General features: G+C 64.3%; 49 protein-coding genes and 1 pseudogene. 33 read left to right on the forward strand and 17 right to left on the reverse strand.

Going from position 1 to position 52,127, the window contains the following annotated elements; all coding sequences use genetic code 11:
• Positions 1-169: 169 nt before the first annotated feature.
• Positions 170-1,486 (reverse strand): M16 family metallopeptidase, encoded by a 1,317-nt coding sequence (locus ACCD07_RS26655; protein ID WP_413449089.1) that lies wholly within the window; start codon positions 1,484-1,486, stop codon positions 170-172.
• A 133-nt stretch (positions 1,487-1,619) separates the two neighbouring features.
• Between ACCD07_RS26655 and ACCD07_RS26660 the strand changes: the two genes are divergently transcribed.
• From ACCD07_RS26660 to ACCD07_RS26670, 3 genes are read left to right on the forward strand one after another with little or no spacing between them, the layout of a single operon-like run.
• The gene (locus ACCD07_RS26660) at positions 1,620-2,087 is read left to right on the forward strand and encodes an acyl-CoA thioesterase (RefSeq protein ID WP_176654072.1); all 468 of its coding nucleotides are present in this window, start codon (positions 1,620-1,622) and stop codon (positions 2,085-2,087) included.
• 19 nt (positions 2,088-2,106) lie between these two features.
• On the forward strand, positions 2,107-2,391 hold the full coding sequence (locus ACCD07_RS26665; protein ID WP_176653766.1) for a KTSC domain-containing protein: 285 nt from the start codon (positions 2,107-2,109) through the stop codon (positions 2,389-2,391).
• Positions 2,392-2,428: 37 nt separating this feature from the next.
• Positions 2,429-2,905, forward strand: a complete 477-nt coding sequence (locus tag ACCD07_RS26670) for a hypothetical protein (protein WP_176653767.1) — start codon at positions 2,429-2,431, stop codon at positions 2,903-2,905.
• Here the strand turns inward: ACCD07_RS26670 and ACCD07_RS26675 are convergent.
• Entirely contained in the window at positions 2,902-3,147 is a 246-nt protein-coding gene (locus ACCD07_RS26675) for a hypothetical protein (RefSeq protein WP_176653768.1), read from the reverse strand. The two genes, ACCD07_RS26670 and ACCD07_RS26675, sit on opposite strands and share 4 nt — an antisense overlap.
• 63 nt (positions 3,148-3,210) lie before the next feature.
• On the opposite strand from ACCD07_RS26675, the pseudogene ACCD07_RS26680 reads away from it, so the two are divergent.
• A pseudogene (locus tag ACCD07_RS26680) lies at positions 3,211-3,966 on the forward strand (hypothetical protein).
• Positions 3,967-4,042: 76 nt separating this feature from the next.
• Here ACCD07_RS26680 and ACCD07_RS26685 read toward each other — a convergent pair.
• Positions 4,043-7,603, reverse strand: a complete 3,561-nt coding sequence (locus ACCD07_RS26685; protein ID WP_413449090.1) for a CARDB domain-containing protein — start codon at positions 7,601-7,603, stop codon at positions 4,043-4,045.
• A gap of 357 nt (positions 7,604-7,960) precedes the next feature.
• Between ACCD07_RS26685 and ACCD07_RS26690 the strand changes: the two genes are divergently transcribed.
• The gene (locus ACCD07_RS26690; RefSeq protein WP_413449116.1) at positions 7,961-8,611 is read left to right on the forward strand and encodes a LysE family translocator; all 651 of its coding nucleotides are present in this window, start codon (positions 7,961-7,963) and stop codon (positions 8,609-8,611) included.
• Positions 8,608-9,147, forward strand: a complete 540-nt coding sequence (locus ACCD07_RS26695; protein ID WP_413449091.1) for a GNAT family N-acetyltransferase — start codon at positions 8,608-8,610, stop codon at positions 9,145-9,147. The genes ACCD07_RS26690 and ACCD07_RS26695 overlap by 4 nt, the downstream gene beginning before the upstream one ends.
• A gap of 10 nt (positions 9,148-9,157) precedes the next feature.
• Here ACCD07_RS26695 and ACCD07_RS26700 read toward each other — a convergent pair whose 3' ends face one another.
• Together ACCD07_RS26700 and ACCD07_RS26705 are read right to left on the reverse strand one after the other, a co-directional pair.
• Entirely contained in the window at positions 9,158-9,676 is a 519-nt protein-coding gene (locus tag ACCD07_RS26700; RefSeq protein WP_176653771.1) for a DUF1003 domain-containing protein, read from the reverse strand.
• Positions 9,677-9,714: 38 nt separating this feature from the next.
• A complete protein-coding gene (locus ACCD07_RS26705) occupies positions 9,715-12,561 on the reverse strand; it encodes an EAL domain-containing protein (RefSeq protein WP_413449092.1) in 2,847 nt (948 codons plus the stop codon).
• A 157-nt stretch (positions 12,562-12,718) separates the two neighbouring features.
• Here ACCD07_RS26705 and ACCD07_RS26710 point away from each other — a divergent pair, with 157 nt between their 5' ends.
• Entirely contained in the window at positions 12,719-14,308 is a 1,590-nt protein-coding gene (locus tag ACCD07_RS26710) for a flavin monoamine oxidase family protein (RefSeq protein ID WP_413449093.1), read from the forward strand.
• Between the two features lie 24 nt (positions 14,309-14,332).
• A complete protein-coding gene (locus ACCD07_RS26715) occupies positions 14,333-14,773 on the forward strand; it encodes a Rid family hydrolase (protein ID WP_353402212.1) in 441 nt (146 codons plus the stop codon).
• A 15-nt stretch (positions 14,774-14,788) separates the two neighbouring features.
• On the opposite strand, the gene ACCD07_RS26720 is transcribed toward ACCD07_RS26715, so the two are convergent.
• Entirely contained in the window at positions 14,789-15,460 is a 672-nt protein-coding gene (locus ACCD07_RS26720) for a transferase spermidine synthase (RefSeq protein WP_413449117.1), read from the reverse strand.
• A gap of 218 nt (positions 15,461-15,678) precedes the next feature.
• Here ACCD07_RS26720 and ACCD07_RS26725 point away from each other — a divergent pair, with 218 nt between their 5' ends.
• The 12 genes from ACCD07_RS26725 (at position 15,679) to ACCD07_RS26780 (ending at position 28,523) form a co-directional block, all read left to right on the forward strand.
• On the forward strand, positions 15,679-15,954 hold the full coding sequence (locus ACCD07_RS26725) for a hypothetical protein (RefSeq protein ID WP_176653776.1): 276 nt from the start codon (positions 15,679-15,681) through the stop codon (positions 15,952-15,954).
• Positions 15,955-15,967: 13 nt separating this feature from the next.
• On the forward strand, positions 15,968-17,149 hold the full coding sequence (locus ACCD07_RS26730; RefSeq protein WP_413449094.1) for a diguanylate cyclase: 1,182 nt from the start codon (positions 15,968-15,970) through the stop codon (positions 17,147-17,149).
• 127 nt (positions 17,150-17,276) lie between these two features.
• On the forward strand, positions 17,277-18,731 hold the full coding sequence (locus ACCD07_RS26735) for a Ppx/GppA phosphatase family protein (protein WP_176653778.1): 1,455 nt from the start codon (positions 17,277-17,279) through the stop codon (positions 18,729-18,731).
• Between the two features lie 17 nt (positions 18,732-18,748).
• Entirely contained in the window at positions 18,749-19,531 is a 783-nt protein-coding gene (locus ACCD07_RS26740) for a substrate-binding periplasmic protein (RefSeq protein WP_413449095.1), read from the forward strand.
• Positions 19,512-22,181, forward strand: coding sequence for an ATP-binding protein (locus tag ACCD07_RS26745; protein ID WP_413449096.1), 2,670 nt, complete (start codon positions 19,512-19,514; stop codon positions 22,179-22,181). Before ACCD07_RS26740 ends, ACCD07_RS26745 begins: the two co-directional genes overlap by 20 nt.
• The gene (locus ACCD07_RS26750) at positions 22,178-22,558 is read left to right on the forward strand and encodes a response regulator (protein ID WP_176653780.1); all 381 of its coding nucleotides are present in this window, start codon (positions 22,178-22,180) and stop codon (positions 22,556-22,558) included. The genes ACCD07_RS26745 and ACCD07_RS26750 overlap by 4 nt, the downstream gene beginning before the upstream one ends.
• A gap of 64 nt (positions 22,559-22,622) precedes the next feature.
• Positions 22,623-23,180 (forward strand): hypothetical protein, encoded by a 558-nt coding sequence (locus ACCD07_RS26755; RefSeq protein ID WP_413449097.1) that lies wholly within the window; start codon positions 22,623-22,625, stop codon positions 23,178-23,180.
• Positions 23,181-23,277: 97 nt separating this feature from the next.
• Positions 23,278-24,051, forward strand: a complete 774-nt coding sequence (locus ACCD07_RS26760) for a GNAT family N-acetyltransferase (RefSeq protein WP_176653782.1) — start codon at positions 23,278-23,280, stop codon at positions 24,049-24,051.
• A 56-nt stretch (positions 24,052-24,107) separates the two neighbouring features.
• Positions 24,108-24,926 carry a formate dehydrogenase accessory sulfurtransferase FdhD gene (gene fdhD, locus ACCD07_RS26765; protein WP_413449098.1) on the forward strand — a complete coding sequence of 273 codons (819 nt, stop codon included), beginning with the start codon at positions 24,108-24,110 and terminating at the stop codon, positions 24,924-24,926.
• Between the two features lie 122 nt (positions 24,927-25,048).
• On the forward strand, positions 25,049-27,391 hold the full coding sequence (locus ACCD07_RS26770; protein ID WP_413449099.1) for a glycoside hydrolase family 31 protein: 2,343 nt from the start codon (positions 25,049-25,051) through the stop codon (positions 27,389-27,391).
• A gap of 96 nt (positions 27,392-27,487) precedes the next feature.
• A complete protein-coding gene (locus ACCD07_RS26775) occupies positions 27,488-27,955 on the forward strand; it encodes a DUF1348 family protein (protein ID WP_176653784.1) in 468 nt (155 codons plus the stop codon).
• A gap of 10 nt (positions 27,956-27,965) precedes the next feature.
• Positions 27,966-28,523 carry a TetR/AcrR family transcriptional regulator gene (locus ACCD07_RS26780; protein WP_176653785.1) on the forward strand — a complete coding sequence of 186 codons (558 nt, stop codon included), beginning with the start codon at positions 27,966-27,968 and terminating at the stop codon, positions 28,521-28,523.
• A 6-nt stretch (positions 28,524-28,529) separates the two neighbouring features.
• On the opposite strand, the gene ACCD07_RS26785 is transcribed toward ACCD07_RS26780, so the two are convergent.
• Together ACCD07_RS26785 and ACCD07_RS26790 are read right to left on the reverse strand one after the other, a co-directional pair.
• Entirely contained in the window at positions 28,530-29,717 is a 1,188-nt protein-coding gene (locus ACCD07_RS26785; RefSeq protein ID WP_353402229.1) for a DUF1501 domain-containing protein, read from the reverse strand.
• Positions 29,718-29,728: 11 nt separating this feature from the next.
• A complete protein-coding gene (locus ACCD07_RS26790; protein ID WP_176653787.1) occupies positions 29,729-31,273 on the reverse strand; it encodes a DUF1800 domain-containing protein in 1,545 nt (514 codons plus the stop codon).
• Positions 31,274-31,426: 153 nt separating this feature from the next.
• Between ACCD07_RS26790 and ACCD07_RS26795 the strand changes: the two genes are divergently transcribed.
• A complete protein-coding gene (locus ACCD07_RS26795) occupies positions 31,427-32,719 on the forward strand; it encodes a hypothetical protein (RefSeq protein ID WP_413449100.1) in 1,293 nt (430 codons plus the stop codon).
• Positions 32,720-32,781: 62 nt separating this feature from the next.
• Positions 32,782-33,381 (forward strand): YdeI/OmpD-associated family protein, encoded by a 600-nt coding sequence (locus ACCD07_RS26800; RefSeq protein ID WP_176653789.1) that lies wholly within the window; start codon positions 32,782-32,784, stop codon positions 33,379-33,381.
• Positions 33,382-33,488: 107 nt separating this feature from the next.
• On the opposite strand, the gene ACCD07_RS26805 is transcribed toward ACCD07_RS26800, so the two are convergent.
• From ACCD07_RS26805 to ACCD07_RS26830, 6 genes are all read right to left on the reverse strand, one after another.
• Positions 33,489-33,776, reverse strand: a complete 288-nt coding sequence (locus ACCD07_RS26805) for a hypothetical protein (protein ID WP_008447145.1) — start codon at positions 33,774-33,776, stop codon at positions 33,489-33,491.
• A gap of 177 nt (positions 33,777-33,953) precedes the next feature.
• Positions 33,954-34,649 (reverse strand): ABC transporter ATP-binding protein, encoded by a 696-nt coding sequence (locus tag ACCD07_RS26810; protein WP_413449101.1) that lies wholly within the window; start codon positions 34,647-34,649, stop codon positions 33,954-33,956.
• Positions 34,650-34,678: 29 nt separating this feature from the next.
• On the reverse strand, positions 34,679-35,458 hold the full coding sequence (phnE, locus tag ACCD07_RS26815; RefSeq protein WP_413449102.1) for a phosphonate ABC transporter, permease protein PhnE: 780 nt from the start codon (positions 35,456-35,458) through the stop codon (positions 34,679-34,681).
• A gap of 8 nt (positions 35,459-35,466) precedes the next feature.
• Complete coding sequence (locus ACCD07_RS26820; RefSeq protein ID WP_413449103.1) at positions 35,467-36,306, reverse strand: PhnE/PtxC family ABC transporter permease; 840 nt, start codon at positions 36,304-36,306, stop codon at positions 35,467-35,469.
• Entirely contained in the window at positions 36,306-37,127 is an 822-nt protein-coding gene (locus tag ACCD07_RS26825) for a phosphonate ABC transporter ATP-binding protein (RefSeq protein ID WP_413449104.1), read from the reverse strand. The genes ACCD07_RS26820 and ACCD07_RS26825 overlap by 1 nt, the downstream gene beginning before the upstream one ends.
• 7 nt (positions 37,128-37,134) lie before the next feature.
• Positions 37,135-38,010: a putative selenate ABC transporter substrate-binding protein gene (locus ACCD07_RS26830; protein ID WP_176653794.1), complete on the reverse strand. Its 876-nt coding sequence runs from the start codon at positions 38,008-38,010 to the stop codon at positions 37,135-37,137.
• Positions 38,011-38,181: 171 nt separating this feature from the next.
• Between ACCD07_RS26830 and egtD the strand changes: the two genes are divergently transcribed.
• Entirely contained in the window at positions 38,182-39,189 is a 1,008-nt protein-coding gene (gene egtD, locus ACCD07_RS26835; protein ID WP_413449105.1) for an L-histidine N(alpha)-methyltransferase, read from the forward strand.
• Positions 39,190-39,198: 9 nt separating this feature from the next.
• Entirely contained in the window at positions 39,199-40,461 is a 1,263-nt protein-coding gene (gene egtB / locus ACCD07_RS26840; RefSeq protein ID WP_413449106.1) for an ergothioneine biosynthesis protein EgtB, read from the forward strand.
• Here the strand turns inward: egtB and ACCD07_RS26845 are convergent.
• On the reverse strand, positions 40,448-42,016 hold the full coding sequence (locus ACCD07_RS26845) for a cytochrome C (protein ID WP_413449107.1): 1,569 nt from the start codon (positions 42,014-42,016) through the stop codon (positions 40,448-40,450). The genes egtB and ACCD07_RS26845 overlap by 14 nt on opposite strands.
• A 154-nt stretch (positions 42,017-42,170) precedes the next feature.
• Between ACCD07_RS26845 and ACCD07_RS26850 the strand changes: the two genes are divergently transcribed.
• From ACCD07_RS26850 to ACCD07_RS26875, 6 genes are all read left to right on the forward strand, one after another.
• A complete protein-coding gene (locus tag ACCD07_RS26850; protein WP_413449108.1) occupies positions 42,171-43,739 on the forward strand; it encodes an ATP-binding protein in 1,569 nt (522 codons plus the stop codon).
• An 8-nt stretch (positions 43,740-43,747) separates the two neighbouring features.
• Positions 43,748-44,416 carry a response regulator gene (locus ACCD07_RS26855; RefSeq protein WP_413449109.1) on the forward strand — a complete coding sequence of 223 codons (669 nt, stop codon included), beginning with the start codon at positions 43,748-43,750 and terminating at the stop codon, positions 44,414-44,416.
• 76 nt (positions 44,417-44,492) lie between these two features.
• Positions 44,493-45,113, forward strand: a complete 621-nt coding sequence (locus ACCD07_RS26860) for a MotA/TolQ/ExbB proton channel family protein (RefSeq protein ID WP_353402258.1) — start codon at positions 44,493-44,495, stop codon at positions 45,111-45,113.
• Between the two features lies 1 nt (position 45,114).
• Positions 45,115-45,537, forward strand: a complete 423-nt coding sequence (locus ACCD07_RS26865; protein WP_353402260.1) for an ExbD/TolR family protein — start codon at positions 45,115-45,117, stop codon at positions 45,535-45,537.
• A gap of 5 nt (positions 45,538-45,542) precedes the next feature.
• Positions 45,543-46,829: a hypothetical protein gene (locus tag ACCD07_RS26870; protein WP_413449110.1), complete on the forward strand. Its 1,287-nt coding sequence runs from the start codon at positions 45,543-45,545 to the stop codon at positions 46,827-46,829.
• Positions 46,830-46,837: 8 nt separating this feature from the next.
• Positions 46,838-47,356, forward strand: a complete 519-nt coding sequence (locus tag ACCD07_RS26875; protein WP_413449111.1) for an N-acetyltransferase family protein — start codon at positions 46,838-46,840, stop codon at positions 47,354-47,356.
• 1 nt (position 47,357) lies between these two features.
• On the opposite strand, the gene leuA is transcribed toward ACCD07_RS26875, so the two are convergent.
• Both leuA and ACCD07_RS26885 read right to left on the reverse strand, forming a co-directional pair.
• Entirely contained in the window at positions 47,358-49,064 is a 1,707-nt protein-coding gene (gene leuA, locus ACCD07_RS26880) for a 2-isopropylmalate synthase (RefSeq protein WP_413449112.1), read from the reverse strand.
• A 419-nt stretch (positions 49,065-49,483) separates the two neighbouring features.
• Entirely contained in the window at positions 49,484-50,257 is a 774-nt protein-coding gene (locus tag ACCD07_RS26885; protein ID WP_353402271.1) for a flagellar brake protein, read from the reverse strand.
• A gap of 475 nt (positions 50,258-50,732) precedes the next feature.
• On the opposite strand from ACCD07_RS26885, the gene ACCD07_RS26890 reads away from it, so the two are divergent.
• The 3 genes from ACCD07_RS26890 to ACCD07_RS26900 all read left to right on the forward strand — a co-directional run bounded on the left by ACCD07_RS26890 (position 50,733) and on the right by ACCD07_RS26900 (position 52,030).
• The gene (locus ACCD07_RS26890; protein WP_413449113.1) at positions 50,733-51,050 is read left to right on the forward strand and encodes a hypothetical protein; all 318 of its coding nucleotides are present in this window, start codon (positions 50,733-50,735) and stop codon (positions 51,048-51,050) included.
• Positions 51,051-51,098: 48 nt separating this feature from the next.
• The gene (locus ACCD07_RS26895) at positions 51,099-51,605 is read left to right on the forward strand and encodes a hypothetical protein (RefSeq protein WP_413449114.1); all 507 of its coding nucleotides are present in this window, start codon (positions 51,099-51,101) and stop codon (positions 51,603-51,605) included.
• A 146-nt stretch (positions 51,606-51,751) separates the two neighbouring features.
• A complete protein-coding gene (locus ACCD07_RS26900) occupies positions 51,752-52,030 on the forward strand; it encodes a hypothetical protein (protein WP_413449115.1) in 279 nt (92 codons plus the stop codon).
• Positions 52,031-52,127 lie beyond the last annotated feature (97 nt).

Below are 52,127 nucleotides of genomic sequence, written 5' to 3' on the forward strand. Positions count from 1 at the left end.
GCCGCAGGTGCACCTGGGCATGACGCCGGTGGCCGGCGAGATCGCCCGCGCCGCGGGGGGGGGGGGGGGGGGGGGCCCCCCGCCGCGGGGGGGGGTGGGGCGGGGCCCCCCCCGGGCCGCCAGCGCGGCGGCGAGGGCGGTCTTGGCGATAATGTGTTTGCTCATGTGATCAATCCTCCTTCGCGGCCAGCACGCCGACGGTGCGCTGCGATTTTTTCAGGTATTTGACGGCCACGGCCTGGATGTCGGCCGGCGTCAGCTTTTCGTAGGCGGCGGGGGCGTCGAACATCTTCTTGTAGTCGCCGAAGAAGACTTCGTAGTTGCCCAGCTGCTGGGCCTTGCCGTTGATGGTTTCCTGTTCGCGGTACAGGTTCAGCAGCTTCTGGTTCTTGACCTTTTGCAGCTCCTCGGCCGTCACGCCGTTCTTGACCACGTTGTCGACCTCGGCCAGCAGCGCTTTTTCCAGCGCGGCCGGTGCGGTCTTGGCGGTGGCCACGGCCGACAGGTACAGCAGGCCGGGATCGAAGCCGTCCATGCTGCTCGCGCCGACCTGCGTGGCCAGCTGCTGCTCGACCAGCGCCTTGTACAGGCGCGAGGTCTTGCCGTCCGCCAGCAGGCTTTGCAGCACTTCCAGCGCGTAGTAATCGGGGCTGTTGGCCTGCGGGATCTTGTAGGCGATGGCCAGGTTGGCCGACGTGGCCGATTCCTTGGCCACGAACACGCGGCGTTCGCCTTTCTGCTCAGGCTCCACCGTGCGCACGGCCGGCGGCAGCGCGCGCTTCGGTATGCCGCCGAAATACCTGGTGGCCAGCTTCTTCACGTCGTCGGTCTTGACGTCGCCGACGATCACCGACACCGCGTTGTTCGGCGCGTAGTAGGTGGTGAAGTAGCGCTGCAGGTCTTCCTGCGTCCACGCCTTGATGTCGGACTCATGGCCGATCACCGGCCACGAATACGGGTGCGCCTGGAAGGCCACGCCGTTGATTTCCTCGCGCAGCGCGCGCATGTTGGAGTTCTCCAGCCCGGTGCTGCGCTCGGACAGCACCACGCCGCGCTCGCTGGCGACCATTTTCGGGTCGATGGAGAGGTGGGCGATGCGGTCGCTCTCGAGGTTGAAGATGGTTTCCAGCGACGACGCCGGGAACCAGTCCTGGTACACGGTCAGGTCGTTGCTGGTGTAGGCGTTGTTGGAGCCGCCCTTGGCTTCCATCGTGCGGTCGAACATCTTCGGGCCGAAGTTCTTCGAGCCGTTGAACATCATGTGCTCGAAGAAGTGCGACAGTCCGGTGATGCCGGGCGCCTCGTTGCGCGAGCCGACCTTCCAGAACGTGTACATATTGGCGTTGGGGATGGTGCTCGATTCCAGCACGATGAACTTCATGCCGTTGGCCAGCGTGAAGGTGTGGACCTGATCGGCCGTCAGGGCGGCCTGTGCGGTGGCGGCCATGCCCAGCATCATGCCGGCGGCCAGGACTTTCCATTTCATGAGCGCTGCTCCTTTATGCGTGAAGCGCAAAGCATACGATATCCGTAGATGTTTTTGATAACTATTTGCGGATGACAAGTTTAGCGGATAGCATGGAACAAACTACACTAGGGAGCAAGCAATGGAAAAACCAATGAACTGGGTGGCCCACGAACTGAGCATGACCGTGCTGATGACGCCGGACATGGCCAATTTCTCCGGCAACGTGCACGGCGGCACCATCCTCAAATACCTCGACAGCGTGGCCTACGCCTGCGCCAGCCGCTATTCCGGCAGCTATGTGGTGACCTTGTCGGTGGATCAGGTGATGTTCCTGCAGCCGATACACGTGGGCGAACTGGTGACGTTCCTGGCGTCGATCAACTACACTGGACGCACGTCGATGGAGGTGGGCATCCGCGTGGTGACCGAGAATATCCAGCAGCGCCTGGTGCGTCACGCCAACAGCTGCTATTTCACGATGGTGGCGGTGGATGCGGACCGCAAGCCGGTCGAGGTGCCGGTGCTGGTGCCGGAAAACGACGAACAGCGGCAGCGCTGGGACCAGGCGCTGCTGCGCAAGCAGGCGCGCCAGATGGTGCACGGCGCGCGCAAGGCCTGAACCGATAGGGGGAGTCATCATGGAAATGAAGCGCATCAACGCCGGCAAGCTGCGCGCCATCGGATACGATGCGCGCGAGCGCCAGTTGCGGGTCGAGTTCGACGACGGCACGGCGATCGACTATTCGGGCGTGGGCACCGAGGTGTGGCGCAAGCTGTCGACCTCGGGCGCGGCGTGGAGCTATTACCGCGACAACATCGAAGAGGAATTCAGCGGCCGCAAGGGCGTGGCGCGCAAGCCGACCAGCCGCGCCGAGCTGGAGGACCTGTTCAAGGCGCCGGGCAGCGATGACAAGCAGGAGTGATGTCGAGTGAAGCGCGCGCTGTTGTCTATGGAGCCGCGTGGAAGTCTTCATTGCAGATAGGATAATTTCGCTCTATCATCACCTGCACCATCCGCACACAGGAGCCATCCAGATGACCACGTTGCAAAATCGATCAATACCTGAAGAGATCAAGGCCGCTCTCGACCAATGGGACCGGATGGCAGCAAGACTCATGCGGCTGTATGCAATGCTGGGGGCGCTAAGTGTGGTTTGCTCCCTTTTTGTTGCAACCTTTACGGGGTCAGAAACGGTTCCGGCGGGATCTATCAGAGTCGTTGCATTTATCGGAGCCGCCTCGCTAGCCTGGATTGGCACCTTTAACATGGGAGCAAAGGCAAATGCGGCGCGCGGTGCCTGGCGCCTGTTGAATGCCGCTTGCATTCGCTACAAGTACGAAGAGTCCTATACGTTCGAAGAACTTCGGGCGCAATATGTCGTTGGCGAGTCCTTGCTGGGCGCGGTCACAATCTCCGAGCCTTCCCCCAAGCACTAAGGTATCGGCAAGGTCAAGTCCATACCGAGCATCCTGATAAGGCCGAAGGTGACGAGCCCCAGGCCCAGGAGCGATAGCAAGAAGAGAGCGGCAACCTTGCCGCTCGCCCGCAGCACCGCGCGCCGCTCCTCCGTTTTCCCCTTCTTCCCTTGATCGTAATGCCACTTGATGGCGTAGTACATGCCCGTGGCGAGCACGAGAAACTTGAACGTAACGAAGACTACAGGTATCCATTCCATCATTTTGAACATTCCAGGTTATTACCGGCATACTACTTGAAAGCAATATCCATACATTGAGACAAAATGTCCCAGTTGAAAGCCATACAAGACAAAGAGGCGCCAATCTGGCTGCCGCAATTGGCCTCCAATGGCGGTCCGCGTTTTCTGCAGATTGCGGATGCGTTGCAGGCGGCGGTGGCAGCTGCGGCGCTCGAGGCACTTATGTCGCGGCACCGAAAGTCGAACTGACCGCCATCCTCGACCTGAGCATGAATACCCCGCCACCGCCGGATGGCGTGGACTTCGACGACATGTTGAAGCAGGGTTTGTCTCAAGTACTGATGAGGGCAGATAATGAATTGCTGATGACTTACCATCGCCTTCGTGTTGATACGCGATCCGCACGAACGCGAACGTTTCCTGGTCGCGCCAAGATCGTTTGCGCTGATGGTCGCTCCCCTGACGGCCGCGCTGGCCACTCAGTGGATCCTCGACGGTTCGGCTGGCGGATTGATGGAAGGCGTGCGCAACGAGGCGCGTCTGCGCCACCGGATGGCTCGGGATATTCTGGCGGGGCGGTACAGCGGCTCCGGAGACGGCCTGCATGTATGGCTCGAGTTGCCGGGGCATTGGAACTCATCACAGCTTGCGCATGCAGCCGGCAGCGAGGGCATCGCAGTCACGCCGGCGGAGGCATTCGCAACCGGCGGCGGATCCGCGAATGCAATTCGGATCTCTTTGGGTAGCATCAAGGACCGTGGACGTTTACAGGCGGCTCTTCAACGGCTGTCTCATCTGCTTGCCCGGCGGCCCGAGTCGTTCAGCGCCGCTGTGGTTTAACTCCGCCGAGATACAAAAACTCCGGCGCCAGGCCGGAGTTTTCTCACTTCCACTCAATCATTGCCGCAACGGTGCATCAGGGAATAACGCCATTCACCGTGAAGCTGCTGGAGTTGTTTTTCAAATGCGCCTGCGGCACGCCGCTCACCGTGGTGGTGTTGAAGGTTGCCGCGCCCACCGCCGTGGCACGGATCTCCACGCCGTAGGTGCCGCTGGTGACGATCTGGGTACCGGTGTGTGTCACCGAAGCCCCGGTCGACGGTTCCTCGCTAAGTACAGCCGCATACGTGCTGTCCTCGATGAGGTTGTTGTTCAGCGTGATCGTCGGGTTGGCAATCTTGCCCGAGCTGGCAACCCAGTATTCCCAGATCGCGCCGATGTTGTAGAGATAGTCGTGGTGATACGAACCTGCACGCACCAGCTTGTTACCGGAAATGTCCAGCGTACCGGTGAGCGAAGGCGGGCTGAAGTTGGTGCCGAACTGGATGCCGCCGCCATTGTCGATGATGTCGACAATCAGGTTAGCCTTGACGACATTGTTCTCGCCGCCATAGATGCCTATGCCGTTGGCCAGGCCAGGCAGCTGGATCGTGTTGTTCTGGAACGTGTTGCCGGTATCCAGATGCGTATCCGACCACATGGCCAAGCCATCGTCGCCCGTGTTGCGCACGACATTGTTGGAGACCGTGCTGTTGCTTGTGCCATAGTGGAGATTCAAGCCGTCGGCCCAGGTGTCGCGGATGCGGCAGTTGGTGACGGTGGCATTGTTGACCAATCCGGCCTGGCTGTACGACTGGGTGGTCCACACACCGACCTTGGTGTGTTCGAACCACACGTTGTTGATGGTCGAATTGCTGAAGTTGCCTTCCGCACCCGACACGCCATCGTCGTCATCACGCAGCACGTCGTCGGCCGAGATTTTCAGGTCGGACAAATTGCTGTTGCCGCCCTTGGCATACACGCCGGCGAAGTCGCCTTGCAGCGTGCTGGTCCAGATCCCGGTGCCCCGCAGGGAAACCCCGGCGGGCAGGTAGATACGGGTGCCCGCGCCACTCCAGCCCGGGCCGGCGACGCCGTTGTTGAAGTCGAAGGTGCCCGCAGGAATCCAGACGCCGACCTTGGCGCCAGCCGAAGCGACGACCGCGGCAATCGCGTTGTTCATGGCCGTGGTGTCATCGATGCCGTCGTTGGCGACGGCGCCGTAGGCGGTGATGTTGACGAAATTCGACGGCATGGTCAGCGCGGCAGGGATGGGCTCCAGCTCCACGAAGTCCACCGTGACGCTGGCCGTGGTCGAGAAGTTCAGGTTCGACGTTTCCCGCATCAGTTTGATCGTCGTTCCGGGCGGGTAGGAGGCGTCAAGGATAACGGCGACTTCGTCAAAGAAGCGGTGCGGATTGGCAGGCGTGGCCGCTGGATTGTTCGACCAGTGCTTGTTGCCGCCTTCGGTGCCCCAGGTGCCGTAGATCCAGCTGTACTTGTTGGTCAATACCAGGTCGGTCTTCTTGACGCCGTTGACATACAAGCTGAGACCGGCGTTGTAGGCCGCGCCATTGGCGGTATCAGGGATGGAGTAGCGCAGCACCAGCCCTTGTCCGGCGGCGGTCGTGGTGATTTGCGCATATTGGCCGGCGGAGGTCAGTTTCACCGCGGCCCGGCCCGATGCCTCGGACGACAGTTGGCCCCACGCGCGGCTGCCCGAGACCAAGGCGCCGGTGTAGCTGCCCGCTTCGGCTTCGTACGTGGTGTACGGCATGGAGGCGCCGTAGGTCGCCGTGCTCAGGATGGTGCTGAACGCGTTGTTCGCCTCGTCCGACTCGGCGATCGCGTTGTTGCTGTCGACCACCGCGGTGATGGTTGGCGCCGATCCGGCCATCGCCCAGGTACCGGTGTCTTGCGCCAGGGTGATCGAGGCGCCGGCGGCCAGGGAACTGCTGTAGTTGCTGACCGAGGTGAACACGGTGCCGTTGACCGCGAACGTGATCTTGTTCGTCGTGCCGGCCGGGGTGGCGCCCGGTCCCTGGTTTTTGATGGTGGCGCTGAAGGTCACGGCCTGGCCTGCCGTCGGCAAGGTTGGACTCCAGGTGATGCTGGTGACAACCAGGTCGGGCTTGGCCGCTGGACGCGCGGGAACGGCGCCCTTCAGTTCAAAGGCCCATTGCGTGCTGCCCCAGGCGTTGCTGATGGCGTAGCTCTGGGCAAATCCCTTCTGCCCTTCGATGGTCGTATACCAAGAGTTCTGAGCCACGCTCTGGATGTTGTAGTAACCCGAGTTCGATGCCGCCGGCATGTCGAACAAGACGTTGTTCGGCGCCGGGTCCGCATAGATCGTCGTCATCGAATCGGCGGAGCTTGCCACACCGGTGATCGAGATATAGTTGCCGGTCGAGGCGTTCCAAAGCGCCTTGTGTCCGCCCTGATCCACCAGAGCCCATTGCGACGTCAGGTCGCTGGCCGCCGGCGTCCCATACATGACCTTGCCGCCTGCCTCGAACAGATAGAGCGTCGGTTGCCAGAAGTTCCGAATCCGGTACAGGCCGTTAGACAAGGCCGGCGCGGCGCCGACAGTCAGGGAGGCCGACAAGGTATTGTTGGTCTCGTTGGTTTCGGTGATCAGGTTCTGGTCGTCGACATAGGCTTGCACCGTGTGCGTTCCGCCTGTCGAGGCCCAGGATGCCGTGCCCGAGGGTCCGCTGTTGGCGGTCAGCGTGACGGAAGCGCCTGCTGCCAGGGATGCGGTATTCGTGTCGGACCAATTGACCTGGGTGCCGTCGACAGTGAAGCTGACGCCGATTTTGACGCCCGCAGGTTTCGCCGCCGTGCCCTGGTTCTTGACCACGGCCGTGAACGTCACTGCGCCAGGCGCTTGCGGGTTGGTCGGCGACCAGGTCAGGCTCGTGACCACCAGGTCGACACCGCCAGAAGGCGCGGTGACGGTGAAAGGCGCCGACAGCGTATTGTTCGATTCATTGGCTTCGGCGATCAGGTTCTGGTCGTCGACATAGGCTTGAACCGTGTGGGAGCCCACTGTTGCCGCCCACGTGGCGCCTGCGGGTCCGCCATTGGCGGTCAGGGTCACCGACGCACCCGCCGCCAGCGACGACGTATAGTTGTCGGACCAGGCAACCTGGACGCCATCCACGGTGAAGTTGACGCCATGCTTGATCGACGGGGTGGCAGTGCCTCCCTGGTTCTTGATGGTCGCGCTGAAGGCCATGGCGTTGCCGGTTTGCGGCGAGACCGGAGTCCAGGTCACGCTGGTCACCACCAGGTCGGCCGGGCCGGCTCCGGCTGAAGTCACCGTCAAGCTGTCGAGGTTGGCGTTGCCGCTGTCGGTCGTGTCGTATCTGTACGCGACGGTATTGTTTCCGGCATTCAGCGTCGCGGTTTCGTTCTGTGTCGCCCAGCTGTTCCAGTCAGCGGTCGCATTCAGCGTAGTCTGCTTGAGCTTGGTGCCATTGATGTACAGGCTCATGGTCCTGCTTGAACCGGTACCGTTCGCATAGCGCAGCCCCAAGGTGTACGACCCGGCCGTTGCGACATTCACCGTCATGGCTGTTTGCGCGTTGCCTTTATTGGCATCGATGAAGCCACCGACAAAGCCTGTGCCGGTGTAACCGGAATGGTCGGTTTGCACCACTGCGCCGCCTGCCAATGCACCGGATTCTGCCTCGTAAACAGCGGCGCTGGCCGTTGACGAGAAGCCTGGCAAGGCTGTGCCCAAGATCCCCAGCCAGAGCAGTGCCAAAAAAAGCCTCTGATAAAAAGACTCCTGATTTAATCTCATGAAATGTCTCCTTTTTTATGTTTTTTTCTAATCATGCGAAGTAGCTACCCCGCATGCCATTAATTGTGCAGCCAAATTTCAAACACTGTCTTCACGTCAGCTTCACGTTGACTTCAGGCGGTAGCGCCGATTAAGGCGTTACTCATAGTGACAATGCCCTTCGCAATAAAGTACTATTTATGAAATTGGCAAAAGATGGTCGATCACATGTCCTTTCAAAATTACTGGGTTTTTCTTCCGGCCTGCTTTGCGCTGAACATGGCGTTCGGACCGAACAACGTGTTGTCGCTGTCCAGCGGTGCGCGTCACGGCGTGCGCTATGCCGTGCTGGCGGCGTTCGGGCGCCTGGTCGCGTTTGCGGCGATGATCGCGATTGCCGGTTTCGGGCTGGGGGCGGTGCTGCTGGCCTCGGAGACGCTGTTCACGATGCTGAAATTTGGCGGCGCCGCTTATCTCGTATGGCTCGGCATCAAATTATTCCGCTCGCCCCCGGTCGAGGTATCGGATGCGATGGCGCGCAGCCAGGCCGAGGTTGAAATCCCGTCCGTCAAGCTGCGCCGACTGGCGAAGCAGGAGTTTTTTGTCGCGGCGGGAAACCCCAAGGCGATCCTGATCTTTACCGCATTTTTTCCACAGTTTGTCGACCGCTCGGCCTACGCGGCGAGTTTCACCATGCTGGGCGTGATCTTCCTGTTGCTTGAGCTGGTCGCCATCAGCATCTACGGAGTTCTCGGATCTCGGCTCAAGAGCTTGGCCGGCGGCGCGAGCGGATTCCGCTGGTTCAATCGCGCCAGTGGTTCGTTGATGGTCGGCTTTGGCATATTGTTGGCATTCCTGCGGAGGCCGGCAGTTCAATGACCTTATCTCTTCCCGACCAATTGTCGACCCCAAGATTGATGTTGCGTGAACCGCGCCAGTCCGATGCGGCGGCTTTCTTTGAGGCGTACACGCAGGACATCGAAGTGGCGCGCTACATGACCTGGCGTCCGCACCGCGCTTTGGCCGAGACGGAGGCTTTTATCGCTTACTGCATGCGCGGGTGGGCCAGCGGCATCAGCCGCGCGTACATACTGGCCCGGCATGACGAGGATATTCCCATTGGCATGCTGGAGGCTCGATTGTTTCCGCATACGGTAGACATCGGATATGTATTGCAGCGCAGGCATTGGGGCCATGGCTTGATGCCTGAAGCGATCGGCGCCCTCTGTAACGCGGCACTGGCGCTGCCGGCCTGTTTTCGTATCCAGGCAACCTGCGACGCCGAAAACGGGGCATCCGCCCGCACGCTGGAGAAGTCCGGGTTCACCTGCGAAGGCAAGCTGGCGCGGCACACCGTCCTGCCGAATCTGGGCGACGAACCGCGTGCCTCCCTGATGTATGCGCGCTGCCGGTAGTTGAAAAGCGCTAGTTTTTGTCCTGCAGGAAGTGGTGGTGCATTTCCGCCGTCAGCTTCTCGATGCGCTCCGCCATGGTTTTGGTGATGGCTGTGAGTTCCGTGTTCTGCCGCAGCAGCTCCAGCATCTGTTCGGATTGCTTGGCCGACGCAACGGCGATCGCTTCGCGGTGCTCGGCGTCGGCGTCGGAATGCGCCTTGTCACGCGCCGCCTGGCGTGTCTGCGCGAGCAAGATCAGCGGCGCCGCGTAGGCCGCCTGCAGGCTGAATGCCAGATTGAGCAGGATGAAGGGATACACGTCGAAGCGCGTGTATCCCAGCACATTGGCCGCGATCCAGATGGCGACGATGACGGTCTGGACGCCGAGGAAAATTGGCGTGCCAAAGAAGCGAGCGAAGGCCTCCGCCTTCAGCCCGAACACGTCGCTGCCGAACGTCTTCGACAGGTGTTCGAGCGGGCGATGGAAGCGCAGGTGATCGACTGCGGGCGCGCCGGCCGACGGTGCTTGGTGGATGTGGGACGGGTCCATGGCTACTCTCGCGAGGAAAAGCGCCACTATAGCTCACCTTACGCCGCCGCCGGCATCGTCCGTAGATTCCGGCCCTCGATAAGCAGTTGCTCGAAGTCGCCGGCCGGCAGCGGCTGGCTGAAGTAGTAGCCCTGGATTTCATCGCAGCCGTTGCGGCGCAGGTAGTCCAGCTGCTCAGCGCTCTCGACGCCCTCGGCGATCACGCGCAGCTTCAGGTTGTGCGCCAGCGCGATGATCGACACCACGATGGCCGCCTCGCCGCCCTCGGCGATGTCGCTGACGAAGGAGCGGTCTATCTTCAGCACGTCGATGGGGAATTTGCGCAGGTAAGAGAAGCTCGAATAGCCGGTGCCGAAATCGTCGATCGACAGCGCCAGGCCCAGCGCCTTGAGCTTGTGCAGCAGCTCCACCGCCAGCGCCACGTCGTGCATGAACAAGCCCTCGGTCAGCTCGATGTCCAGGCAGGACGGCGGCAGGCCGGTCTGCTCCAGCACCTCGGCGATGGCGCCCAGCAGCTTGGGCTCGCCGAACTGGCGCGGCGACAGGTTGACGGCGATCCGCAGCGGCCCGTGCCCGGTGTCCTGCCAGGCCTTGGCCTGCGCGCAGGCGGTCTTCAGCACCCAGGCGCCGATCGGCACGATCAGCCCGGTCTCCTCGGCCAGGCCGATGAAGCGGTGGGGCGCCACCATGCCCAGCTCCGGATGCTGCCAGCGTATCAGCGCCTCCATGCCGACCACCAGGCCGCTGGCCAGGTCGACCTGCGGCTGGTAGTGCAGCACGAATTCGTCGCGCTCCAGCGCGCTGCGCAGCGCCGTCTCGATGCGCACCCGTTCCAGCGCCTCCTCGTTCATGGCCGGCTGGTAGAACTGGGTGTTGTTGCGGCCCAGCTTCTTGGCGCGGTACATGGCGATGTCGGCGTGCTCGATCAGCCGCTGCGCCGGCGTGCCGTCCGGATCGTAGACGGCCACGCCGATCGAGCAGGTGACGAAGAATTCCTTGCCCTCCAACAGCACCGGCTGCGCCACCGCGCGCATGATGCGCTGGGTCACGTCCAGCGACAGCGCCTCGTCCGGATATTCGGTCAGGATGGCGACGAATTCGTCGCCCGACAGCCGCGCCACGGTGTCGCTTTCGCGCACGCTGTCCTGCAGCCGCTGCGCCACGGTCTTGAGCAGCAGGTCGCCGGCCTTGTGGCCGAGGCTGTCGTTGACGAACTTGAAGCGGTCGAGGTCGATCAGCATCACCCACAGCGGGATGCCGCTGCGGTTGGCGAAGGCGGCCGCCTGCATCAGGCGGTCCTGCAGCAGCACGCGGTTGGGCAGGCCGGTCAGCACGTCGTGGTGGGCGATGTGGTGGATGCGTTGCTCCGACAGCTTGCGTTCGGTGATCTCGGTGCCGGTGCCCTGGTAGCCGCAGAACTTGCCGTCGCGGTCGAACACCGGCTCGCCGCTGGTGCTGAACCAGTGGGGCCGACCGTCGGTGCCCGACAGCATGTATTCGAGGTTGTAGAAGGGCTGGTGCGCCTGCAGCTGCGCGATATGATCCTGGCCCCAGCGCGATTCGCGCATTTCCTGGTGATGCTGCCAGCGCGTCTTGCCGAGAAAATCCGCCGGGTCCTGCATGCCCTTGTCGAAGAAGCCGCCGGAGATGTTGGTGAAGCGGAAGTCGCGGTCCTGCTCCCAATACCAGTCCGACGACAGCGCCAGCAGGCGGCGGAAGCGGTGCTCGCTTTCCTGCAGCGCTTCCTCGGTGCGCTTGCGGGCGGCGACGTCTTCGTTCAAGCGCTCGTTGCTCAGTTGTAGCGCATGGGTGCGCTCGTCGACCAGCCGCTGCACGCGCAGCGAGCGGCGCGCCAGCGAGTTGACGAAGGCCGCCGTCAGCATCGAAAACAGCAGGCCGCCGATCAGGGTCGACAGCGAACCGAGGTGGCTGGACAGGAAAGGGCGCGGCAGCGGCGCCACCAGCACATGCCAGGACTTGCCGGCCGCGCTGAAGGTGCTGGTGTAGATGTCGTGGTAGTCGAAGGCGAACCAGCGCTGCAGCGGCTTGGCGGCGGCCGTCTGTTCAGGCGCCTGGCCCTGGCTGAAAATCAGGTTGTCGGGACGCACGTCGTCGCCGATGTAGACCCGCAGCACCAGTTCGTGGTCGTCCAGCAGCTCGGCGCCCTGCAGGATTTTGTGGATCAGGTCGGTGGAGCGTATCACCGCGCCGGTGTTGCCGATCCAGGCCGCGCGCCGCTGCTCGGCGGTGGCCGTTTGCGCGCCCGGGCGGTACACCGGCTTGAGCAGCACGAAGCCCTTCTGGTTGCCGCGCTCCTGCACCAGCCGCATCAGCGGCGTGGCCAGCGTGGTGCCGGCGGCCGCAGCCTGGCTGACGGTGGCGGCCATCGGCAGCGACATCACGTCGAGCCCGAACGCGGCCTCGTTGCCGTCCAGCGGTTCCAGGTAGTCGACGATCACGTGCTGGCGCCGCGGCGCCATCGGCCGGTTGCCGGCGTCGTGCATGCGGTAGCCGGGAAAGCCCTGGCGCACCATGGCTTCGTAGGCGCGCGCCTGCTCGTCGGTCAGCACGCGGTGGAAGTTGAAGGTCTGCACGAACGGGTAGCGCAGCAGCAGCGGCCGCGTGAAATCGGCGAACTGCTCGCGGCTGACGCTGCCAAACGATGTGTACAGGTCGTTGAGGATGGTGACCAGCTCCAGCGTGTCGTCCAGGCCGCGGCGGATGGCGGCGGCCCGCACCTGGGCGCGCTGCTGGAAACTCAGTTCCATTTTGCCGTATTCGAGCGCGCTGACGGCCACGAACAGCAGGCCGGTCACCGCCATGCCGGTGCACAGCGTGAGAGCCGCCGCCAGCGAAATCGGCGAAGATTTGCGGAAGAGCGGCATGCTGCGCTTTCTGAAGATAGTTTCATGCAAGTGTGTCACAAGTCCTGCCTTTGCGACAGTAGTTGCCGGTGCCTGTCTTATGCCAGCCACGGTCCGGGGCAAGGGCAGGCGGCGAACATGCTATATTGCTAATTCCTTGCCAGCAGGAGCCTCGACCATGCCTCATGACCGTGCCGTCTCGCGCCGCAGTTTCCTCCACCATGTCGCCCGCACCGGCGGCGCGGCGGCCGCGTTTGCCGCCCTCGACGCGCTGGGCTGCGCCAGCCTGGCCTGGGGCGAGGACCTGGCCTACAAGGGGCCGCCGCTGCTGCCCGGCGGGCTGGGCAAGGGCAAGCGCGTGACCATCCTCGGCGCCGGCGTGGCCGGCATGACGGCCGCCTACCAGCTGGCCAAGGCCGGCTTCTCCTGCACCGTGCTCGAGGCGCGCCACCGCCCGGGCGGCCGCAGCTGGACCATCCGCGGCGGCGACCGCATCGACCAGGCCGATGGCCCGCAGCAGGCGCGCTGGCCCAAGGCGCCGCACCTGTACATGAACCCGGGGCCGGCGCGGATCTCGCACCACCACCGCGCGGTGCTGGGCTATTGCCGCGAATTCGGCGTGCCGCTGGAAATCATGATGAACGATAACCGCGCCGCCTACCTGCAGGACGACCGCGCCTTCGGCGGCAAGCCGGTGCAGGCCAAGCAGGTGCTGGGGGACGGCCACGGCTATTTCGCCGAGATGCTGGGCAAGGCCGTGTCGACCGGGCAGCTGGAGCAGGAACTGGGCAAGGAGGACCGCGAGCGCCTGCTGGTCGCCATCGCCGGCTTCGGCGACCTGCAGCGCGACGGCCGTTTCCGCGGCACGGCGCGCAGCGGCTACGCCGTCACGCCGGCGCCCGGTACGCCGCACGGCACCATCCGCCAGCCGCTGCCGCTGGCCGAATTGCTGCGGGCGGACTTCTGGCAATTCAAGGCGGAGTTCGCCGAAGACTTCGACCAGGCCGGCACCATGCTGCAGCCGGTGGGCGGCATGGACCAGTTTCCGATGGCGTTCGCCAAGCGGGTCGGCCACCTGATCCGCTACGACACGGTGGTCGACGAGATCCGCAAGACCGCCGCCGGCGCGCGCGTGGTCTGCCACCACGGCGCCGGCGCAAAAACCACCATCGACAGCGATTTCGTCATCTGCACCTTGCCGCTGACGGTGCTGCGCGGCATACCCAACGATTTCGCGCCGGACTACCAGCAAGCCATCGCCGGGGTGGAATATGCGACCTCCTCCAAGACGGCGTTCTACGCGCCGCGCCGCTTCTGGGAGCAGGACGACGGCATCTACGGCGGCCTGTCGTGGACCACCCGCGACGTCACGCAGATCCTCTATCCGTCGCACGGCATCGGCAAGGCCGACGGCGTGCTGGTCGGCTCCTACTGCTTCGGCGTCGAGCCGGGCGACGACATGGGCCGCTACCCGGTGGCCGAGCGCATCGAGAAGGCGCTGGCGGTGGGCGAGCTGTTCCATCCCGGCTACCGCGCGATGGTGCGCGGCGGCATCAACATCGCCTGGCCCAAAGTGCCTTACAGCCTGGGCGCCTGGGCCGAATGGAAGCCGGAACAGCTCGACACCGTCTACAAGCTGCTGCAGCAGCCGGACGGCCCGATGGTGTTTGCCGGCGAGTACCTCGGCTATCTGAGTTCGTGGCAGGAGGGCGCCGTGCTGTCGGCCCACCGCGCCGTTGAAAACATCGCCGCGCGCGTGCGCGCCTGATTTCCCCACCCTGAAAGGACCGCCATGAAATTGCCAGTCGCTTTGCTTGCTTCCGCCCTGTTCGCCCTGCCTGCCGCCGCGCAGACCAAGGTCACGCATATCCAGACCGCGCAAAGCGGCATCGCCAACGCCGTGTGGGCCGGCGACACGCTGTACCTGTCGGGCAAGCTGGCCAAGTCCTACGAGGGCGACACCAAGGCGCAGTCGATCGACATCTTCAAACAGTTCGAAGCCACGCTGAAAGAGCAGGGCCTGGGCATGGGCGACGTGGTGCAGATGCGCGTCTACCTGGTGGCCGACGCCGCCGGCAAGCTCGATTTCGCCGGCATGAACGACGCCTACAAGGATTTCTTCGGCACGGCGGCGCAGCCCAACAAGCCGGCCCGCGCCACGGTGCAGGTGGCGGCGCTGGTGGTGCCGAAGGCGCTGGTGGAGATCGAGCTGGTGGCGGTGCGGAGCAAATAAGCCGGGACGGCAGGCTCAGTCCGGCCCCAGCCAGCGCAGCTTGAGCACGATCCAGTGCGCCAGCAGCTTGTTGAGCAGCGGCAGCGCCAGGCCGTGGCTGCGCGCCACCTTGCGCTGCATGGCCAGCGCCGGCGACGGCTGGCCGCCCTTGACCGCGAACAGGATGCGGTTGTTGCCGGCGATGCCGTGGAACCAGCAGATGCGGCCCTGGAACGCCTGGCGCAGCCGCCGCAGCATGGGGCCGTAGTTCGGGTCGTAACTGAAAATATTGGCCGCCATCACGCCGCCGGGCCGCAGCGCGCGACGGCAGTCGGCGTAGAAGGCGGCGCTGCCCAGCGCGGGCGGCAGGCCCTGCTCGTCGAAGCCGTCGACCAGCAGCACGTCGGCCACGCCGGCCAGCCCTGCCATGTATTCGGTGGCGTCGGCCTCGATGATGCGGAAGCGGGCGTTGTCGCGCGGGATGGCGAACTGGTCGCGCAGCGCGATCACGTCGGCGCGCAGTTCCAGCACGGTGATGCGGCTGTGCGGCAGGTAGCGGTAGCAGAACTTGGCCAGCGAGCCGCCGCCCAGGCCGACCATGACGATATGCTCGGGCTTGGGATGAAACAGCACGAAGCACATCATCGCGCGCGCATAGCTGAGCACCAGGTCGTCCGGCCGCGACAGCCGCATTTCGCTCTGGATCATGCCCGGCTGGAACTCCAGCGAGCGCTTGTCGCCGCGCGTACGCACTTGCGGCCGGTTGGCAGATGAGGTCAAGTTGGTTCGTAATGTGGATTTACAGGGGCAATTTATAGTAGCATGCGCGCCGTAAGCCACATTGCATTTACAGACGGAAAATTTGTAGGTACATTGGCGATAGCACAGGCCTTGCCCCTCCGGCGGCCCTCTTGGAGACAGAAACGATGTTTTTAGACCACCCTACGCTTACCGCCACCAACAGCTTCACCGAACCGGACCGACTGGAGCGCCTGACCCGCGTCTACGGCTATGTGGTGGCGCTGGCCGACATGGCCGGCGAACAATCCTTCATCGAGAAGGTCAGCCAGCTGCATGACCACAAGGGCACGCTGATCGTGTTCTGGCACGACGCCCCGAGCGAGGCGGAAAAGGCCTTCTTCACCCGCGCCTGGGCCAGCAAGATGGGCGACGGCAGCACCAACGTCGAGCACGAGGTCTGACCGGCCCCGGGTCATGGATATAAAAACACTGGTACTGGCGCTGGCGCTGGGCAATCTGAGCCTGTGCGCGGCGCTGTTCTTTTTTGAGCAGGAGGGCCGCCGCGGCGCTCAGCCGGCGGCCGGCCAGTCCACCTGGGCGCTGGCCAAGCAGTTCCAGGCGCTGGCCTGGGGGCTGCTGTACCTGCGCGGCGCGCTGCCCGATTTCCTCACCATCCCGTTCGCCAACGCGCTGCTGCTGGCCGGCTTCGCGCTGGACGCCTCGGCGCTGTGGGAGCAGGCCGGGCGCCGCGTCTGGCGCCGCTACCTGCTGCCGGCGCTGGGCGTGGCCATCGGCCTGTTCACCGGTGCCTGGCTGATGGATGTGCCGGCCGCCGGGCGCATCGCCATCGCCTCGCTGGCGGTCGGCCTGTTCTTTATCGCCGGCGCGGCCGCGCTGGGCCGGGGCTGGAGCGCCGGCACCCTGTTGCGGCGCTACCTGGTGCTGGCGATGCTGGTGCTGGCGCTGGCCGTGATGGCGCGCGGCCTGCTGACGGCGCTGCTGCCGCAAGGCGCCGGCTGGGTCAGCCCGGCGCTGATCCAGGGCGTGGGCATCGTCGCGCTGTACCTGATGATGGTCAGCGGCGCCTTCGGCTACCTGCTGCTGGGCCGGGAAAAGCTGCAGGGCGAGCTGGCCCGGCTGGAAGTGGTCGATCCGCTGACCGACGTGCCGAACCGGCGCGGCTTCTACCAGACGCTGACGCCGTGGATCGCGCTGGCGCGCCGGCCCGGCATGCCCACCTCGCTGATCATCCTGAACCTGGACCATTTCAAGCGCGTCAACGACAACTACGGCCATCCGGTCGGCGACCTGGTGCTCAAGGCCATGGTCGACGTGTGCAAGAAGCAGCTGCGCGATTCCGACATGATGGGCCGCCTGGGCGGCGCCGAGTTCGCCATCCAGCTGCCGCGCACCTCGCTGGAGGACGCGCTGATGGTGGCCGAACGCATCCGCAACGCCGTCGCGGCGCTGCCGGTGAAGGCGGAAAAGGCGGTGATCAACATGACGGCCAGCCTGGGCGTGACCACGATACGCGCCGAAGACACCACCGTGAGCCTGTTCAAGCGCGCCGACGAGGCGCTGCAGGCGGCCAAGCGGGGTGGCCGCAACCGGGTGGCCGAAGCGCAGGCGGCCACCGGCGCGATGGAGGCATCGTAAGGTGCGTCATCAAGGCGTAACAAACTGCGCATATCGTGATTATAATTATGTAAATCGTTTAGTTTGATTTATTCTGTTTGATCACCCGCGAGCCTTCGTTGCCGTTTGCCGAGAGAGGCTTCCATATATGTACGCAGCAGTAGATTTAGGTTCCAACAGTTTCCGCCTCCACATCGGCAAGCATGACGGGGAGGCCATCCGCGTCCTCAAAAGCGTGCGCGAGCCGATCCGCCTGGCCGCAGGGCTGGACGAAAAAGGCAACCTGACGCCGGCCGCCATGCAGAACGCGCTGGCCTGCCTGAAAAACTTCCGCGCCGTGCTGGCCGCCTACCGCCTCGACGCGGTGCGCGTGGTGGCCACGTCGGCGATGCGCGTGGCGCGCAATTCCGCCGCCTTCCTGCCCGAGGCCGAGCTGGCGATCGGCTATCCGATCGAGATCATCTCCGGCGAGGAGGAGGGGCGCCTGATCTACATGGGCGTGGCCAACGCGGTATCGCTGCCCGGCGAGCGCCGGCTGGTGATCGACATCGGCGGCGGCTCCACCGAGCTGATACTGGGGCGCGGCCAGGAGATCGAAAAGGTCGAGTCGTTCAGCGTCGGCACGGTCAAGCAAAGCCTGTCCTTCTTTGTCGGCGGCCGGGTCGACGCGCCGTCCTTCGAGGCGGCCATCCTGTCGGCGCGCAGCCATTTCGAGGATGCGGCGCCGCCTTACCATCCGCAGTTCTGGAAGCAGTGCTACGGCTCGTCCGGCACCGCCCGCACCATCGCCGACATCATCGTCAAGAACGGCATCGGCCGCGAGGTCAACGCCGCCACGCTGAACGCGCTCAAACAGCGCTTCATCGAATTCGGCCACGTCGGCAAGATCGAGATGGCCGGCCTGCGGCCGGACCGCGCCAGCACCATCATCGGCGGCCTGGCGATCCTGATCGGGCTGGTGCGCGAGCTGGATATCCCGGTGGTCCAGCCGATCGAGGCCGGCCTGCGCATGGGCGTGATGTGGGACCTGCACCTGCGCTCGACCAAGCGCGACCGCCGCGAGCAATCGGTGCAGGCCTGCGTGCAGCGCTTCCACGTCGACGAACGCCGCGCCAACCGCGTGGCCGACGACGCGCTGGCGCTGTACATGCAGACCAAGCCGGTGTCGGACCTGTACACCCGCCACCTGTACTGGAGCGCGCTGCTGCATGAAATGGGCATGGTGGTGTCGCACACCGGCTACCACAAGCACGCCGCCTACATGATCGAGAACGCGGATTTGCCCGGCTTTACCGCGCGCGAGCAAAAGACCATGAGCCGCCTGATCCTGGCGCACAAGGGCAACCTGCGCAAGGTGGTCGATGCGCTGGCGGACCCGGATTTCGTCAAGGCGGTGGTGGCGCTGCGGCTGGCGGTGCTGTTCATGCACTCGCGCCTGGACATCGACTTCACGCTGATCCGCCTGCGCATGAAGAACCGCATCGAGCTGGAAATCCGCCGCGAATGGGTCAGCGACCATCCCACACTGTCCTACTGGCTGGAGAAGGAACAGGAGCAGTGGGATGAAGTCGGTGTAGACTTCAGCATCCGCGCCAGCGGCTAAATATCGAGGAGATGCCCATGACCGACAGGATCAAACGCTGCTGCGCCTATGCGCTGCTGGCCCTGTCGTTTCCAGCCGCCGCCGCCGACAAGGCCGGGGACACCAACGTCACGCTGTGCTTCGAGCAGCAGGACGTGCTGCCCTGGCGTACCGAAAAAGGGGGCGGCCTGAATTTCGAGCTGCTCAAGATGGTCGAAAAGCGGCTCGACATCCATTTCGAATTTCAGGGCATCCCATGGAAGCGCTGCCTGGCGCAGCTGAAGGCGAACGCGGTCGACGGCGCCTTCGCCGTCAGCTACAAGCCGGACCGGCGCGAGCTGGGCGAGTATCCGGGCGGGCAGCAGATCGACGCCGGCAAGCGCATGCACGTCGACAGCTATGTGGTGATCCGCAAGAAGGGCAGCAGGGTCGATTGGGACGGCAAGAGCTTCCGCAACCTCGACGGCGCGGTCGGCTTCCAGCTGGGCTACTCGGTCGGCGACGTGCTGCGCGCGCAGAACATCGAGGTGGACGAGGGCAGCCAGCGGGCCGACGAGCTGGCGCGCAAGCTGATCGCCGGCCGCGTGGCCGCCGCGGCGGTCGGCGGCAGCGACGCCCATGGCCTGATGAACGGGCCGCTGGCGCCGCAGCTCGAGCAGCTGCCGGTGCCCATCATCGAGAAGCCGTACTTCCTGATCCTGTCGCACGGCATGGTGGCGGCGCGGCCGCAGCTGGCCGAGCGCATCTGGCGCGCGGTCGAGGAAGCCCGCAACAGCGCCGCCTACAGGAAGCTCGAAGCTATTGAAGGAGTCCGTCATTGACGCGCTGGATCCGGTGCTGATCCCGGGCGGCCCGCTGGCGCGCCTGCGCAGCGCATGGCGGCGCGACATCCTGCTTCGCCTTGGCTTCGGCATCTTCGTGGCGGTGGCGCTGTCGACCGCCGTCTACACCACCTATGTGATGAAGACGCTGCGCACCGAGGCCGAGCAGAACCTGCGCGAGCGCGCCGAGCGGCTGGCCGACGTGCTGTCGCAGGCGCTGGCGCGGCCGCTGTTCGACATCAACAGCGCCGCTGTCTCCAGCGTGGTCGACGCCTCGGGCGCCACGCCTGAGGTGCTGGTGCTGCGCGTGCTGGCGCCGAACGGCGCGGAGCTGGCCAGCTACGTGTCGCCGCTGCGCGAGCCGGTGGCGGCGATCAAGGTGCATCGCGACATCAACTTCACCGACGTGCGCCGCAGTTATCCGGTCGGCTCCATCGACCTGGCGTTCTCGCGCCAGCAGATGGACCAGGACCTGCGCCGCCAGATCTACAACACGGTGGCGGCCAACCTGCTGCTTGCGCTGGGGATCGTGCTGTCGATCTTCGTGGTGGGCCGGCGCGCGGCGCGGCCGTTCGCCGATATCCAGGACGGGCTGGAGAAACTGACGCGCGGCGAGACCGACATCAACCTCTCCGGCATCGGCCGCGAGGACCAGGTCGGGCGCCTGTCCGACGCCGTGCTGCGCTTCCGCGACACCATGACCCGGTTGCGCGACGCCGAACAGGAACTGCGCGAATTGAACAGCGACCTGGAAAAGCGCATCGACGCCCGTACCCGGGAGCTGACCGGCTCCATGCAGATGGTCAGCGACAGCAAGGCCAAGCTGCAGACCATCGTCGATACCGCGCTCGACGCGGTGGTGCGCATGGACCTGGCCGGACGCATCGTCGGCTGGAACACGCAGGCCGAGCGGATCTTCGGCTGGAGCCGCGACGAGGCGATCGGCCTGGCGCTGGACAAGACCATCATCCCGCCGCGCTACCGCTACGACCACCGGCGCGGCATGCAGCGCTACATGGCCGGCGGCAGCGCGACCCGGACCGTGCTCGACACCCGGATCGAAGTGGTGGCGCTGCGCCGCAGCGGCGAGGAATTCCCGATCGAACTGGCGATCACGCAGGTCAAGTCGGAAGGGCAGGACAGCTACGAATTCTGCGCCTTCATCCGCGACATCAGCGACCGCCGCGAGCGCGAGCAAAAGCTGGTCAATGCCAACGTGATGGCGGAGGCGGCCAACGTCGCCAAATCCGAATTCCTGGCCAATATGAGCCACGAGATCCGCACGCCGATGAGCGCCGTCATCGGCATGGCCTACCTGGCGCTGCGCACGGAGATGACGCCCAAGCAGCACGACTACATCAGCAAGATCCACCGCGCGGCCTTGTCGCTGCTGGGGATCATCAACGACATCCTGGACTTCTCCAAGATCGAGGCGGGGCGGCTGGAAATGGAGGCGATTCCGTTTGCGCTGGAGGAGGTGCTGGCCAATGTGTCGAGCGTGACGGCGCAGCGGGCGGCCGACAAGCAGCTGCGCTACCTGGTGGAAGTGGCGCCGGACGTGCCGCCCTACCTGGTCGGCGATCCGCTGCGGCTGGGACAGGTGCTGATCAACCTGGCCAACAACGCGGTCAAGTTCACCGCCGAGGGCGAGCTGGAATTGCGCTGCTCGGTGCGCGAGCCGGCGGTCGACGGCGGCAAAGCCACGTTGCGCTTCTCGGTGCGCGACACCGGCATCGGCATGACGGCGCAGCAGAAGTCCCGGCTGTTCCGCGCCTTCAGCCAGGCCAACGGCTCGACCACCCGCCACTACGGCGGCACCGGCCTGGGGCTGTCGATCTCGCAGCAGCTGGTGCGGCTGATGGGCGGGCATATCGACGTCCAGAGCGAAGTCGAGCAGGGCTCGACCTTCCATTTCGATTTGCAGTTTGCGCTGTCCGACGCGTCGGCGCTGAAGAAGCAGGCGGCCCTGTATCCCGCCCAGCCGGGGGAGCTGACGCTGCAGGAGTCGCCGCGGCGCGCGGCGCGCGTCCTGCTGGCGGACGACAGCCTGGTCAACCAGGATGTGACCATCGGGCTGCTGGATCTGCAGGGCGTCAGCGTGGATGTGGTCCATAACGGCCGCGAGGCGCTGGACCGCCTGCACGCGGCCGGCCCGGACACCTACGACCTGGTGCTGATGGACCTGGGCATGCCGGTGATGGACGGCCATGAGGCGGTGCGCCTGCTGCGCCAGGACAGCCGCTTCGACGAGCTGCCGGTGGTGGCCGTGACCTCGAACGCGCTGGCCGGCATGCGTGCGCAGTGCCTGGAGGAGGGCATGCAGGACTACATCACCAAGCCTATCGATCCGCAGCGCCTCTACAGCGTGCTGACGCGCTGGCTCGGGCTGTCGATGAAGGTGATCCCGCCGATGCCGCCGCGCGCCGACGCCGGCGGGCAGGATGCGCACCAGGCGCTGGCGGAACTGCGGGCGCTGCTGGCGGAGTTCAGCGGCGACAGCCTCGATTATTTCGACAGCGTGCGCGAGGCCCTGGCGACGCTGTTGCCGCCGCTGACGATGGGCCGCCTCACCAGCCACATGGAGCATTACGAATTCGAAGCCGCCGGCAAGTTGCTGGCGGCAGCAGCAAGAGACCAGGAGAACCCATGAACACGAAAAATAAAAACCTGCCCACTGTATTGATCGTCGACGATACGCCCGACAACATCACGCTGTTGTCCAGCCTCTTGAAGGACAAGTACAACACCAAGGTCGCCACCAGCGGCGCCACGGCGCTGCAGATTGTCGCCGCGGCGCCGGTGGATCTGATACTGCTCGATATCATGATGCCGGACATGGATGGCTTTGAAACCTGCCGCCGGCTGAAAGCCGATCCGCGCAGCAGCGCCATTCCGGTGGTGTTCCTGACCGCCAAGAGCCAGGCCGAAGACGAGGCCATGGGGCGCAGCGTGGGCGCGGTGGATTTCCTGCGCAAGCCGGTCAATCCGGACGTTTTATTTACTCGCGTCGCGGCGCATTTGCGATGAGGCAAGCAAAAACTGCGTAAATGATATATATTGTTTATATTGTTGAATAAAAAATGGAGTAGATATGAACAAACCCGCCGCAAAGACCGCCGAAAAACCCGCGACCGCCAAGTCTGCCGCCGCAAAACCCGCACCGAAGGCAGCAGCGCCGAAGGCCGCAGCCAAGCCAGCCGTGAAGGCCGCCGCCAAACCTGCGCCGAAAGCCGCTGCCGCCAAGGCAGCACCTAAGGCCGCTGCACCTAAAGCCGCCGCTCCTAAAGCCGCACCTAAGGCCGCAGCCAAACCAGCACCCAAGGCAGCCCCTAAAGCCGCCCCCAAGGCCGCAGCCAAACCAGCGCCTAAGGCCGCAGCCAAGCCATCCGCAGCCAAGCCAGCCGCGCCGGAAGCCAAAGTCAAGGTTCAGAAGGAAAAGCTGGTGCGCGATAGCTTCACCATGCCAGAGCAGGAATACGCGGTGCTGGGCCAGGTCAAGAAAGCCTGCCTGAAAGCCGGTTTCGAGATCAAAAAGAGCGAATTGCTGCGTATCGGCGTCGCCCTGATCAGCCAGATCGACCTTGCCACGCTGCAAAACGTGCTGACCAGCCTGCCGCAGCTGAAGACGGGCCGCCCAAAGAAAAGCTGATTTAAAAACAACATGTCACGAAAATGACATTAGGCTGTCATTTTCTTGAAGTATTCGCTGGTTACGCTTGCTTCGTCTTCCACAGAAAGGATGAAGCATGCAAACCTCGATCATACAAGCGGACGCCCGAGCAACGTCCGGCAAGCTGGTACTCAGTATGGCAAGCACGCCGGAAGAACTGCGTGAAGTTCAACGCCTGCGCTACAAGGTGTTCATCGAAACCATGGGACTGAGTTCGCTCGTCCGCGAAGATGGCCTCGACAGCGACGAATTCGACGAGCACTGCGATCACCTGATCGTGCGCGATACCGCCACCTTGAAAGTGGTCGGTACCTACCGCCTGCTGAGCGCCTCGCGCGCCCGCAAACTGGGCCGCGTCTACTCCGAGGGCGAGTTCGACCTCGGCCGCCTGAACAACCTGCGCGGCCGCATGGTCGAAGCGGGCCGCGCCTGCATCCACCCCGACTACCGCGGCGGCAGCGTCATCATGCTGCTGTGGTCCGGCCTGGCCGAATACATGCGCCGCGAGAATTGCGACTACCTGGTCGGCTGCGCCAGCATCAGCCTGGCCGATGGCGGCCACAATGCCGTCGCCGTCTACCAGTCGCTGGCGGCACAGCACCTGGCGCCGTCCGAGTACCGCGTCACGCCGCACCTGCCGTTCCCGTTCTCCAAGCTGGAAGCCGCGCAAAAGCCGCAGGTGCCGCCGCTGCTGAAGGGCTACATGCGTTCGGGCGCCTGGATTTGCGGCGAACCGGCATGGGATCCTGATTTCGAAAGCGCCGACCTGTTCCTGCTGCTGCCGCTGGCCAACCTGGACGGCCGCTACGCCCGCCACTACGGCGTGGCAGGCGAACAGATGGCTGCCTGACGGATCCCCTCCGCCCCGTGTAGAATAAGCCGCAGTGCTTATTCTGCGGGGCTGCAATGAAGTTCGATACAGAGACCGACCGGACCGGATACCAGGAACGCTCCGTGCTGCGCCATCGCGGCACATCGTCCGACAATGCCGGCCGCGCCAACGACCGCGTCGCCGAGGAACTGCCGGTGGCGCTGGTCGTCAATGGCATTTCGCATGCCGTCATGATGGTCACGCCGCGCGAGCTGGAAGCATTCGCGCTGGGCTTTGCGCTCACAGAGGGTCTGGTCGCCAAGGCCGGCGACGTCTTCGACATCGAACTGCGGGAACATGAGCGCAGCTTCGAGGTCAACCTCACCATCGCCCAGGAAGATTTCGTTCAGCTGAAGCAGCAGCGCCGTTCGATGGCGGGCCGCAGCGGCTGCGGCGTGTGCGGCATCGAGAGCCTGGAATTACTGGACATGTCGCCGCCGCCGATCACGGCGCCGCCGTTGCACGACGCGACCACGCTGCCGCCGGCAATCGCCCGCGCGGTGGCGGAGCTGGGCCGGCACCAGGAGCTGATGAGCGCCACCGGCGGCGTGCACGGCGCCGCATGGTGCGATGCCAGCGGCGCCGTCCTGCGCGTGTGCGAGGACGTCGGCCGCCACAATGCGCTCGACAAATTGATCGGCCACCTGGCGCGCGACGGCGTGGACATGCAGGGCGGTTTCGTCTTCATGTCCAGCCGCGCCAGCTACGAGTTGGTGCGCAAGGCGGCGCGCATGAACATCCCGATGCTGGCGACGATCTCCGCTCCGAGCACGCTGGCGATCGACATCGCGGCCGAAGCGCGCGTCAAGCTGGTGAGCTTCTGCCGCAAGGACGGCTGCGTGGAATATACCTGATCTGATCGCTGCGATACCGGAAGCGATACCCAAAGCGGTATCTGAACGCACCAAAAAGTTATTGGCCGCATCAGGGAGAAGTGCCTAGTATCGGCTGTTGTCCATACTCGCCGCCGCTTGCCATGAACCGAATCATCTCCCGCCATCTGCTGGCCTCCATGCTGCTTTCCACCTCGGCGGCCGCGCCGGCCTTCGGCGCGGAACCGTCCGCCGCCGGCATGGCGCAGCAGGGGAACGCCGTGCTGTCGGTCGAACGCTTCGCCCAAGGGCTGCGCATCAAGACGGCCAGCGGCATGCTGTCGCTCGAACCCTGGTCCGACCGCATCATCCATGTGCGCTATGCGCGGGACGCCGGCTGGCAGGGCGGCTACAACCCGGCGGTGATCGCGCCGCCGCGTACCGTTGCGTGGACGGTCAACGACAGCGGCGCCAAGGTGGAGCTGTCGATGCCGGCGCTGCGGGTCGTGGTGGACAAGGCCAGCGGCGCGGTGGCGTTTCTCGATGCGGCCGGCAAGCCGGTCGTCGCCGAGAGCGGGGCACCGCAGCTGCCGCCACCCGGAGGCGGGGCGCTGAGCCAGTCGTTCGGCATGGGCGAAGAAGCCATCTACGGGCTGGGCCAGCATCAGAACGGATTGCTCGATTATCGCGGCAGCACGGTGCGGCTGCAGCAGGCCAATCGCGATGTGGGCGTGCCGATGCTGGTGTCGTCGGCCGGCTACGGCATCCTGTGGAACAACGCCGCGGTCACCGATGTCGACGCCGGCCTGCCGCAAAGCGGGCAACTGGTGCTGCGTTCTGAGGCGGGGCAGGGGATCGACTACCATTTCATCCTCGGCCCGGAGCTTGACCAGGTCATCGCCGGCTACCGCGACCTGACCGGCGCCGCACCCATGATGGCGCGCTGGACCTGGGGACTGTGGCAGTCGAAGGAACGCTATCAAACCCAGGAGGAATTGCTGGCCGTCGGCCGCCGCTACCGCGCCATGGGCGTGCCGTTCGACGCGGTGGTGCAGGATTGGCAGTATTGGCCGCAAGGCGGCTGGGGCAGTCACGAATTCGATCCGGCCCGCTTCCCCGATCCGGCCGGCATGGTGCGGGCCCTGCATGCCGACCATATTCATTCCATCATCTCGGTCTGGGCCAGGTTCGACCTCGGGCTGGCCAATCTGGCCGCGCTCGATCAGGCCGGCGCGGTCTACCCGGCCACCTACCGCAACGTCTACCCCGAGGGCAAGGGACGCTGGTACGACGCGTTTTCCGAGTCCGGCCGCGCCCTGTACTGGCAGCAGATCATGCAGCGCCTGGGCCGCCTCGGCTTCGACGGCTGGTGGCTCGACGGCAGCGAGGCGGAACTGGGCGGCGACTGGGGCCAGATGCGGTCCGTGGCCACCGCGCAGGGGCCGGGCGCCGAGGTCTATAACGCCTATCCGTTGTGGCACACCGCCGCGGTGTACCAGGGCGCGCGGCGCGATGTGCCGGAGAAGCGTTCCTTCATCCTGACCCGTTCGGCCTACGCCGGCCAGCAGCGCAACGCGGCCATCACCTGGTCCGGCGACACCAACGGCAACTGGGACACCTTCCGGCGCCAGATTCCGGCCGGCCTGAATTTCAGCCTGAGCGGCATTCCCTACTGGTCGGCCGACATCGGTGGCTTCTTTGGCGGCAAGCCAAGCGATCCGGCCTATGCGGAGCTGTTCACGCGCTGGTACCAGTTCGGCGCGTTCAATCCCATGTTCCGCGTCCACGGCACCGGGGACGGCAAGGAACTGTGGCAGTTCCCGCCCGCGACCCAGAAGATCCTGCTGTCTTACGACCGGCTGCGCTATCGCCTGCTGCCGTACATTTACTCGATGTCGTGGGACGTGACGCACCGTGGCGGCAGCATGATGCGCCCGCTGGCGATGGACTTCCGCGCCGACCGCGAAGCGCTGGCGATTACCGACCAGTACATGTTCGGCCCGGCCTTGCTGGTCAATCCGGTGGTGCAGCCGTCGGCGGCGGTGCGCACGGTATACCTGCCGGCCGGCGGGCAGTGGATCGATTTCTGGACCGGCGCGCGCCATGCGGGCGGCCAGGTCATCGCCGCCAAGGCCGATATCGCGACCTTGCCGCTGTTTGCGCGCGCCGGCAGCATCGTGCCGCTTGGCCCGGTCAAGCAGTATGCGGATGAGCCGAGCAGCGCGCCGCTCGAGCTGCGCGTCTATCCCGGCCGCGACGCCAGCTTCGAGCTGTACGACGATGAAGGCGACGGCTACGGCTACGAGCAGGGGCGCTACGCCACCACGCGTCTGGAATGGAACGACAAGACGCGCCAGCTGACGCTGTCCGCGCGCCAGGGGCAGTATCCGGGCATGCCGGCGCGGCAGGCGTTCAGCATCGTCTGCGGTGCCGCGCCGCAAGGCAAGGCGGTCGCGGTCAGCTACAGCGGACAGGCGGTCTCGGTCGGCCTGCCCGCATGCCGCTAATAATCGAGTAAAAATTTCGCTTGCATCCCGGCGGTCGGCGGATTATATTGATTGTACCGATCGGTACAATCTCACTTATCCTCAAAAGGAACTCTCATGACCCGCCCCCCGCTGCCCCCGTTCACCCGCGAAACCGCGATCCAAAAAGTCCGCATGGCCGAAGATGGCTGGAATACCCGCAATCCAGAGAAGGTTTCACTGGCCTACACCGAGGACTGCCGCTGGCGCAACCGCGCCGAATTCGTCACCGGCCGCGCCGAGATCGTCGGCCTGCTGACGCGCAAATGGACGCGCGAACAGGAGTACCGCCTGATCAAGGAATTGTGGGCATTCGAGGGCAACCGCATTGCGGTCCGCTTCGCCTACGAATACCATGACGACTCCGGCCAATGGTATCGCGCCTACGGCAACGAGAACTGGGAATTCAACGACGACGGCTTGATGCGCCTGCGCCTGGCCAGCATCAATGAAGCGCCGATCGCGGCGGCCGAGCGCAAGTTCTTCTGGGATCAGAACGCGCCGCGCCCGGCCGATCATCCGGGATTGAGCGATTTCGGTTTTTAAGAAAGTAAAAATGGCAAGAGTAATGGTTGAACGCGGCGACGTGATTCCGCTGCTGGCGGAAGTGTTCCGCACCTACGGCTACGAGGGCGCCAGCCTGGCCCGCATCTCGGAAGGGACGAAGCTGGGCAAGGGCAGCATCTATAACTTCTTCCCCGGTGGGAAGGACGAGATGGCCGACGCCGTGCTGGCCGAGATCGACGGCTGGTTCCGCGACCAGGTGTTCCAGCCGCTGCGCGCGGAGGACCCGGCGCAGGGCGTGGAGCGGATGTTCGTCGCGGTCGGCCGTTACTTCCTGTCGGGGCGCAAGGTGTGCCTGGTCGGCGTGTTCGCGCTGGGCTATGAGCGCGACCGTTTCGCCGCCAAGGTGCAGGGCTATTTCGCCGAATGGGTCGATGCGCTGGCCGATGCGCTGCTGCGCGCCGGCCGCGAGCCCGCCGCGGCGCGGGCGCTGTCGGAGGACATCGTCGGCGGCATCCAGGGCGCGCTGGTGCTGGCGCGCGCGGCCGGCGAACCGGAACTGTTCATGCGCACGCTGGAGCGCATGCGGCAAAGGTTGTCGCAGCCATAGTCCGTTTTATACCAGCCCGATGTCGCGTCCCCTGGTGCCGAAAATCTGCTCGACCTGGCCGGCATTGAGGCCGTACATGCGCGCCAGCAGGCCGCCGAACATGGCGCGGTATTCGTTGAGCACCGGGTAGTCGCGGTTCTGGAACAGCGTCGATTGCTCCAGCCGTATCTGCTCGCCGCGCACCTTGCCGCCCTGGACGCCGCCGCCCAGCACCCAGTACACGGTGCCGTGGCCATGGTCGGTGCCGCGGTTGCCGTTCTCGCGGAAGGTGCGGCCGAATTCGCTGACGACGATGACCACCGTATCCTTCCAGTCCGGCCCCATCTCCTGCGCGTAGCCGGCCAGGCCGCGCCCCAGTTCATCGAGGCGGCCGGCCAGGTAGCCGGTGGCGCCGCCCTGGCCGACGTGCGTGTCCCAGCCGCCGACGTCGACGAAGCCGATGTTGTATTTGTCCTTCATCAGTTTGGCGATGCGGCGCGCTTCCAGCTCGAAGCCCTTGGCGGTGATGGCGTTGCGGTTGGCCGCGTCCATCTCGCCTATCATTTCCTTCATCACGTCCTCGCGCACCACGAAGCCATCGCGCACCTGCTGCGCCAGCGGCGTGCCGTCGTACATGGCGGCGATCAGCCTGGCCTGGCGGGCGTCGACCGAGGGCTTGGCGATGGAGCGCAGCGCCATGTTCGGCAGCTGCGCGCTGCCTTGCATGATCAGCGGCAGCTGGTCAGTGAAGGAGATGGCGCTGGCCTTGTCCGCGTTCAGGGTCGCGGCCAGCCGGTTCAGGAAGCCGGAGCGGTAGTCGCGCGTGCGGTCCAGCGGCTGGCCCAGTTCGATGCTGTCCTGCGTTTCGAAGTGGCTGCGCGAGATATCCTCGGTGCCGGCGAACGGCACGAAGGCGGCCTGGCCTGCCGTGAACAGCGGATAGATGCTGTCGCGCAGGGCCGGATGCAGGCCCCAGTCGCCGTCTATCGGCAGCGCGGAATTGAGCTCGGCGCTGGGCCTGGGCACGGCGATGTTGGGCCGCACCTGGTAGTAGTACTGGCTGGAGATCGGCACCAGCAGGTTGGTGGCGTCGTAGCCGCCGCGCATGAAGACGAACAGCAATCGCGTCTTGCTGGCCGGCGCGGCCCACAGGTTGCCGGCCAGTGCGGCGGCGGGCAGGGCGGCCAGCGATTGAAGCAGGGTGCGGCGTTTCATGGCGCTTCTCCTTAGCGGTGCATCAGTTCGGGCGACGACAGCAGGAAGGTATTCCACTCCTGCGGCGAGGTGGCCTGGTCCAGCACCTTCAGCGTGGCGGGGGCGATGGTCTTTTGCAGCGACTGGTAGTACAGCGCGTTGGCCAGTTGCGGGAAGGCGGGGCGCTCCTGCGCCTGCGGGCCTTCGGTCTTGAACAGGCCGGCGTTGCCGGAGCCGATGGCCTTGGCGATCTCGAAGCGGGTCGTCATCTGGCCCGGGCTGGCCCATCCCGACTGCGTCAGTGGATAGCCGTCCGGCGTCTGGCGGCCGTACAGGGGTTCGGCCATGCGCGTGAGCCAGTACAGCATCGGCCCGGTGTTGAGGATGGTCTTGTCGTCGTAGGTCAGGCGCACGGCGGAGACCACGTAGTGCACCGGGTCCTTGAATTTACCGCCCAGCGACTGCGTGAACTCGGCCGACGTGAACAGGGTGCGCAGCACGGCGGCGATGTCGCCGTCGCTGGACAGGAACGTGGACGACATGCGCTCCACCAGCGCCGGCGGCGGCTCGTCCGCGACGAAGTAGAGCGCCAGCTTGCGGCTGACGAAATGCGCCGTGGCGGGATGGCGGCTCAGGCGGTCCAGCGCCTCGTCCACTTCCGCCAGGCCGCGGCCCTTGACGGTCTGTCCCAGGAACTCCTTGTTGCCGTAGTCGTGGCGGTTCGGGTTGAATTCAAACAGGCCTTGCCGCACATACTGCGCCTGCAATTCCTTCTTGACGTTGGGCGCCGCCGTGCCGAGGTTGACGCCGACGCCGGTGAGGATGCGCGCCAGCTCCTGCACGTCGCGCTGGCTGTAGCCGCCGTCCACGCCCAGCGTGTGCAGCTCCATCAGTTCGCGCGCATAGTTTTCGTTGATGCGGTTGGCGGCGTTCTGTTCATTGTCCAGGTAGCGGATCATGGCCGGATGACGCAGCGTGGCCGCCAGCAGGTCGCGGAACTTGCCCAGCGCGTGCGGGCGCAAGGCCGTGTCCTCGTAGTCGCCGACCAGCGCGCGCAGGTTGCTCTTGCCCTGATGGACGTTGAAGTGGTTCAGCCAGAACCACGTCATCTGCTCCTGCAACTGGTTGGGCGAGTACAGGTCGCGCAGCAGCGAGCGGGTGGCCGCCTCCTTGGCCACGCGGTTCATCTCCTGCTGGTAGGCCTGCTGCGCGGCTTTCTTCTCGTCGTCGACTGCGATCTTGTCTGCGTCCTTGCGCTGCTGCTCGAGGTCCTGGTTCAGCTGCACCAGCGGCTTTCTGGCGATGGTCATGGCGTCGATCTGCGCCTGCACGGCGGCCGGCAGCACGGCGGGCGCGGGATGCAGCTGCTGCTCCAGCCACGCTTCGTAGCCGATTTTTTCCGCTTGCCGGTAGGTGCCCAGGCTGACGCCCCAGCTGACGCGGTTCAGGGCGCCGCTCAGTTGCTCCGGCGTGAGGGCGACGGAGGGAGTGGACGGCACGCCCGCGCACCCCGCCGCCAGCAGCGTACACAGGGCCGCCAGCGAGCAGACAAGCGGCCGCGTAAAAGTGGGTGGCATCGTCATCGCAATCGGCCTCATCAGGTATGTAGAAACAGAGTATGCCGAGTTTCGACAGATGCTGTCTGCAATTTGTGTATTTTGCAACAAAATGTTACAAGCAATCTTGCCAAAATTGGAATGGGTTACTGTGGTTATTTCCAGGAGACCATCATGCTTACACGTGTAGCACTATCTTTGCTGGCCGCGCTGGCGCTCAGCGCCGGCGCCCAGGCTGCCGTCACGATGAAGGTCATCTCGGCGGCGGAAACCAGGCGGGTCATGGACGTGACATTGGCTGACGACTATATTTCGGTCAGGATCGACAAGGTAACCACCATATTCGACTTCAAGAACCGGCGCCGCATCGCGATCGACGAGGCGGCAAAATTCTATGTCGACTACTCGCTGTACGACACCGTAGGTTTCCGCAAAATAGAACTCAAGAACCGGGAGGGCTTGAACCAGATGCTGGCCAAGGCCAATGCCGCCGTGGCGCCCGGTCTTGCGGTGGACCGCGAGCAGGAGCTGTCGATCGCCGACGATGCCGCCACCGTCATCGACGAAAGCAGCGCCGGCGCCGCGCGTGAATTTTCCAGCGGCGGCCGCATCATTGCCAAGATCAGCACGAAAGGCGCCAAGGTTGGCGCGGCTGACGCCGCGCGCTTCGCCCAGTTCCTGCGCTATACGCAGATGGGCCATCCCCAGATACTGGCCAAGATCGCGCAGGGAGACCTGATTCCTGACCGGCTGTCGTTCTCGGTCATCGGATTGAAGGAAGCGCGCACCGTCAACATCGTGGTCGACGCGGTGACCGCCATCGCGCCGCCGGCGTATGACCTGCATGGCTACACGCGGCGCCAGGTCGAGGCGCCAGCCCCATGGATCGACGTGCTGCTGGACCGCATGGCGGCGCTGACGCCGCAGCAGTTGCAGGCGCTGCGCGCCGCCCATGCGTGCGAGACGGCTGCCGACTACCGGGAGGATCAGTTGCTCGACACGGTGCTGGGCCGCATGGAGTGTCCACTGGCCACGGGCGAGGCGATGCTGCCGTTCACACCCGAACAGCAAGAGCAGCTACGCGCCGCAGGCGAGTTGCGCCTGATGTTCGCCAGCACCCAGCCGGGCGCGCAGAAGGAAACCTTGGCATCGGTGGATGTGCTGACCGGCCTGCGCAAGCAGGCGCCGCGCAAGGCATACATGCTCAAGCTGTTCGAAGCGAACAACCGCCTGCGGCTGGGCCAGCGCAAGGAAAGCCTGCAACTGTTTGGCGAAGTGCTGGAGGCGAACCCTGTGCTGGCCGGCGCCTACAAAGACCTCGGAGATTTGCTGCTGACCCAGTTCGACCCGGCGCGCGCCTGGCGTTGCTGGGATATCGGCCGACGCCTGGCGCCGGAAATGCCCAATTTCGCGCCGGTGAACCAGTTCGAGGCGGATCTGCTCAAGCGCCATCCCGAATATTTCTGATTGTTTCTGATTGCGGCCGGCTTTGGTATATTGATGCACACAACAACCAGCCGAGCATCGTCATGCCCACACTCGATCCCCGCGTAGACGCCTACATCGCCAAGTCCGCCGACTTCGCCCAGCCCATCCTCGAGCATCTGCGCGCGGTGGTGCATGCGGCCTGCCCGGACGTCGAGGAAACGATGAAGTGGAGCTTCCCGCACTTTATGTACAAGGGCATGATGTGCAGCATGGCTTCCTTCAAGGCGCACTGCGCGCTGAACTTCTGGAAGGCGGAGCTGCTGATGGCCGAGGAAGCCAACCGCGAGGCGATGGGTCAGTTCGGCCGCATCGCGTCGGTCAAGGACCTGCCGCCGAAGAAGGCGCTGACCGGCTACATCAAGAAAGCCATGAAGCTCAACGACGACGGCATCGCCGCGCCGGCGCGCGCCAAGCCCGCCGAGCCGCGCGAGCTGGCGATACCGGACGACCTGGCCGCCGCGCTGAGGGAAGTGCCGGCAGCGCACAAGCATTTCGAGGCCTTCAGCCCGAGCAAGAAGCGCGACTACGCCGAATGGATCGCCGAGGCCAAGACCGAGGCGACGCGCACGCGCAGGCGCGAGCAGGCCGTTGAATGGATCGCGGAAGGCAAGGCAAGGAATTGGAAATACGAGAAGTGCTAGGGAGGGGCAATGCGGCGTTCAGCGGGGTTTGGGCTGTACGCAGTGCGCATTAAGGGGCGCCGGATACCGCATGCCGGCGCCTGGCATGGCAAGATCAGCTAAGCTGCTCAATGCATGGACGCGGTCGACAGATCCTTAAGTTCCCGTATGCTGATGTCGGACTTTTCATGCATACGCAGCAAAATTGTTGCCCCGACGGCCAGCTTGCGGTGTCGGATCTTGCTGATGATGGGAGGCTGTACTTCCAGAACTCGGCACAATTCCGCGTCGTTCTTCAAGTTCATTTTTTCAATCAAAGTATCCAGAAGCTTGTTCGGAACAAAACTGGATGGTTCCAGTGCCCGAGCGCGATTCATGGCTTCGATCAGTTCCAGCTTCTTCTGCCGTACGTTCATGATGCTCCTCCTTTGCTCAAAACGTAGAAAAATGAAACGTTTCCTGGCAAGGCTAGCGGCCACATTGTTGGTCTGAATGTGGTACGCAACTCAACATTCTTGATAACCATGCAAGTTGATTTTAATAATACTACGCTGGGCAAATAATGGGCGCCTTTAACAAAAAAATTATCTTGTTTATTGCTTAAACGGGTTGACGATTGTTGTTTCCTGTATGCCCGATTTGGACAGATGTAGGATTTTGTCTGTCATCTCGGCCGCAATTTGCGAATGTGTCACCATAATCGCGCAGGCGCCGGTGGCTTTGATTTCCCTGCGCAACAACGTCAGGATGCCGTGGGCGGTATCGGGGTCGAGGTTGCCGGTCGGTTCGTCGGCCAGCACCAGGGCGGGTCGGTGCACCAGCGCGCGGGCGATGGCCACCCGCTGCATTTCGCCGCCGGACAGCTGGTGGGGGAAGTCGCCGCCGCGGCCGCCGAGGCCGACCGCGTCCAGCATCTCGCCGGCGCGGCCGGTCGGCAGGCCGTTCAGCAGCAGCGGCAGGGCGACGTTCTGCAACAGGGTCAGGTGCGGCAGCACGTGGAAGGCCTGGAAGATGAAACCCATGCGCGCGCGGCGCAACCGGGTGGCGGCATCGTCGTCCAGGCCGGACATGGCCACGCCGTCGATGAGGATGGGCGATTCGCCCGGCGCCGCGTCCGGGCTCACATCGGGGGTATCCAGGCCGGCGATCAAATTAAGCAGCGTGGACTTGCCGACGCCGGAATCGCCCATGATGGAGACGAATTCGCCGGCCTTGAAGTTCCACGACAGCTTGGACAACACCGGACGGCCGCCGGCATAGGATTTGGACAGGTTGCGCAGCTCGAGCATAGGGGCGGGGAGGGGAAAGGATTAGCGGATTAGCGCGTCAAGGCGCGGCGCAGCGCGAAGCTGATGCCGTCGACCAGCGCGACCAGCAGCAGCATGGCGGCGATGACGGTGGCGGCCTTCTGCATCTGGAACAGCGACAGGTGGTACTTGAGCATCTGCCCCAGGCCGCCGGCGCCGACCACGCCGAGGATGGCGGCGGCGCGGATGTTGTTCTCCCAGCGGTACAGCGTGTAGGACAGCATCTGCGGCAGCGTTTGCGGCAAGGTGGCGTAGAAGAAGGCCGCGCCGGCGCTGGCGCCGTTGGTGCGCAGCGTTTGTTCCGGCAGCGGCGCGGCGTTTTCCAGCGAGTCGGCAAACAAGCGGCCCAACACGCCGGCCGTGTGCGCGCCCAGCGCCAGCGTGCCGCCGAAAGGCCCGAGGCCGGAGGCGATCAGCAGGATCGAGGCCCACACCAGTTCGGGAATCGAGCGCAGCACGTTGAGCGCGGAGCGCATCAGCGCGCGCGGCGTCTTGCCGAAACGGCCGGAGGCGGGCAGCGAGAACGCCAGGCCGGCGATCACCGCCAGCAGCGTGCCGAGCGCCGACATGGCCATGGTCTCTATCGTGGCCCAGCCGGTCTTGACCAGGAAAGGCGCCGACAGGTCGGGCGGCGCGAAGCCGGCCAGCAGCTCAAGCGTGCTGTTGACGGCTTCGGCGGTGAAGAATTCGCGCCACTTCAGCGGCAGCGTGGCGAAGCTGGCGGCGATCAGCACGGCGAGCAGCGCCATCAGCGACAGCACGGTCCAGTCGCGGGCGGGAGGTTTGGGCATCAGGTGCTTCATCCGAGGCGCCTCCGCAGTATCTTGGAAAACAGGTCGGCCAGCGCCACCAGCGCTACGAACACCAGCAGCATGGACGATACTTCGGCGCCGGCCAGCATTTTCATCGATTCATCCATGCGCTGGCCCAGGCCGCCGGCGCCGACAAAGCCCATCACCACCGAGCCGCGGATCGCGCATTCCCAGCGGTAGACGGTGTAGGACATCAACTCGGACGCCGCTTCCGGCAGGGCACCGTACAGCAGCGCGGCGAGCCGCCCGCTGCCGTTGGCCAGCAGCGTGTCGCTGGCGTGGGCGTCGGACGATTCGAGGATCTCGGCGTAGACCTTGCCCAGCATGCCGCAGTAGGTCAGGGCGATGGCCAGCACGCCGGCGGTCGGGCCGAGGCCGATGATGCGCACGAACAGCAGCGCCCATACCAGTTCGGGCACGCTGCGCAGCGCCACCAGCAGCCAGCGCACGCACTGGCGCGCCAGCCGGGCCCACGGCCGTATGCGGCCGGTGCCCAGGCGCGAGATCGACAGCTGCTCGTTGATGATCAGCGTGGCCGGGATCGCGCCCAGCAGGGCCAGCGTCAGGCCGGCGGTGGCGATGGCGACGGTCTGCCAGGTTTCGCGCAGCAGCATGGCCAGGAATTCTGCACTGTGGGCCGGCACCAGGAAGTCGGCCAGGAAGCGGCCGGTGGAGGTCAGGCTCTGCCAGTCGAACAGGATCCACGGCTTGAATTCGGTGACCACCAGCGTCGGCCACAGCACGACCAGGCAGACCAAGGTGATGGCGACGCGGCCGCGCCAGGCCGGATCGGGATGCGCGCGAAGGGGTGAGGCGGTAGCGCTCATTACAGACATGCGCCGACGCCCAGCTTGACCGCCATCGCCTCATGTTCCGGCGACGGCGCGCTGGCGGCGGGCGGTTCGCCCTGGTACAGCGCGGCGATCATCTCGGGCGTGACGCGGTCGCGCGGCAGGTCGAATTCGATGCGGCCGTCGCGCAGGGCGACGATGCGGGGGAAGTGTTTCAGCGCCAGGTCGACCTGGTGCAGGCTGCAGATCAGCGTGGCGCCGCGCGCCCGTGCTTCGTCGCGCAGCGTGGCCAAGGTCAGTTCCGACAGCACCGGGTCCAGCGCGGACAGCGGCTCGTCCACCAGCAGCGCCTTGGCCGGCGACAGCAGCAAGCGCGCCAGGCCGCAGCGCTGGCGCTCGCCGCCGGACAGGCGGTCGACGCGGGAATACAGCTTGTCGCCCAGGTTGAAGCGCGACAGCGCCTGCCAGGCCGCTTCCGGATCGGCGGGCTTGAACAGCGACACCAGCGCGCGCCACAGGCTCCACTGCGGCAGGCGCGCGGCCAGCACCGCCGTCACCACGCGCTGGCGCGGCGGCAGCGGAGGGGTTTGCGGCGCCAGGAACAACTGCGCGCGCAGCTTGTGCCGCGCGCCGCCACTGAGCTGCCACGGATCGCAGCCGAAGGCCTGGAACTCCCCTTCGGCGGGCCGGTGGGCGCAGGCCAGCGTCGCCAGCAAGGTGGTCTTGCCGGCGCCGGACGGGCCGATCAGGGCCAGTTGCTCGCCCTGTTCGACGGTCAGCGTGATCGCGTGCAGCGCGGCGGCCCTGGATGCGCCCAGGTGGCGCACCGTCAGGTTTTGCAGTTGGTAAGTCGGCATTGACGATTTATTTTTTCAGCAGGCCCGCGTTCTGTGCGGCCGCTTCGATGGCGGTGTAGTTTTCAGCCTTGGTCGGAATGAACTTCGAAGCGCGCTGCAGGTCCATGATGACCTTGTCCTGCGGGTTCTTCGGATCGAGCGCCAGGAAGGCGTCGGTCAGCTTCTTCTTCAGGTCGGCGTTCATATCGGTGCGTACCGACCAGTTGTAGTCGTAGTAGCCAGGGGTGGTGTAGAACACGCGTACCACGGCCGGATCGACCTTCTTCTCGGCCACCAGTTTTTCCCAGACCGAGATGTTGAGCGCGCCGGCATCGACCTTGCCGCCCGCAACTGCGGCCACGGTGGCGTCATGCGCGCCGGAGAAGGCGATGCGTTTCAGGTCGGTATCCGGGTTGATCTTGGCGGCCAGCAGGTACGAACGCGGCATCAGGTGGCCCGAGGTCGACGATTCCGAGCCAAAGCTCAGCGTGTGGCCTTTCAGGTCTTCCAGCTTGTTGATGTCCTTGTTGGTGGTGATGAACACCGAGCGGAATTTTTCATCTTCGGCACGCTGCACCAGCGGCGTGATCTGGTTCTTGCTGCGATCCTTGGCCTGCACGAAGGTGAAGCCGCCGAACCAGACCATGTCGACCTTCTTGTTGATCAGCGCTTCGACCGAGGCGGCGTAGTCGGTGACGGGAGTAAACTCGACCTTCATGCCGATTTTCTTTTCCAGGTACTCGCCCAGCGGCTTGAACTTGCGCTGCAATTCGGTCGGCGCCTCGTCCGGAATCGCCGATACGCGGAACACATGGTCGGCGGACTGGGCCTGGGAATGGGCCGCTGCCAGCATCAGGCCGGCGGCAAACAGGGATTTGATCGTACGCATGGCGAAAAATTTCATGGTGGTTTGACCTTTTTTTGTAAGATTTGTACTTCTGCTGCGACTAATGTGACTATGAATGTGAAGCGCCGCACCGTTTTTTTTGGTGCGGCGCCCCAAAATGGATATTCGGCTATCATAACAAAAATGTTATCCATAGCTGGATGACCACCTCTGAAAGGCAGAGCACTTATGCAGATGTCCCGTTTCTCGGCGATCCGTGTTGTTTCGCCCTACGCAAGCAACACGCCGCCGCAGCGGCAGCCCGCCAACGGCAGCGCGGCGGTGATCGCCGAAATCAGCGCGGGTTTGCTGGCGCCCGACGCCCACACTTCGCCCAAGTTCCTGTACGACGGCCTGGGTTCCAAGCTGTTCGAGGCGATATGCGAGCTGCCCGAATATTATCCTACCCGCACCGAGGCCGGCATCTTCGCCGCGCACGGCGCCGACATGGCGCGCGCCATCGGCACCGGCACCACGATGATCGATCTGGGCGCGGGCAATTGCGCCAAGGCGGCTAGCCTGTTCCCGCTGCTGCAGCCGGCGCAGTACGTGCCGGTGGATATCTCGCGCGATTTCCTCACCGAGGCGGTCGGCCGTTTGCAGCAGCGCTTCCCGCACATCGAGATGACGGCGCTGGGGCTGGACTTTTCCAGCGGCTTCGAGCTGCCGGACAGCGTGCGCCACAGCCGCCGCTTGTTCTTCTATCCCGGTTCCTCGATCGGCAATTTCTCGCCGGAGCAGGCGACGGCCTTCCTGCGCGGCCTGCGCGCCAACGCCGGTGCCGATGGCGGCCTGCTGATCGGCGTGGACCTGATCAAGGACAGTGGGGTACTGGACGCCGCCTACGACGACGCCTTGGGCGTGACGGCGGCCTTCAACCTGAACATGCTGCGCCACCTGAACCATCTGATCGGCGCCGATTTCGATGTCGGCCAGTGGCAGCACCGTGCCTTCTTCAACGCCGCGGAAAGCCGCATCGAGATGCACCTGGAAGCGCGCAGCGCGCTGACGGTGCGTTGGGACGATGGTGAGCGCCACTTCGCGCGCGGCGAACGGATACACACGGAAGACAGCTATAAATATACGCGGCAATCGTTTGTCGGCCTGCTGGAGCGGGCCGGCTTTGCCACCGCCCAGGTGTGGACCGATCCGGCGAACTGGTTCGCCGTCATCCATGCCCGGGTCATCCCGGACTGAAAGCCGACCATGGACATGCGCCTGCCGCCGCAAGACATCAAATCCCGTTTCGCCACCGTACGCCGCCGCTCGCTGGCGCTGGCCGAACCGCTGACCGACGAGGACTGCGGCGCGCAGTCGATGCCGGACGCGAGTCCGATCAAGTGGCACCTGGCGCATACGACCTGGTTCTTCGAGACCTTCATCCTGGAACCCATGGAAGCCGGCTTCGAGCCTTTCCATCCGGCGTTCCGGGTGCTGTTCAATTCTTATTACAACGGCATCGGCGAAAAGCATCCGCGCGCCCAGCGCGGCTTGCTGACACGGCCGGCCATGTCGCAGGTGCGCGCTTACCGCGCCAATGTCGACGAGCGCATCGCCCGGCTGGTCGCCAGCGATCTGGATGACGAGCAGCGCGCGCACCTGACAATGCTGGTCACGCTGGGACTGGAGCATGAACAGCAGCACCAGGAGCTGATGCTCACCGACGTCAAGCACCTGCTGGCGCAAAACGCGCTGCTGCCCGAGTACATGGATCTGCCGCTGCCACCGGCGCCGGCCGCGCTGGCGCTGGCCTGGCTGCCGTTTGAAGGCGGCCTGACGGACATCGGCCATCGCGGCGGCGGCTTCTGCTTCGACAACGAACTGCCGCGCCACAAGCAGTATGTGGCGCCGTTCGAACTGGCCTCGCGGCTGGTGACGAACGGCGAGTACCTGGAATTTATCGCCGCAGGCGGCTATTTCAACGCCGGCTTGTGGCTGGCGGAGGGCTGGGACTGGGTGCGCAGCCAGGGTCTGAACTGCCCGATCTACTGGCAGCAGGACGACCAGGGCCAGTGGCTGGAGTTCACGCTGCACGGCGCGCAGGCGCTGGACCTGAACCGGCCCGCCACGCATTTGTCGTTGTTCGAAGCGGATGCTTATGCGCATTGGGCCGGCGCCCGTTTGCCGACCGAGGCCGAGTGGGAATTCGCCGCCGCCCAGGCGGAGGTGGAGACCGGCTCGCTGCATCCGGCCGCCGCCGATGCAGCGGACGGCGGCGGGCTGCAGCAGATGTTCGGCCACTGCTGGCAATGGACCAGCAGCAGCTATGCCGCCTATCCCGGATACCAGAGCGCGCCGGGCGCGCTGGGCGAGTACAACGGCAAGTTCATGATGAACCAGTACGTGCTGCGCGGCTCGTCCTGCGCCACACCGGCGGGCCATGCGCGCGCCAGCTATCGGAATTTCTTCCCCGCCGGCGCCCGCTGGCAGTTCACGGGCATCCGGCTGGCCCGGCTCACAGCGCCTTGAGGAAGGCGGCCAGGTCGGCCGCTTCCTGCGGCGTGAAGCCGATGTTGAAGCGCGTATCGTAGAACGTCACGATATCCTCGATGGTGTGCACCGAACCATTGTGGAAGTAGGGCGAGCGCGATTCGATGCCGCGCAGGCTGGGTACCTTCACCTTGCCGATATCTCTCCATTTACCAGACAGCATGGCGGCGCCGGGATCGGTGGTGGCCACGGTTTCGCCGGTGGCGTTGTTGCGCAGCGTGTAGAGCGGCATGTCGGCCGTGCGGCGTGCGCCGTCCGATACGCCGGTGTTGAACATGCGCGTGACCGAGTGCGTGCCGGCGTTGGGCGCGTCGTGGCAGCTGGCGCAGCTGCCGCGTTGCAGCGGACGGCGCAACTCGTCGTTGAAGCCGGCCACATTGGTGATGTTGAACGGCTTGTTATTGAAGATTTGTTCGCCGCGCGCGATCGAGGCGCGGGCCAGGTTTTGCGCGCTTGGCGCGGCAGGCGGTGGCGGTGCGGGACGGCCTCGCACCGGTGGTGGAGGCGGAGGCGCCGGGCGGTCCAGGTTGCGCCACGCGCCGAATATCGCCATGACGTTGCGGTTGAACGGGGCTCCGGTTTGATAATCGCCGGACAGCAGGTCGTTGATGCCGTAATAGAAGGCTGTGGAGGCCAGCGACGTGGGACCGCCCAGGGCGCCGGCCTCGGTCAGGCTGCCGGCGTCGATGGAGCTGATCTGCGCGGTGAACAGCGTTTTCTCGAAGTCGACGATGGCGCGCTGTTCGGCAGCCGTCAAATCCTGCGCCGCTTCGGCGTGGCCGCGCACGGCGTCGTTGGCCTGGTGCAGCAGGCCGGCATCGACGGCGGTGTAGCACTGCGCCGGGCGCACATCCTTCAGGCAGACGGTTGAATTGGCGTCGGCCGGGGTTTCGCGGCTGTCCCACATCACGCTGCTGGCGAATTTGAGATTGGTGGTCGGCAGCGGCCGGCGGAACAGCGACAGCTCCCTGGCGCTGGCGTAGTTGTACGGATCGTCGGTCTTCACCAGCGTGAATTCCGCGCCGGCGGGCATGGCCAGGCCGACGCGGATCAGGCCCTTGGTCAGCAGCATGCTGTAGGCGACGCGCTTCTGGTCCAGCGTGGCCGTGGCGGCCAGCGGCGAGACGGCGCCGTCGACCAGGCGGAAAACGGGATCGGTGCCGGCGCTGTCGGCGAAGCGCGCGGCCAGCTTGTCCGGGCCGATGCTCCAGCCGTTGTCAGGCTGGTGGCAGGTGGCGCATGAACGGCCGTTGCCCATCGGTTTGAAGAAGGGATTGGCGGTATCGACCGCACCGGCGGTGCTGAAACTGAGGGAGGCGCCTTCGTCGTTGGGCACCGGCGCCAGCACGATGGGCGGCGCGGAAGTCTGCACTGAGGCGGCAAGCGTGGCGGCGCCACCTGGTGCGCCGCCCTGTGCCAGGCGTGGCGCGGCGCTGGCGGTTGTGCTGTCGGCGGTCGGATCGCTGCCGCCGCAGGCCGCGAGCAGGGCGGCGGTGGCGATGGCCGGAGCCAGGTTCAGGACGCGGTGATACATGGTGTGCTCCGTCTGTTTGTTGATGACGGGCCGAGATTGCACCGCAATTGTGTGGGAAAAATGTAGGCGGACCGTAGTGTGGCGTTTTAGCCAAGCTCCATATTTTCTGCACATTTGGCGGTTATGATGGCGGGATGACGACCATGAGCCAGCCATGCGGTTGACCATCGCCCGCAAGATCGCGCTGGCGGTGACCGCTATCGTCTTTCTCTGCGTGGGGACGATGGCGTGGGTCGCCAGCAGTAACCTGAAGCGCGGCTTCGTCGCCTATCTCAATGAATTGCAGGTCCAGGATTTCGACCAGTTGCGCGAGCTGCTGGAGGACCGCTATCGCACCGAAGGCAGTTGGGATTGGCTGCGAGGGAAGCCGCGCGCGCTGGGCGAGCTGCTGAACAGGATAACGCCGATCAGCCAGGTGTTCGAGCCGGACGGCGACACGCACCGTCCGCGCCGCGAGCGCCGTCCACCGCCGCCGCGCCGGGCCGGCCCGCCGCCGGCGGACGACGGTCAAGGCGGAGCGTATGCCTATCAAGCCAGGCCGCCGCGCCGTGAACCGCCGCCGCCGGAGGCGGATCCGCCGCCCGCCGAGGCCGAGCCCAGGCCCGCCGCTCCGCCGCCGCGCAGCAACGATCCGATGGATTTCGCCTCGCGCATCTCCATCACCGACGCGCAGGGCGGCAAGTTGATCGGACCTCCCGACATCAAGGTCGGCGCCGAACGCGCCATCAAGGTGGATGGCGTGGTGGTCGGCCACATGCGTCTGATGCCGCTGCGCGAGACCGGCGGCGCCGACGCCAGCGCCACCATTTTCCTGCGCGAGCAGCTGCGGTCGATCCTGCTGCTGTCCGCCGTCCTGGTCGGCCTGGCCATCCTGGCGGCGATCTGGCTGGCGCGCCACCTGTTGCGGCCCGTGGCGGCGCTGCGCGACGTCACCGCCCGGCTGGCGCTCGGCGAATTCAGCGCCCGCGCGCCGCTGCTGTCGCGGGACGAGGTGGCCGAGCTGGCGCTGCACGTCAACGCCATGGCCGAGGCGCTGGAGGAGAGCGAACGCCGGCGGCGCAAGGTGCTGGCCGACGTGTCGCACGAGCTGCGCACGCCGCTGACGGTCATACGCGGCGAAATCGAAGCGCTGCTCGACGGCATACGCCAAGCCGACGGCAACGCGCTGCAGTCGCTGCATGCCGAGGTGCTGCGCCTGAACAAGCTGGTCGACGACCTGCACCAACTGACCATGGCGGATGCGGGCGATCTGCAATACCACTGGCATGAACTGAACCTGGCCGAGCTGCTGCGGCCGACGCTGGAGCGCTACCAGCCGCGCGCGCAGAAGTGCGGCCTTGATCTGAGCTGGAGCCTGCCGTCCGTCCCCATGATGATGACGGGCGATGCCGGGCGCCTGCAGCAGGTGGTCACCAATCTGCTGGAGAACAGCCTGCGCTACACCGACGCCGGCGGCCATGTGGTCGTCGCCTTGACCAGCGCCGCCGGCTATGCCGAGATCACCGTGGAGGACAGCGCACCCGGCGTGCCGTCCGACGTGGTGGGTAGCATCTTCGAGCGCCTGTACCGGGTGGATGCGGCCCGCACGCGCGAGCGCGGCGGCAGCGGGCTGGGTCTGGCGATCTGCAAGGCGCTGGTGGAGGCGCACGGCGGCGCCGTCGGCGCCACCGCATCCGTATTGGGCGGACTGAAAGTGCTGGTCCGCTTGCCACTAAAAAAATAGGAGACGCCGTGTCCCATATCCTCATCGTTGAAGACGACGTCAAGATCGCCGCGCTGCTGGCTGACTACATGGGCGCCGCAGGCTGGCAGACCCGCAGCGTGGCCGACGGCCGCAGCGCGGTCGAGGCCATCCGGGGCGGCGGCTTCGACCTGGTGCTGCTGGACGTGATGCTGCCGGAGCTGGACGGCATCGGCGTGTGCCGCGAGGTGCGCGTCTTTTCCCAAATCCCCATCATCATGCTGACTGCGCGCGTCGACGAGATCGACCGCTTGCTTGGCCTGGACAACGGCGCCGACGATTATGTCTGCAAACCGTTCAGCCCTCGCGAGGTGGTGGCGCGGGTGCGCGTGCATTTGCGCCGCAGCGCGGGTGCCGGCGGCACGGTGCCAGTCGTTGCGGTCTCGCCATTCCAGATCGACCGCCCCGGCATGCGCATCCTGCACAACGGCGCCGCGCTCGCGCTGACGCCGCTGGAGTTCCGGCTGCTGGCCGAGTTGATCGAGAATCCCAGCCGGGTCTACACCCGCCAGCAGTTGCTGGACTTCGCCCACCAGGACCAGCGCGACATCGGCGATCGCACCGTCGACTCGCACATCAAGAACATCCGCCGCAAACTGCCGGACGCCGAGTGCCTGCAATCCGTGTATGGCGTCGGCTACCGTTTCGAACTGGCTTGAGATTGCCAATAAATATAAAGTAATTGATAATGGCTGCCTCACTCATACTAGGGCGCCGATCATGCAGGAATTGGATTTGACCGAGCAAATCACCCATGCCGGCGCCGCAATGGTGGTGGTGCTGGCGTTGTCGGTACTGGCCCTGGCTGTAGCGCTGGAGCGTCTGGCGCACCTGCGCCGCAAATATATCGTACCGGATGGACTGGCGCAGCAACTGGAGCCGCTCTGGGATGCCGGAAAATTCGATGAGATCGAGGCGGTGCTGGCCGCCAGCGACAGCACCCTGGCGCGCACTGTGGAATACATGGTCGAGCACCGCCACCAAAGCGCGGCCATCATCTCCGCCGGTTGCGGCGACCTGGCCTCGATCGAGATGCGCCAGCACCAGCAGAAGGCGCAGCCGTTGGCCGTCGTCGCCACCGTGGCGCCCATCGTCGGCCTGCTGGGCACCGTGATCGGCATGATCGAATCCTTCCACGTCATCGCCTATGCCGGTGGCATGGGTGATCCTGCGCTGCTGGCGGGCGGCATCTCCAAGGCGCTGATCAATACCGCCGCCGGTCTCAGCGTCGCGCTGCCGGCCCTGTGCCTGCACCACTATTTCAAGAGCCGCGTGGTGTTGTATGGCCTGGCACTGGAAAAGCAAGTCAACCGCCTGATCAGTCGCTGGTTCATCGCCGCGCGGGAGGCCGCGTAGCATGCGCATCGACCTGGGTGACGAGGATCAACCGGAGATCGGCCTTACGGCGCTGATCGACTGCATCTTCTTCCTGCTGATGTTCTTCATGGTGGCGACGTCGTTCAAGCAGCAGACCACGCAGCGCAAGGACAAGCAACTTCCGATCACGCTGCCGGCGTCGTCCAATGCGCTGGAGGAGTCGGACGACAACGCGCGTCCGCTGATCATCGGCGTGGGCCGGGACGGCAAGCTGTATCTGGAAGGCGAGGCGGTAACGGCCCAGGGCTTGCACTCGCGCCTGCGCGCCGTCGCCGCGGCCGATGCCGGCACCCGTATCCGCATCGACGGCGACAAGCAGGCCGCCTACCAGCACATCGTGCGCGTGATGGACCTGTGCCAGATCGAAGGCCTGCACAATATCGCCATGCGCACGCGGAACTGAATCCGATGGACCGCAAGTATCTGGTCGTTTCGCTGCTGGGCCACGGCGCCGCCGCGTGGGTGTTGTGGAGCGTCGGCCAGCATGCGGCCGGCAATCAGAACGAAGTGCGCGCGGCGGACTACGCCGAGCGCGCCACCAGTGCCGCGCTGGGCCGCGAGATGAATGAGCTGGCCAACATCAAGGCCGCGCTGGAACAGGGCAGCGGCAAGGATGCGGCCAGGCTGGCGGCATCTGGGCCGGCGGCTGCATCGCGCGAACAGCAGGTGCGCAAGACCCCGGAGCAGATGGCTGCCGCGATCAATGAGCTGGCGCAGTCCATCGAGCAGCTGCGGCGCGAGGCCAAGGCGGAGCAGCTAGCCAAACTGCTGAAGATATCAAGGGAAGAAGCCTTGAAAAAAACCGAACAGCGCAAGCCGCGGACGTTGGATCCGAAGACGATGACGCCCGCCGAGCTAAGTCTGGCGATGGGCCAGATGCAGCGGCAGGCCAGCCAGGCGCTGGCGGCGCGACAGGATCAACTGCAGCGTCAAGCTGACGGCGCGATGGTGAAAGGACAGGGCATCGGTGACGGTGAGAGCACGGGTTTCACCGGCGCCGCCGTGGGCCGCAGCGGCGCCACGCCGCTGCCGCTGGGCAGTGCGCTGGACCTTACCGATGCCACAGGGGCGGTGCACCGCGACTCTTCCGCTGCCATCGCGGTGCCTGCGGTGAATTCGCTGACGTTGCGTCCCGGGGCCAGCCGCGCCATCGGCAGCGACGGCGTCTACGCCAGCCGGGTCTATATCGACACGTGGTACATGATCGGTCCGTTCCCTGCCGACGACAGCACCCGTGTTGCGCCGGAGTTTCCGCCCGAGCAGCAGATCGATCTGGATGCCGTCTACCTCGGCAAGGACCGCCGGCTGCTGAAATGGGAGTACACACATTTCGACCGTTATCCCGTCGTGCCGGTCGACGGTGCGCAGTACGCCATCTACTACGGCTATACCGAGATCGCTTCGGACCGCGAGCGCGATGTGTGGCTGGAGATCGGCGGCGACGACGATTCCAGGCTGTGGCTGAACGATAAGCTGGTGTGGGCCAGTTTCGAAGGCATGAAGCCGTGGTACCAGGATGGAGGCTATCGCTCGCTCCGCAAGGAGATCGACGCGCTGAACCTGACCGAAGGCAGCCGCAAGGTCCATCTGAAAAAAGGCCGTAATACGCTGCTGTTCAAACTCTATAACGGCCAGGCCGAAATGTTCTTCTCGCTGGTGCTGACCAGCGGGCAGCATCCGGCCGGCTCTCTTTAAGGTCGCCCATGTTGATACGCCGTTTGATTCCAGATGATGCCGCGGCCTTCCTCGCACTGCGGCTGGCGGGGTTGCGCGAGTCGCCTTCCGCGTTCGGTTCCAGCTACGAGGAAGAGCGCGACACGCCGCTGTCCACGATAGAAGCGCGGCTGGCGGCCGATTCCGGCCGCAATATGTTCGGCGCCTTTGATGGCGACGAGCTGGTTGGCCTGGTCGCGGTGGGGCGCGAGGCCGCGCTGAAAATCCGGCACAAAGGCTATATCCGCGCGATGTACGTGGCCGAAGCTTATCGGGGCAGGGGTGTTGGACGGCGCTTGATGGAGCACGCGCTGGCATTCGCTGCGACCATGCCGGGTGTGCAAAGGCTGACTCTGTCGGTCACCGCGGGCAATGCCGCGGCGACCGAGCTCTATGAGTCATTGGGCTTCCAGGAGTTCGGCCGTGAGCCGGATTCGATGATCGTCGACGGTCAGCTGTACGACGAGATCATGATGTCGCGGACGATACTCGTTACTTCGCCGTCCTGAATCAGGCGGTGGCGTCGGCGCCCGCCGGTGCCGCAACTGCTGCGGCTTCCTGTTGCGTGATCTGGCGATTGACCGCGCTCAGCACCGCCTTGAACGAGGCCGTGACGATGTTGCTGTCGATGGCCGCGCCGAACAGCGTTGGGCCGTTGGCCAGGCGCAGTTCGACGTAGCAGGCCGCCTTGGCGTTGGCGCCGGAGCCGATCGAGTGCTCATGGTAGTCCATCAGCTTGATGTCCAGGCCGAGCGCATCGACGAAGGCGTCGATCGGGCCGTTGCCGCCGCCCTGCAGTGCCATCGGCAGCTTGCGGTGGGTGAGGGCGATGTCGATCTGCACCGGCTCGTCGCTGCTGGTGTCTTCCACCATCTTGTGCGAGTTGTAGGCGTACGGCGAAACCTGCTCGAAGTATTCCTTGTTGAAGATGTCGTAGATGCCGTCGGCGGTGATCTCCAGGCCGGTGGCGTCGGCCACCGCCTGCACGGCGCGGCTGAACTCAATCTGCAGGCGGCGCGGGAGGACCAGGCCATAGTCCTGCTCAAGCAGATAAGCCATGCCGCCCTTGCCGGACTGGCTGTTGACGCGGATGACGGCGTCGTAGCTGCGGCCCAGGTCCTGCGGGTCGATAGGCAAATACGGAATCTCCCACAGCGCGCCTTCCTTCTGCTGGGCGAAGCCTTTCTTGATCGCGTCCTGGTGCGAGCCGGAGAAGGCGGTGAACACCAGGTCGCCGACATACGGATGGCGCGGGTGCACCGGCAACTGGTTGCACTCTTCGACGCACTTGCGCACTTCGTCGATGTCGGAGAAGTCCAGGCCGGGGTGCACGCCCTGGGTGTAGAGGTTCAACGCCAGCGTGACCAGGTCGACGTTGCCGGTGCGCTCGCCGTTGCCGAACAGGCAGCCTTCGACGCGGTCGGCGCCGGCCATCACGGCCATCTCGGCGGAAGCGACGGCGGTGCCGCGGTCATTGTGCGGGTGGACGCTGATGATCAGCGAATCGCGGCGCGCCAGCTTGCGCGACATCCATTCGATCTGGTCGGCGTAGACGTTGGGCGTGCTGCACTCCACCGTCGACGGCAGGTTGATGATCATCTTGTTCTGCGGGGTTGGTTCCCAGATCGCCGTGACGGCGTCGCAGATATGCTTGGAAAAATCGAGCTCGGTGGTGGAGAACGACTCCGGCGTGTACTCGAAGCCCCATTCGGTCTGCGGGTGCTGCTTGATCAGTTCCTTCACCAGCTTGGTGCCGGTGGTGGCGATGTTGGTGATCTCTTCGCGCGACATGCCGAAGACGACTTTGCGGAATACCGGCGCCACCGAGTTATACAAGTGGACGATGGCGCGCCTGGCGCCGACGCAGGATTCCACCGTGCGGCGGATCAGTTCATCGCGCGACTGGGTCAGCACGATGATGGTGACGTCGTCCGGAATGCGGTTTTCCTCGACCAGCTTGCGCACGAAGTCGAAGTCGGTCTGCGAGGCGGAAGGGAAGCCCACCTCGATTTCCTTGAGGCCGATCTTCACGAGCAGCTCGAAGAAGCGCAGTTTTTTCTCGGCGGTCATCGGTTCGATCAGGGCCTGGTTGCCGTCGCGCAGATCGGTGCTCATCCAGATCGGCGGCTTCGAAATGACGTTATTCGGCCACTGGCGGTCGGACAATTGCACAGGGGGGAAGGCGCGATACTTGGCTGCTGGGTTCTGCAACATCATGGGGTGCTCCTGGGTCTTTAAATTTTGGGAAGTGCTGGATGCCGTGATCCGACGAATCGGGTGTGCCGGCGCTACATGTGGCGAAGGGCTGCCGCGCGGCCACGGAATACTAGGCTCGGCAACCGATCGGTAGTTTTAGCAGTAGCGACAAGGACGAAGCTGGGAGCATCGGTGCAAACTTTCCTGGGATTTGAAGACATGTGCGGCTTGTGGCCGGCACGGGGTACAGCTGGAACGCGGCTAATTAAGCGCGTGCTAGTAGGCGCATCGCTAGCGATAGGGCGCTAGGCGACGGCAGCAGGAAAGCGGATAGGTGCAGATGCGAGGTCATGGACCTTAATGTACGAGATAGCCGGCGTGGCTGTCAAGGAAATTTGACCAACTTGCAATTATTGTATCGGATCGGCCTCTGTCCAGCTTCATCGCTGCCGCGGGGCATTGTTTATCTGATCCATAATGCTTTTGATCTCGCCTTCCGCCTCCGGCGTCAAATTGATGAACATGCAGCCGATATGGACTTGTTCGCCCAGCAGGAAGGAGCGGATGGAGCGCGTGAAGCGTACCTCCAGTTCTGCGACGATGTCGGTTTCCAATCCCAGATACAGCTGCACTTCCTGCAGTTTGCGGCCCTTGAGCAAGCCCTTCGCATCGCTCTTCGAGCAACGCAGGCCGATCCCGCCCAGCGAGAAATCGTATATCGGCAACTCATGGGGGGTACCGTTCAGCTCATACGAAGCCATGAAACTGGCGCCCAGCGGCGTCTCCATGCGCTCCGAGGCACGCCGGTTCAGCACCGCGCAGGTCTCCGGGAAGATCATCGGGATCAGCTGTGGCTGGCCGGGAAGCGAGGTCCATTCCGGTTTGGACAGGCGGAATTGCAGCTTCGCGCTGCGCAGCCAGGCGACGAAGGTGATGTTGCCTGGCTTGAGGGTCTCACCTTCGTTTAACTCCATCACGAAATTCGGCAGCTCGGGATCGACCTGCAGTATGCGTCCGAGCACCACCTCCCGGCTGCCGGCCGCGTACATCGAGATCGCGTCGCCGCTCGCAGCCAGCAGGGTCAACGCGTCGCCGATATCATCTTCGGTCGTCATGTCATATGAGTTGGCCGATACCGGGAAGGGGGCCATTGCATCTTGCGGCCGTGGCGGTCCTTTACGGATCTGGGCGGCAGAGGGCTCGTTGAGCAACATATGGCCTCCTTGTAGTTAGTGCAACTTTAGACATTGTTTAGGTCTGTTTATAATCCCATCATAGTTCGTGTTTTTCCATAAAGCAACTTTATTTTGATTTTGAGAAGAATCCGCCGTTGATAGAGTGCTGACACTCATTGACGTTGGAGCGGACAATGCTCATCGAGGCGGGGCCGCCGTCGACGGAGTTTGACCGCCAAAGTTTGTTCTGTTGATCATTACGAAGGTCCGTAACGGGAGGCTTCGGCCTAAAGTGAGAATGCGTGAGCTTTGCAGAAATGCCAGATGCTATGCTGAATGCCTTCGGCCGGGGCTGGCCAGCAACGGACGTGTCAGAGATTGCGCATGTGATGTGTCCCATATGACTGAGAAAATTTGACAGTTTTCGGCCAAGAGCCGACCTTGGTAGTATGGTAATAGAAAAGAACACTTTTATTTGCTGCACCAGGCAGCAATCAGTTCTGCGGAAGAAGCAATGTTTGAATATAGCGTGATTGACATGTTCCCGATCGATGGTCGCTGCGTCGTTTTTACAGGCAAAGTTGAACAGGGCGAAGTACACCTCGGCGACAAGCTCTTTTTGAGATCTCAGCATGGGGAGGTCGGCGTTACCGTCAAAAGCCTCGAGCCGAGCGGCTTCCGGCGGTCAGGCGCCGTGGCCGGTGACAACGTTTCAATTGTCGTCGAACCCTTGAACCTAGACGCCATCGCGGATGGATTTTGTCACCTCGGCGACAATTCGTATCAGGTTCGCGCTCTTAGCTTGAATGGCGAATGCACGCGAAGTCGTTAGTCGGCGATCAGCGGACCTCGCTCGCGACGACAACTACAGGGAAGCAATGTGAAGATGCTCGTATCAAGGAAAGTCGTTGGAATCATTTCTTCTGTGGGCATGATATTCATGGCGGTGGTGTCTCCAGCGACAGCTGGCGATGCAAAATCAAACGACTGTAGATTGGTGCCGTCTCATAAAGATGAGGAATCTGGAGACGAGCGGTCTCACTCTACGGCTCGGGTACTGATCAAATATGTGGAGAAATATTGGGATATCGCCACTTCGGAAAAACCGGAAGAGGTTTCAGTGTCACGTGTGGATGACCCTTCTGGTGACGGGTCAAGACTTGATTTTTACAACGTACAGTTCAGGACTTTCCAAGCGGGTTTTTATCGCTATCCGGATGGGACAGCGATGCCATCAGGCCTTTCTACAGCATCTACCAAATTCAATCTACCGTGCGGGCTGAAGGTGGGGAAAACGCAAAAAAAAGGTGCGAGCCGTTTTAGGTGCACCTACACAAGTTCAGCAAGAATCTTTTATTTATGGTACTGGTGGCGACCAAAATGGTGAGGTAATTTTTACCTTCAAACGAGGGAAACTGACCCAGGTCGCTTGGGCATACGACACACACTAGGTGCATTTCTGCTGTTCGGGGGCATCGGTTTCCCTCAGATGCTGTAACCGGCCAACAACGGACGTTTAATTTTAGATAGATTATGAGATTTCTTGAACGCTTGATGGATTGGGAGGGCACAGTTTATTTCATCGGTGCAATTGCTGGGCTCGGTGTTATCGGGTACATTGTCTCAAATTGGTTTCTAGAATTTTGGAGTCGCGGCAACTTTGCCGCAGCTTTCGGATTGTTGGCAGCTGGGATTTTGTTGGCTAGCCTCGCTTTGATTCGGGTCCCCATTGCACTTATCGTCGTGTTTAGTGGAGCAGCGATTTCAGCTACGGCATTTTTTTCGGGTCATCTAAACCTTTTGTTGCCGTAGGCGTCGATTCCGCATCCGGCCAGAAGCAATGGGATGGACTCCTCCTCACCTATCGGCGTCGATGCGCCTAAACTGGAGTTTCGACACAACCAGTTGA

The organism is Duganella sp. Dugasp56 (assembly GCF_047304105.1).
GTDB lineage: Bacteria > Pseudomonadota > Gammaproteobacteria > Burkholderiales > Burkholderiaceae_D > Rugamonas > Rugamonas hordei.

Coding starts and splice junctions, on each gene's coding strand:
- ACCD07_RS26735 (WP_176653778.1), top strand. CDS start 17,277: ATGTACGCAGCAGTAGATTTAGGTTCCAACAGTTTCCGCCTCCACATC.
- ACCD07_RS26705 (WP_413449092.1), bottom strand. CDS start 12,561: ATGCCGCTCTTCCGCAAATCTTCGCCGATTTCGCTGGCGGCGGCTCTC.
- ACCD07_RS26730 (WP_413449094.1), top strand. CDS start 15,968: ATGGATATAAAAACACTGGTACTGGCGCTGGCGCTGGGCAATCTGAGC.
- ACCD07_RS26770 (WP_413449099.1), top strand. CDS start 25,049: ATGAACCGAATCATCTCCCGCCATCTGCTGGCCTCCATGCTGCTTTCC.
- ACCD07_RS26885 (WP_353402271.1), bottom strand. CDS start 50,257: ATGTTGCTCAACGAGCCCTCTGCCGCCCAGATCCGTAAAGGACCGCCA.
- ACCD07_RS26665 (WP_176653766.1), top strand. CDS start 2,107: ATGGAAATGAAGCGCATCAACGCCGGCAAGCTGCGCGCCATCGGATAC.
- ACCD07_RS26825 (WP_413449104.1), bottom strand. CDS start 37,127: ATGCCGACTTACCAACTGCAAAACCTGACGGTGCGCCACCTGGGCGCA.
- ACCD07_RS26830 (WP_176653794.1), bottom strand. CDS start 38,010: ATGAAATTTTTCGCCATGCGTACGATCAAATCCCTGTTTGCCGCCGGC.
- ACCD07_RS26660 (WP_176654072.1), top strand. CDS start 1,620: ATGAACTGGGTGGCCCACGAACTGAGCATGACCGTGCTGATGACGCCG.
- ACCD07_RS26800 (WP_176653789.1), top strand. CDS start 32,782: ATGCCCACACTCGATCCCCGCGTAGACGCCTACATCGCCAAGTCCGCC.
- ACCD07_RS26725 (WP_176653776.1), top strand. CDS start 15,679: ATGTTTTTAGACCACCCTACGCTTACCGCCACCAACAGCTTCACCGAA.
- ACCD07_RS26890 (WP_413449113.1), top strand. CDS start 50,733: ATGTTTGAATATAGCGTGATTGACATGTTCCCGATCGATGGTCGCTGC.
- ACCD07_RS26875 (WP_413449111.1), top strand. CDS start 46,838: ATGTTGATACGCCGTTTGATTCCAGATGATGCCGCGGCCTTCCTCGCA.
- fdhD (WP_413449098.1), top strand. CDS start 24,108: ATGAAGTTCGATACAGAGACCGACCGGACCGGATACCAGGAACGCTCC.
- ACCD07_RS26790 (WP_176653787.1), bottom strand. CDS start 31,273: ATGCCACCCACTTTTACGCGGCCGCTTGTCTGCTCGCTGGCGGCCCTG.
- ACCD07_RS26795 (WP_413449100.1), top strand. CDS start 31,427: ATGCTTACACGTGTAGCACTATCTTTGCTGGCCGCGCTGGCGCTCAGC.
- egtD (WP_413449105.1), top strand. CDS start 38,182: ATGCAGATGTCCCGTTTCTCGGCGATCCGTGTTGTTTCGCCCTACGCA.
- phnE (WP_413449102.1), bottom strand. CDS start 35,458: ATGCCCAAACCTCCCGCCCGCGACTGGACCGTGCTGTCGCTGATGGCG.
- ACCD07_RS26715 (WP_353402212.1), top strand. CDS start 14,333: ATGAAATTGCCAGTCGCTTTGCTTGCTTCCGCCCTGTTCGCCCTGCCT.
- ACCD07_RS26695 (WP_413449091.1), top strand. CDS start 8,608: ATGACCTTATCTCTTCCCGACCAATTGTCGACCCCAAGATTGATGTTG.
- leuA (WP_413449112.1), bottom strand. CDS start 49,064: ATGATGTTGCAGAACCCAGCAGCCAAGTATCGCGCCTTCCCCCCTGTG.
- ACCD07_RS26845 (WP_413449107.1), bottom strand. CDS start 42,016: ATGTATCACCGCGTCCTGAACCTGGCTCCGGCCATCGCCACCGCCGCC.
- ACCD07_RS26655 (WP_413449089.1), bottom strand. CDS start 1,486: ATGAAATGGAAAGTCCTGGCCGCCGGCATGATGCTGGGCATGGCCGCC.
- ACCD07_RS26760 (WP_176653782.1), top strand. CDS start 23,278: ATGCAAACCTCGATCATACAAGCGGACGCCCGAGCAACGTCCGGCAAG.
- ACCD07_RS26780 (WP_176653785.1), top strand. CDS start 27,966: ATGGCAAGAGTAATGGTTGAACGCGGCGACGTGATTCCGCTGCTGGCG.
- ACCD07_RS26750 (WP_176653780.1), top strand. CDS start 22,178: ATGAACACGAAAAATAAAAACCTGCCCACTGTATTGATCGTCGACGAT.
- ACCD07_RS26710 (WP_413449093.1), top strand. CDS start 12,719: ATGCCTCATGACCGTGCCGTCTCGCGCCGCAGTTTCCTCCACCATGTC.
- egtB (WP_413449106.1), top strand. CDS start 39,199: ATGGACATGCGCCTGCCGCCGCAAGACATCAAATCCCGTTTCGCCACC.
- ACCD07_RS26755 (WP_413449097.1), top strand. CDS start 22,623: ATGAACAAACCCGCCGCAAAGACCGCCGAAAAACCCGCGACCGCCAAG.
- ACCD07_RS26690 (WP_413449116.1), top strand. CDS start 7,961: ATGTCCTTTCAAAATTACTGGGTTTTTCTTCCGGCCTGCTTTGCGCTG.
- ACCD07_RS26850 (WP_413449108.1), top strand. CDS start 42,171: ATGCGGTTGACCATCGCCCGCAAGATCGCGCTGGCGGTGACCGCTATC.
- ACCD07_RS26900 (WP_413449115.1), top strand. CDS start 51,752: ATGAGATTTCTTGAACGCTTGATGGATTGGGAGGGCACAGTTTATTTC.
- ACCD07_RS26820 (WP_413449103.1), bottom strand. CDS start 36,306: ATGAGCGCTACCGCCTCACCCCTTCGCGCGCATCCCGATCCGGCCTGG.
- ACCD07_RS26740 (WP_413449095.1), top strand. CDS start 18,749: ATGACCGACAGGATCAAACGCTGCTGCGCCTATGCGCTGCTGGCCCTG.
- ACCD07_RS26720 (WP_413449117.1), bottom strand. CDS start 15,460: ATGATCCAGAGCGAAATGCGGCTGTCGCGGCCGGACGACCTGGTGCTC.
- ACCD07_RS26870 (WP_413449110.1), top strand. CDS start 45,543: ATGGACCGCAAGTATCTGGTCGTTTCGCTGCTGGGCCACGGCGCCGCC.
- ACCD07_RS26675 (WP_176653768.1), bottom strand. CDS start 3,147: ATGATGGAATGGATACCTGTAGTCTTCGTTACGTTCAAGTTTCTCGTG.
- ACCD07_RS26700 (WP_176653771.1), bottom strand. CDS start 9,676: ATGGACCCGTCCCACATCCACCAAGCACCGTCGGCCGGCGCGCCCGCA.
- ACCD07_RS26785 (WP_353402229.1), bottom strand. CDS start 29,717: ATGAAACGCCGCACCCTGCTTCAATCGCTGGCCGCCCTGCCCGCCGCC.
- ACCD07_RS26775 (WP_176653784.1), top strand. CDS start 27,488: ATGACCCGCCCCCCGCTGCCCCCGTTCACCCGCGAAACCGCGATCCAA.
- ACCD07_RS26865 (WP_353402260.1), top strand. CDS start 45,115: ATGCGCATCGACCTGGGTGACGAGGATCAACCGGAGATCGGCCTTACG.
- ACCD07_RS26805 (WP_008447145.1), bottom strand. CDS start 33,776: ATGAACGTACGGCAGAAGAAGCTGGAACTGATCGAAGCCATGAATCGC.
- ACCD07_RS26810 (WP_413449101.1), bottom strand. CDS start 34,649: ATGCTCGAGCTGCGCAACCTGTCCAAATCCTATGCCGGCGGCCGTCCG.